This is a genomic window from Kitasatospora sp. NPDC056651, assembly GCF_042792155.1.
Classification (GTDB): domain Bacteria; phylum Actinomycetota; class Actinomycetes; order Streptomycetales; family Streptomycetaceae; genus Kitasatospora.
The window spans coordinates 1-57,671 of sequence record NZ_JBHTWX010000025.1 but is presented as its reverse complement, the minus strand read 5'-3'; the positions used below and the strand labels follow the sequence as shown (position 1 = coordinate 57,671).

Below are 57,671 nucleotides of genomic sequence, written 5' to 3'. Positions count from 1 at the left end.
GGTCATCACCGGCCGCTTCTCGCAGGCCGAGGCGCAGGACCTCGCCAACGTGCTGAGCTACGGCGCCCTGCCGCTGGAGTTCAGCAAGAGCGACATCACCACCGTCTCCCCGGCGCTCGGCAGCGACCAGCTCAAGGCCGGCCTGGTCGCCGGCCTGATCGGCATGGTCCTGGTGGTCGCCTACTCGCTGATCTACTACCGCGGCCTCGGCCTGGTCTCGATCGCCGGTCTGCTCGTCTCGGCGGCCCTGACCTACTCGATCATGAGCCTGCTCGGCAACGCGATCGGCTTCGCACTCAACCTGCCGGCGGTCTGCGGCGCGATCGTCGCGATCGGCATCACCGCCGACTCCTTCATCGTGTACTTCGAGCGCATCCGCGACGAGGTCCGCGAGGGCGCCCCGCTGCGCCCGGCGGTCCAGCGGGCCTGGCCGCGCGCCCGGCGCACCATCCTGGTCTCGGACTTCGTGTCCTTCCTCTGTGCCGCCGTGCTCTACGTGGTCTCGGTCGGCAAGGTCCAGGGCTTCGCGTTCACCCTGGGGCTGACCACGGCGCTCGACGTCGTGGTGATCTTCCTCTTCACCAAGCCGCTGATCACGCTGCTGGCCCGCCGCAGGTTCTTCCTGAACGGCCACCCGTGGTCCGGCCTGGACCCGAAGCGGCTGGGCGCCCGCCCGCCGCTGCGCAGCAGCCGTCGCCGTAGCCCCTCCTCTGCCGCCGTGAAGGAGGCCTGACACCGTGTCACGCTTCTCCAACCTGGGCCACCGGCTCTACCAGGGCGAAGTCAGCTTCGACTTCGTCGGTCGCCGCAAGCTCTGGTACTCCATCTCCGGCGTGATCGTGCTCGTCGCGGCGATCGGCCTGGCCATGGGCCTGCACCTGGGCATCGAGTTCAAGGGCGGCTCGGTCTACACCGTGTCCAAGCCCGGTCTGACGGTCTCCCAGGCGCAGGAGACCGCGGACGGGATCGTCTCCTCCCACCCGCTGGTGCAGTCGACCGACAGCGGCAAGATCCGCATCCAGGTCAGCACCGAGGAGACGAAGAGCTCGGACGAGATCCGTTCCGAGCTCTCGCAGAAGCTCAGCGTGCCGCTGGACACCGTCGAGGCCCAGGTGATCGGCCCCAGCTGGGGCAAGCAGATCTCCCAGAAGGCACTCACCGGCCTGATCGTCTTCATGGTCCTGGTGACGGTCTACCTGGCGATCGCCTTCGAGTGGCGGATGGCGGTGGCCGCCCTGGTCGCCCTCATCCACGACCTCCTGATCACCATCGGGGTGTACGCCCTGGTGGGCTTCGAGGTCACTCCGGGTACGGTGATCGGCTTCCTGACCATCCTCGGGTACTCGCTCTACGACACGGTCGTCGTCTTCGACACCGTGAAGGAGAACACCAAGGGGCTCACCAAGCAGAACAAGCGCACCTACAGCGAGGCCGCCAACGCGGGCCTCAACCAGACCCTGGTGCGCTCGCTCAACACCACCGTGGTGGCGCTGCTGCCGGTCGCCGCGCTGCTGTTCATCGGCGGCGGCTTCCTGGGCGCCGGCACCCTGAACGACATCTCGCTCGCGCTGTTCATCGGCCTCGCGGCCGGTGCGTACTCCTCGATCTGCGTCGCCACTCCGCTGCTGGCGCAGCTCAAGGAGGAGGAGCCGGAGATGAAGGCCCTGCGCAAGCGGGTCCTCCAGCACCGGGCCGCGGCGGCCGCCAAGGGCGAGGCCGAGGGCGGGGCCGAGGGCGGCGTCCTCGGCGACGAGGAGCCGGCGGACGAGGACCAGCCTGCGGGTATGGTCGGACAGCGCGGCCGGTCGGCCGGCACCGCTCGTGCCAAGGGCCGTCCGTCCACCAAGCGCTGACCCCGACCACGAACCCGAGGAATGACACCGTGACCACCGCCGACACCGCACTGGCCGAGCTGCTGAACAGCCGGATCCGGGACGTCCCGGACTACCCGAAGCCGGGTGTGCTGTTCAAGGACATCGCGCCGCTGCTCGCCGACGCCGAGGCCTTCGGCGCCCTCACCCGGGCGCTGGCGGAGCGGGCCCACGCGCTCGGTGCGACCAAGGTGGTCGGCCTGGAGGCGCGCGGCTTCGTGCTGGCGGCCCCGGCCGCCGTCGCGGCCGGGCTCGGCTTCGTGCCGATCCGCAAGCAGGGCAAGCTGCCCGGCGAGGTGTTCCGGCGCAGCTACGAGCTGGAGTACGGCTCGGCGACGCTGGAGGTGCAGTGCGACGCCTTCGAGCCCGGTGAGAAGGTGCTGGTGGTGGACGACGTGCTGGCCACGGGCGGCACCATCGGCGCCTCGCTGGACCTGGTGAAGGAGGCCGGCGCCGAGCTGGCGGGCGTCGTGGTGCTGATGGAGCTGGGCTTCCTGGACGGCCGCGAGCGGCTGGCCGGGCACCTCGGCGGCGCTCCGCTGGAGACGCTGGTCACGGTCTGACGGATCGGTCGGAGGGGCGGCGGTCGGGACATCCGGCCGCCGCTCCTCCGTTTCCTGGCCCGGCCGGATGAACACCGGGGCGCGCGGCTCGGTACCATGAAGATTCATCCCCTCCCGGTTGTGTCCGAGCGTTCGGGCCCCGGCAGGGGTCGGCCCTGGTGCCCCGAGGAGTTGTCCTTGCCCGACGAGGTTGTGCCCACGGCCGCAGCGGCCGCCCCCGAAAACCGTCCCACGCCCTCGGGGGCCACCCCGGCACGCCCGGCGCCGACCTCCTCGCGTTCGCTCGGCCCCTCCGGCCGAGGCTCCACCGGCGGCATGCGGGCCCGGCTGGCCCGCCTCGGCGGTCAGCGCTCCAGCGTGCTCAACCCCGTCCTGGAGCCGCTGTTCCGCTCGATCCGGGCCAACGACCCGAAGGCCGACCCGGCACTGCTGCGGGACATAGAGCGGGCCTACGCGGTGGCCGAGAAGTGGCACCGGGGGCAGAAGCGCAAGAGCGGCGACCCGTACATCACCCACCCGCTGGCCGTCGCGACGATCCTCGCCGAGCTCGGCATGGACGCCCCGACGCTGATGGCCGGGCTGCTGCACGACACCGTCGAGGACACCGACTACGGCCTGGAGACCCTGCGCAAGGACTTCGGCGACTCGGTGGCCCTGCTGGTGGACGGCGTCACCAAGCTTGACCGGGTCAAGTTCGGCGAGGCCGCGCAGGCCGAGACCGTCCGCAAGATGGTCGTCGCGATGGCCAAGGACCCGCGGGTCCTGGTGATCAAGCTTGCCGACCGCCTGCACAACATGCGCACGATGCGCTACCTCAAGCGGGAGAAGCAGGAGAAGAAGGCCCGCGAGACGCTGGAGATCTACGCCCCGCTGGCGCACCGGCTGGGCATGAACACCATCAAGTGGGAGCTGGAGGACCTCGCCTTCGCGATCCTCTACCCCAAGATGTACGACGAGATCGTCCGGCTGGTCGCCGAGCGCGCCCCCAAGCGGGACGAGTACCTGGCGACCGTCATCGACCAGGTCCAGGCGGACCTGCGCGGCGCCCGGATCACCGCCTCCGTCACCGGCCGGCCGAAGCACTACTACTCGGTCTACCAGAAGATGATCGTCCGGGGCCGGGACTTCGCCGAGATCTACGACCTGGTGGGCATCCGGGTCCTGGTCGACACCGTCCGCGACTGCTACGCGGCGCTGGGCACCATCCACGCGCGGTGGAACCCGGTGCCGGGGCGGTTCAAGGACTACATCGCGATGCCCAAGTTCAACATGTACCAGTCGCTGCACACCACGGTGATCGGTCCCGGCGGCAAGCCCGTCGAACTCCAGATCCGGACCTTCGACATGCACCGGCGGGCCGAGTACGGCATCGCCGCGCACTGGAAGTACAAGCAGCGCGCGGTGGCCGGGGCCTCCAAGGTCCGCACCGACACCCCGACCCAGGTCCGCAAGGACGACAAGGCCGGCGCCGTCAACGAGATGGCCTGGCTGCGGCAGCTGCTGGACTGGCAGAAGGAGACCGCCGACCCGGGCGAGTTCCTGGAGTCGCTCCGCTTCGACCTGGCCAGCAACGAGGTCTTCGTCTTCACGCCCAAGGGCGACGTGATAGCCCTGCCGGCCGGGGCCACCCCGGTCGACTTCGCCTTCGCGGTGCACACCGAGGTCGGCTACCGGACGATAGGCGCCCGGGTCAACGGGCGGCTGGTGCCGCTGGAGTCGACCCTGGAGAACGGCGACACCGTCGAGGTGTTCACCTCCAAGGCGGAGAACGCCGGCCCGTCCCGGGACTGGCTGGGCTTCGTCAAGTCACCGCGGGCCCGCAACAAGATCCGCGCCTGGTTCTCCAAGGAGCGCCGCGAGGAGGCGATCGAGCACGGCAAGGAGGCGATCGTCCGGGCGATGCGCAAGCAGGGCCTGCCGATCCAGCGGATCCTGACCGGCGACTCGCTGGTCACCCTGGCCCACGAGATGCGCTACCCCGACATCTCCTCGCTCTACGCCGCGATCGGCGAGGGCCACGTCGCCGCGCCGAACATCGTGCAGAAGCTGGTCCAGGCGCTCGGCGGCGAGGAGGGCGCGACCGAGGACCTGGCGGAGACCGCCACCCCGACCCACGACAACCGCCGCGCGGTGCGCCGCCGGGCCAAGGGCGACCCGGGCGTCATCGTCAAGGGCGTCGAGGACGTCTGGGTCAAGCTCTCCCGCTGCTGCACCCCGGTGCCGGGCGACCCGATCGTCGGCTTCGTGACCCGCGGCAACGGCGTCTCGGTGCACCGCGCCGACTGCGTCAACGTGGAGGCCCTGAGCCAGCAGCCGGAGCGCATGATCGACGTCGAGTGGGCGGCCACCCAGTCCTCGGTCTTCCTGGTGGCCATCCAGGTCGAGGCGCTGGACCGCTCCCGGCTGCTCTCGGACGTCACCCGGGTGCTCTCCGACCAGCACGTCAACATCCTGTCGGCGGCGGTGCAGACCTCCCGGGACCGGGTCGCGATGAGCCGCTTCACCTTCGAGATGGGCGACCCGAAGCACCTGGGCCACGTGCTCAAGGCGGTGCGCGGAGTCGAGGGCGTGTACGACGTCTACCGCGTCACCTCCGCCCGCAACAAGTAGCGGCGGGCACGCGCGGCGGGTACGCGGAAGGCCCCCGGGACCGTTCCCGGGGGCCTTCGCCGTTCAGCGCGTCAGACGACGATCAGCCGCTGAACTCCTCCTGGCTCTTGTGCGCCTGCTCCAGCAGCGTCCGCACGCCGTCCAGCTCGGACTCCAGCTTGGCGGCCTTGGAGGCGTTGCCGGCCGCGCGGGCCTTGTCCAGGTCGGCCTGGATCTTGTCGGCCTTCGCCTGGAACAGGCCGACCATGCCGGCCGCGCGGGCCTTGGCCTCCGGGTTGGAGCGCTTCCACTCGCTGTCCTCGGCCTCACGGATGGCCCGCTCGACCGCGTTCAGCCGGCCGTCCAGCTTCGGACGGACCTCGCGCGGCACGTGCCCGATCGCCTCCCAGCGCTCGTTGACCTCGCGCAGCGCGGCCTTGGCGGCCTTGAGGTCGGTGATCGGCAGGATCGTCTCGGCCTCGGCGGCCAGCGCCTCCTTGAGCTTCTGGTTCTCCACCTGCTCGGCGTCCCGCTCGCTGAACACCGAGGAGCGGGCCTGGAAGAAGACGTCCTGGGCGCCGCGGAACCGCGCCCACAGCTCGTCCTCGACGTCCCGCTGGGCCCGGCCGGCGGCCTTCCAGCGCGCCATCAGGTCGCGGTAGGCGGCCGCGGTGCTGCCCCACTCCGTGGACGAGGACAGCGCCTCGGCCTCGGAGACCAGCGCCTCCTTGGTCTGCCGGGCCTTCTCGCGCTCGGCGTCCAGGGTGGCGAAGTGCGCCTTGCGGTGCTTGGAGAAGACCGAGCGGGCGTGCGAGAAGCGGTGCCACAGCTCGTCGTCGCTCTTGCGGTCCAGCCGCGGCAGGCCCTTCCAGGTGTCCACCAGCGCGCGCAGCCGGTCCCCGGCCTCCCGCCACTGGGTGGACTCGGCGAGCTGCTCGGCCTCGGAGACCAGGGCCTCCTTGGCCGAGCGGGCGTCGTCCTGGGCCTTGGCGCGGGCGGCCTTGCGTTCCTCGCGCCGGCTCTCGATCTCGCCGGCGAGCGTGTCCAGCCGCTTGGCCAGCGACTCCAGGTCACCGACCGCGTGCCCCTCGACGACCTGGGCGCGCAGGTGTTCCAGCGCGGCCTGGGCGTCCTTGGCGGCCAGGTCGGTGGTGCGCACCCGCTTCTCCAGCAGGCCGATCTCCACCTCGATGCCCTGGTACTTGCGCTCGAAGTAGGCGAGGGCCTCCTCGGGCGAGCCGGCCTGCCAGGAACCGACGGCGCGTTCGCCGTCGGCCGTCCTGACGTAGACCGTGCCCTGCTCGTCCACACGGCCCCACGGGTCGCTGCTCATAGCGCGTCCTCCACATGACGTCGCGCCCGCGCCGGGGCGGCGCGCGTCCGTCGTCCACAGTTGATGTGCGACGGACCGAAAGAGTCCGCCGTCCCCGTCCGCCGTGTCTTGCTGCCGAGGGTGACGGCCAGGCGGGTGCGGGCACCCTATACGACGCCAACATAGGCGACCAGGACCGGTGCTGTCCGCATCCGGGCCGGGCGATTTCGGGCCGGGGCCGTGCGGGAGCTGCGCGGAGGCGGCTTCCGGACGGCCCCGGATTCGGTCAGCCCTTCGCCACCGTAACGGAGTTGAAGGTGACGTCGGCCATCGGGTGGCCGTCCGGGGTGCCCTCCAGGGTGCCCGCGGCGGCGATCTTCTGGACCGCGTCCAGGCCGCCGGTGATCTTGCCGAAGGGGGTGTAGTTCGGCGGCAGCTTGGTGTCCTTGTAGACCAGGAAGAACTGGCTGCCGTTGGTGCCCGGGCCCGAGTTGGCCATCGCCACGGTGCCGGCCGGGTAGGTGGCGTCGGACAGGTTCTCGTCCGCGAACTTGTAGCCGGGGCCGCCGGTGCCGCCGGGGACGGTCGCGCTGGCCGTCGGGTCGCCGCACTGGAGCACGAAGATGCCGTCCGTGGTGAGGCGGTGGCACTTGGTGTGGTCGAAGAACTGCTCGCCGGCCAGGAAGGCGAAGGAGTTCACGGTGTGCGGGGCCTTGGCCGCGTCCAGCGCGACCGTCACCTTGCCGCAGTTGCTGTCCAGCGTCATGGCGTACGAACCGCCCGGGTCGATCGTCATGGCCGGCTCGGCCTGCCACTTCTTGCCGTTGGGCGCGCCCGGCGCCGGGTCGGCGCAGCCCTCGACCGGCTTGCGGGTCGGGGCGGTCGGCTCCGCGGCGTCGGTCGGCGCCGCCTGGGGGTTGGCCGACGCCGAGGCCTTCTTGTCGCCCTTGTCGTCCGAGCTGAACGCGCCGGTGGCGATCAGCGTGCCACCGCCCGCCAGCACGACGACGGCGAGCGAGGCGCCCAGGATCGTGTTGCGGCGCTTGCGCGCGGCCGCGGCCGCGACCCGGCGCTCCATCTGGCGGTCGTACTTGTCTCGGGCGAGCTGCCGCCGCCGCTGTTCGCTGCTGACCACCGGCCGTGTCTCCTACGGGATGTGCGGGAAAAGTGGATGGATTCCGGAGCGGATCATCGCATCCCTCGGCGGCCAAGTGTAGGGACCGGGCCTGTAAGAACCCGGTGAACCCACCACCCGGCGGCGCCCCGCCACCCCTATCTGGTTCGCAACCGGACCCGGAGCGCCGGTAGGCTGCACCTGAATCATCACCGGCTGCATCGACACTGGTAGGCGCCGCAGCCGACCGCCGCACACCGAAGGACGCGCGTGTTCATCGCCGGATTCCCCGCTGGAGCCTGGGGCACCAACTGCTACCTGGTCGCCCCGGCGGCGGGCGAGGAGTGCGTCATCGTCGATCCCGGCCACCAGGCGGCCCGCGGCGTCGAGGAGATGGTCCGCGAGCACCGGCTGAAGCCCGTCGCCGTGCTGCTCACCCACGGCCACATCGACCACGTGGCCTCGGTGGTCCCGGTCTGCGGCGCCCGCGGCGTCCCGGCCTGGATCCACCCCGAGGACCGGTACATGATGTCCGACCCGGAGAAGGCGCTCGGCCGCTCCCTGGGCACCCAGCTGATGGGCGAGCTCACCGTCGGCGAGCCCGACGACGTGCGCGAGCTCACCGACGGCGGAGTGCTGGAGCTGGCCGGCCTGCGGCTCACGGTGGACCACGCCCCGGGCCATACCAAGGGGTCGGTGACCTTCCGGACGCCCGGTGCCGAGGACCTCCCCCCGGTGCTCTTCTCGGGCGACCTGCTGTTCGCCGGCTCCATCGGGCGTACCGACCTCCCGGGCGGGGACAGCGGAGCGATCATGACCTCGCTGGCCCGGGTGTGCCTGCCCCTCGACGATTCCACCGTGGTCCTCTCCGGCCACGGTGGTCAGACCACCATCGGCCGCGAGCGCGCCACCAACCCCTACCTCCGACAGGCAGCGGGGGCGGCCGGCGCCCCGGCTTTCCCGCGACGAGGAATGTGACGGAAGAGAAGTTGAGCACCTTCACCGCCCCCAAGGGCACCTACGACCTGTTGCCCCCCAGCTCCGCGACCTTCCTGGCGGTCCGCGAGCGCATCGCCGCGCCCGCCCGCCGGGCCGGTTACGGCTACGTCGAGACCCCGGTCTTCGAGGACGTGAAGCTGTTCTCCCGCGGTGTCGGCGAGTCCACCGACATCGTCACCAAGGAGATGTACACCCTCACCACCAAGGGCGGCGACGAGCTCGCGCTGCGCCCCGAGGGCACCGCCTCGGTGCTGCGCGCCGCGCTCCAGGCCAACCTGCACAAGCAGGGCAACCTGCCGGTCAAGCTCTGGTACTCCGGTTCGTACTACCGCTACGAGCGCGCCCAGAAGGGCCGCTACCGCCAGTTCTCCCAGGTCGGCGCCGAGGCGATCGGCGCGGAGGACCCGGCGTTGGACGCCGAGCTGATCATCCTGGCCGACGACGCCTTCCGCTCGATGGGCCTGCGCGACTACGCGCTGCTGCTCAACAGCCTCGGCGACAAGCAGTGCCGCCCGGTCTACCGCGCCGCGCTGATCGAGTTCCTCTCCGGGCTGGACCTGGACGAGGAGACCCGCCGCCGCGCCGAGATCAACCCGCTGCGCGTCCTCGACGACAAGCGCGAGTCGGTGCAGGCCCAGCTGGTCGGCGCCCCGATGCTGCGCGACTACCTGTGCGAGGCGTGCAAGGCGTACGACGAGAAGGTCCGCGAGCTGCTCACCGCGGCGGGCGTGGCCTTCGTGGACGACCCCAAGCTGGTGCGCGGCCTGGACTACTACACCCGCACCACCTTCGAGTTCGTGCACAACGGCCTCGGCGCCCAGTCCGCGATCGGCGGCGGCGGCCGCTACGACGGCCTGTCCGAGATGATCGGCGGCCCGGCGCTGCCCTCGGTCGGCTGGGCCCTCGGCGTGGACCGCACCTTCCTCGCGCTGGAGGCCGAGGGCGTCACCCTCGACCTGCCGGCCGCCACCGCCGTGTACGCCGTCGCGCTCGGCGAGGAGGCCAAGAACGTCCTGTTCGCCAAGGTGGTCGAGCTGCGCCGGGCCGGCGTGGCCACCGACCTCGCCTTCGGCGTCAAGAGCATCAAGAACGCCATGAAGTCCGCCGACCGGTCCGGCGCCCGCTTCGCCCTGATCGCCGGGGACCGGGACCTCGCCGAGGGCGTCGTCCAGCTCAAGGACATGAGCACCGGCGAACAGACCCCCGTCGCCCTCGACGCACTCGTCACCACCCTGAAGGAGAAGCAGCTGTGATCCGCACGCACGACGCGGGCACGCTCCGCCCGGAGCACGCAGGCACCACCGTCACCCTGGCCGGCTGGGTCGCCCGCCGCCGCGACCACGGCGGCGTCGCCTTCATCGATCTGCGCGACGCCTCCGGCACCGTGCAGATCGTGGTCCGCGACCTCGACTCGGTGCACGGCCTGCGCGCCGAGTACTGCGTCAAGGTCGTCGGCGACGTCCGGGTCCGCCCCGAGGGCAACGAGAACCCGGACATCCCGACCGGCGCCGTCGAGGTCGTCGTCAGCGCCATCGAGGTGCTGTCCGAGGCCGCCCCGCTGCCCTTCCCGGTCGCCGAGTACGAGCCGGGCACGGTCAACGAGGAGGTCCGGCTGCGCTACCGCTACCTGGACCTGCGCCGCGAGGGCCCGGCCAAGGGCCTGCGGCTGCGCTCGAAGGTCAACAACATCATCCGCCGGGTGATGGAGGAGAACGACTACCTCGACATCGAGACGCCGTACCTCACCCGCTCCACCCCCGAGGGCGCCCGCGACTTCCTGGTCCCGGTCCGCCTCCAGCCGGGCCACTGGTACGCCCTGCCGCAGTCGCCGCAGCTGTTCAAGCAGCTGCTGATGGTGGCCGGCATGGAGCGCTACTACCAGATCGCCCGCTGCTTCCGCGACGAGGACTTCCGCGCCGACCGGCAGCCGGAGTTCACCCAGCTCGACATCGAGGCCTCGTTCGTCGACCAGGAGGACGTCCTGGCCCTCGGCGAGAAGATCATCGGTGCCATCTGGCGCGAGGTGCACGGCTACGAGGTCCCGAACCCGCTGCCGCGGATGACCTACGCGGACGCCATGGGCCGCTACGGCTCAGACAAGCCGGACGTCCGCTTCGGCCAGGAGCTCACCGACCTGACCGAGTACTTCAAGGGCACCGACTTCCGCGTCTTCCAGGCCCCGTACGTCGGCGCCGTGGTCATGCCGGGCGGCGCCTCGCAGCCGCGCAAGCAGCTGGACGCCTGGCAGGACTGGGCCAAGGCGCGCGGCGCCAAGGGCCTGGCGTACGTGCTCATCGACGCCGAGACGGGCGAGCTGCGCGGCCCGGTCGCCAAGAACCTCTCCGCGGAGCACCTGGCCGGCCTCGCCGCCGCCGCGGGCGCCAAGAACGGCGACGCGGTCTTCTTCGCGGCCGGCAAGGAGCGCGCCTCCCAGGAGCTGCTCGGCGCCGCCCGTCTGGAGATCGGCCGTCGCTGCGAGCTGATCGACGAGTCCAAGTGGGCCTTCCTCTGGGTCGTCGACTTCCCGATGTTCGAGCCGATCGAGGACGACAAGGGTCAGTTCCAGGGGTGGCACGCGGTGCACCACCCGTTCACCGCCCCGACCGCCGAGTCGCTGGACACCTTCGACACCGACCCGGGCGCGGCGCTGTCCAACGCGTACGACCTGGTGCTCAACGGCTCGGAGCTGGGCGGCGGTTCGATCCGTATCCACCAGCGCGAGGTGCAGAAGCGGGCGTTCGACGCGATCGGCCTCTCCGAGGAGGAGGCGGCCTCGCAGTTCGGCTTCCTGCTGGACGCCTTCAACTACGGCCCGCCGCCGCACGGTGGTGTCGCCTTCGGCCTGGACCGCATCGTCACGCTGCTGGGCGGGTACGACACCATCCGCGACGTCATCGCCTTCCCGAAGACGTCCACCGGCGGCGACCCGCTGACCGGTGCCCCGACCCCGATCACCCCGGCGCAGCGCCGCGAGGCCGGCGTGGACGCCCAGCCCAAGGTTCGCGAGGACGTCAAGTCCGAGGCTCAGCCCAAGGCCTGACGTCGCGTCATCCGCTAACCTGCAACGGCCCCGGACGGCTCACCCGCCGTCCGGGGCCGGTCCACAACGGTGTGTGACACAGGGAGGGTTGACCCATGCAGGTCACAACGAGAGTCGAGTGTCCGGAGGATGCCCCGGCGACCAGACGCGTCCACATGGCCGCGTTCCCCGGCCCGGACGAGGCGGACCTGGTGGACGCGCTGCGCCGCGATCCGGCCTGGCTGCCCGGGCTGTCCGTGGTGGCGGTCGACGGGACCGGGCTGGTGATCGGGCACGCGCTGCTGACCCGGCTGCGGGTCGGGGACGGCCGGGGGCTGGCGCTCGCGCCGGTCGCGGTGGCGCCCGAGTGGCAGCGCAGGGGCGTCGGCGAGCTGGTCGTCCGGGCCGCGCTGGCGGCGGCCGAGGAGGCGGGCGAGAAGCTCGTGGTCGTCCTCGGCGATCCGGAGTACTACGCGCGGTTCGGCTTCAAGCCGGCCGGGCGGCACGACGTCACCGGCCCGTTCGAGGTGCCGGAGGCGTACTTCCAGGCGCTGCTCCTGACGGCGTACGACGGCGGCCCGCGCGGGCTCTGCCGCTACCCCGAGCCCTTCGTCTCGGTCTAGACCCCTCCTTCCCGCTCGATTCCCCGGGCCGACCCGGCCGCCCACGGCCCTGTCGGCCTGCGGATCCCGCCTTCGGCGCCTACGGTGAGTGCTCATCAGCATTCAGCCGGATGGAGGACCCGAGGGTGATCGAGCAGCAGCGGACCGCGAAGCCGGAGAAGCTGGCGAGGAAGCCGTACGAGCGGGAGCTGCTGCGGCTCCAGGAGGAGCTGGTGAAGCTCCAGGAGTGGGTGAAGGTCGAGGGCGCCAGGGTGGTGGTGGTCTTCGAGGGGCGCGACGCCGCGGGCAAGGGCGGGGCGATCAAGCGGGTGACGGAGTACCTGAACCCGCGCGTCGCCCGGGTCGCGGCGCTGCCCACGCCGACCGAGCGGCAGAAGACCCAGTGGTACTTCCAGCGGTACGTGGAGCACCTGCCGGCCGCCGGGGAGATCGTCCTGTTCGACCGCAGCTGGTACAACCGCGCGGGCGTCGAGCGGGTGATGGGCTTCTGCACCGACGAGGAGTACTGGCAGTTCCTGCACCAGTGCCCGACCTTCGAACGGATGCTGACCGAGTCGGGCATCCTGCTGCGCAAGTACTGGTTCTCGGTGAGCGACACCGAGCAGGAGCGGCGTTTCCGGGACCGGCTGGAGGACCCGATGAAGCGCTGGAAGCTCTCCCCGATGGACGTCGAGTCGATCAGCCGCTGGGAGGACTACTCCCGGGCCAAGGACGAGATGTTCATCCACACCGACACCCCGGACTCGCCCTGGCACGTGGTGGAGAGCGACGACAAGCGCCGGGCCCGGATCAACATGATCGCCCACCTGCTGTCCACCGTGCCGTACCACGAGACCAAGGCGCCGCGGATCGAGCTGCCGGCCCGCCCGGCGTCGCGCGGCTACCAGCGGCCCCCGCGCGACCTCCAGAAGTACGTCCCGGACCACGCCGCCGGCCTGGAGTAGCCGACCGGTGGCGGCCCGGGCCGTCGGAGCCCTCGCATAGGCTTCCGGTGTGGACGAACCGGACCTCTTCACCGCCGCAGCCGAGGAACGCCAGACCAGGGAGCCCGGCCGGGCGCCCCTGGCCGTACGGATGCGCCCGCGCACCCTGGACGAGGTGGCCGGGCAGCGGCAGCTGCTGAAGCCCGGCTCGCCGCTGCGCCGGCTGGTCGCGGGCTCGCGGGGCCCGGCGGCGACCAGTTCGGTGATCCTCTGGGGGCCGCCCGGCACCGGGAAGACCACCCTGGCGCACGTGATCAGCCAGGCGGTCGAGGGCCGCTTCGTGGAGCTGTCCGCGATCACCGCCGGGGTCAAGGAGGTCCGGGCGGTGATCGACGGGGCCCGGCGGGCGGTCGGGATGTCCGGCCGGGAGACGGTGCTCTTCCTGGACGAGATCCACCGCTTCTCCAAGGCCCAGCAGGACTCGCTGCTGCCGGCCGTGGAGAACCGCTGGGTCACCCTGATCGCGGCGACCACCGAGAACCCGTATTTCTCGGTGATCTCCCCGCTGCTGTCCCGCTCGCTGCTGCTCACCCTGGAGTCGCTGACCGACGAGGACGTCCGGGTGCTGCTGCGCCGCGCGGTGGCGGACGAGCGCGGCCTGGAGGGCGCGCTGGAGCTGACCGCGGAGGCCGAGGACCACCTGGTGCGGCTGGCCGGCGGGGACGCCCGGCGGGCGCTCACCACGCTGGAGGCGGCGGCCGGGGCGGCGCTGGAGAAGGGTGAGGCGAGCATCACGCTGGCCACCACCGAGACGGCGGTCAACCAGGCGGCGGTGCGCTACGACAAGGACGGCGACCAGCACTACGACGTGGCGAGCGCGCTGATCAAGTCGATCCGCGGCAGCGACGTGGACGCCACCCTGCACTACCTGGCCCGGATGATCGAGGCGGGGGAGGACCCGCGGTTCATCGCCCGCCGGCTGATGATCTCGGCCAGCGAGGACGTCGGCCTGGCGGACCCGACGGCCCTGCAGACGGCGGTGGCGGCGGCCCAGGCGGTGGCCCTGATCGGCTTCCCGGAGGCCCGGATCATCCTCTCCCAGGCGGCCATCGCGCTGGCCCTGGCGCCCAAGTCCAACGCGGCCTACCTGGCGATCGACGCGGCGCTGGCCGACGTCCGGCAGGGTCTGGCGGGCGCCGTCCCGCCCCACCTGCGGGACGCCCACTACGGCGGCGCGGGCAAGCTCGGCCACGGCAAGGGCTACCGGTACCCGCACGACCTGCCGGAGGGCATCGCCGCCCAGCAGTACGCGCCGGACGCGGTGCACGGCAAGGAGTACTACCAGCCGACCAGGCGTGGCGGCGAGGCCCGGTACGCGGACGTGGTGGAGTGGACGCGCGGGCGGCTGCGGGGGGAGCGGCAGGTGAGGAAGGCCGAGAAGAAGGCCGAGAAGAAGCCGGCCGCGAAGCCGGAGGCGAAGGCCGAGGAGCGGCCCGGGGAAAAGGGCGAGTGATCCACCGGTATACTCGGTCGGAGTGCCATGTCCCGGGACGGCGGCGGGGGAGACCCCACCGACCGGCCGCACCAGCGGGGCATCGGCGGTAGGCCTCCCCCGGGAGGCCCGCACCAGGAGCGTCGCGCACCGTTTTCGGTGTCGCGGGCGGCCCAGGCGACTGGGCCGGTCCGTGTGACCAGCACTTCCGTGCCCGGCTCCGGAGAGCGGCTGATCCCATCGCGCAGGCGGCGGGGTTTTCTCCGGGTCGCGACGTGCGACCTCCGTCAACACCTGGTGAAGCCGTATTCGTAAGCAAGGAAGGTTTGGTTCATGGCGAACCAGAAGCGTCCCAAGGTCAAGATCGCGCGCGCCCTCGGCGTGCCGCTGACCCCGAAGTCCGTCAAGTACTTCGAGGCCCGCCCGTACCCGCCCGGCCAGCACGGCCGTGGCCGCAAGCAGAACTCGGACTACAAGGTCCGTCTGCTCGAGAAGCAGCGTCTTCGCGCCCAGTACGACCTGAGCGAGAAGCAGCTGTCGCGTGCGTTCGACCGCGCGAAGAAGGCCGAGGGCAAGACCGGTGAGGCGCTCGTCGCCGAGCTGGAGACCCGTCTGGACTCGCTGGTGCTGCGTTCGGGCATCGCCCGCACCATCTACCAGGCCCGCCAGATGGTCGTCCACGGCCACATCGAGGTCAACGGTGGCAAGGTCAACAAGCCGTCGTTCCAGATGAAGCCGGGCTTCGTGGTGACCGTCCGCGAGCGCTCCAAGGAGAAGGTCCCCTTCCAGGTCGCCCGTGAGGGTGGCTACGCGGGTGAGGGCCAGACCCCGAAGTACCTCGAGGTCAACCTGAAGGCCCTGGCCTTCCGCCTGGACCGTGCGCCGCAGCGCAAGGAGGTCCCGGTGATCTGTGACGAGCAGCTGGTCGTCGAGTACTACTCGCGCTGACCCGGCTTCGCTCTTCGCGAACCACCAGCGAGCCCCCGCCGCCTTCCGAGGCGACGGGGGCTCGCCCCTTTTCGTGTGCCGCTGCCGTCAGAGGCCCTCGCCGGTCATCGCGGCGGCCAGCCGCAGGTGCGGTCGGGCCTCCTCGGCGCGGCCCTGGCGCTCCAGGGTGCGGCCGAGCATCAGCCGGGCGTAGTCCTCGGCCGGGTCGGCCTCCAGGATCCGCAGCAGCTCACCCTCGGCGCGCCCGAGCTGGGCGGAGTGGTAGTAGCTGCGGGCCAGCAGCAGCCGGACGGAGAGGTTGGCCGGCTCCTCGGCCAGCACACCTTCGAGCATGCGGGCCGCGTCGGTGTACGCCTTGGAATCGAAGTAGAACTTCGCCATGCGGTACTCGTCGGCGGTGTTGTGGACGGCCATGGTGATCCTTCCGGGTGGTTCCTTGCCTCCTCAAGCAATCGGCAAGTTTCATCTATTCCGGCCCGGCGGGGCCGACCGCGCGGGCGGCCCCGGGCATCGCCCCGGAGTGACCGGCCGGTAGCCCGGGAGAGAACCCGGTCCGGGAACGGCGCATCGGCGCGATAGGGTTCCCCTGAAGAACTGCAAGGCGAGGGAGCGCGCAAAGGTGTCCGTGGGAGAGCTGGCCGGATTGCTCGTCGCCGTCTTCTGGGCGGTCCTGGTCACCCTGCTCGCCGTGGTGCTGGTCCGCCTCTCGCGGGTGCTGAAGGAGGCCACCGTCCTGGTCTCCGCCGTCACCGAGCAGGCCGTCCCGCTGCTGACCGACGCGGGCGCCGCGGTGCGCAGCGCCAACGAGCAGCTGGAGCGGGTGGACGAGATCACCGCCAACGTGCAGGACGCCGCCGCCAACGCCAACGCGCTCTCCTCCACCGTGGCCGCCACCCTGGGCGGACCGCTGGTGAAGGTCGCGGCCTTCAGCTACGGCGTGCGCAAGGCCGTCGCCCGGCAGCAGGGAACCCTGCCGCCGGTGCCGGCCCAGGCCGGCGAGCGCGAGGAGCTGGCCCGGCTGATCCGGGCCGAGGTGCGCGCCGCGACCGCGCCCAGGGGCGGTCTGCTCTCCCGGGTCCGGCGCGCGGTGAGGGGCTGACGGCATGGTGCGGCGCATCTTCTGGATGGCGGTCGGCGCCGGCGCCACCGTCTGGGCCATGAACAAGGCCAACGAGGCCGTGCACCGGCTCACCCCGGACAGTCTCTCCGGCACCGCCGCGCGCGGTGCGCTGCAGCTGGGCGACCTGGCGAAGCAGTTTGCCCAGGACGTGAGGGCCGGCATGGCCGAGCGCGAGGAGCAGCTCAAGGACGACCTCGGACTGCACGGCACCGCCGTGGTGGAGCCGCGCGCCGACCGCCGTGTCCTGCGCGGCGAGCCGCAGTACCGAGCTATCTCGGCGGCGCCCGGTAGCCCGGCCGCCGCCCTGCCCCCGTCCCGCGCCCGCTCGCTGCCCGGCGGCGCCCGCACCACCCCCCAGACCACTGAAGAAACGCCCCGCCGCGCCCTGCCGCGGCGGGGCGGAACCCCGAACCGGAAGGACCACTAATGGAGTCGGCTGAGATCCGCCGCCGCTGGCTGCGCTTCTTCGAGGAGCGCGGCCACACCGTCGTTCCGTCGGCGTCCCTGGTCGCCGACGACCCCACCCTGCTGCTCGTCAACGCCGGCATGGTGCCGTTCAAGCCCTACTTCCTGGGCGAGGTCAAGCCGCAGTTCTCGCGCGCCACCAGCGTCCAGAAGTGCGTGCGCACCCTGGACATCGAGGAGGTCGGGAAGACCACCCGGCACGGCTCCTTCTTCCAGATGTGCGGCAACTTCTCCTTCGGCGACTACTTCAAGGAAGGAGCCATCAAGTTCGCCTGGGAGCTGCTCACCACTCCCGTCGCGGACGGTGGCTACGGCCTGGAGAAGGAGAAGCTCTGGATCACCGTCTACAAGGACGACGACGAGGCCGAGCTGATCTGGCGTGACGTCATCGGCGTGCCCTCGGAGCGCATCCAGCGCCTGGGCATGAAGGACAACTTCTGGTCGATGGGCGTCCCCGGCCCGTGCGGCCCGTGCTCGGAGATCAACTACGACCGCGGCCCCGCGTACGGCGAGGAGGGCGGCCCGGCCGTCAACGGCGAGCGCTACCTGGAGATCTGGAACCTGGTCTTCATGCAGTACGAGCGCGGCCACGGCGACGGCAAGGACGGTTTCGAGATCCTCGGCGACCTGCCGAGCCGCAACATCGACACCGGCCTCGGTCTGGAGCGCCTGGCGGCCATCCTCCAGGACGTCGACAACCTCTTCGAGATCGACACCAGCCGGATGATCCTCGACCGCGCCGCCGAGCTGACCGGCCACACCTACGGCGCCGACCACAAGGCGGACGTCTCGCTGCGCGTGGTCACCGACCACATCCGCACCGCGCTGATGCTGGTCGGCGACGGCGTCACCCCGGGCAACGAGGGCCGCGGCTACGTGCTGCGCCGCATCCTGCGCCGCGCCATCCGCAACATGCGGCTGCTGGGCGCCACCGGGCCGGTGGCCAAGGAGCTCATCGACGTCGCGATCAAGGCGATGGCCCCGCAGTACCCCGAGCTGGAGACCGACCGCAAGCGCGTCGAGACGGTCGTCATCGGCGAGGAGGGCGCCTTCCTCCAGACCCTGAAGGCCGGCACCAATCTGCTGGACGTCGCGGTCACCGAGACCAAGCAGGCCGGCGGCGTGGTGCTCTCCGGCGAGCAGGCGTTCAAGCTGCACGACACCTACGGCTTCCCGATCGACCTCACCCTGGAGATGGCCGAGGAGCAGGGCCTCCAGGTGGACGAGGCCGGCTTCCGCCGCCTGATGCAGGAGCAGCGGAACCGCGCCAAGGCGGACGCCAAGGCCAAGAAGATGGGCCACGCCGACGTCGCCGCGTACCGCGAGGTCGCCGACAAGTCCGGTGCCAGCGTCTTCACCGGCTACAGCCTGACCGAGGGCGAGGCCACCGTGGTCGGCCTGCTGGTGGACGGCGTGCCGTCGCCGGCCGCCTCCGAGGGCGACGAGGTCGAGATCATCCTCGACCGCACCCCGTTCTACGCCGAGGGCGGCGGCCAGCTCGCCGACCAGGGCCGGATCCGGCTGGAGTCCGGCGCGGTGGTGGAGATCCGCGACGTGCAGCAGCCCGTCCCGGGCGTCATCGTGCACTCCGGCGGGGTGCTGTTCGGCGAGGTCGTGCTGGGCGCCTCGGCGTACGCCACGATCGACACCGAGCGCCGCCGGGCGATCGCCCGCGCCCACTCGGCGACCCACCTGACCCACCAGGCGCTGCGCGACGCGCTCGGCCCGACGGCCGCCCAGGCCGGTTCGGAGAACGCCCCCGGCCGCTTCCGCTTCGACTTCGGCTCGCCCGCCGCCGTTCCGGGCAGCGTGCTGGTCGACGTCGAGCAGAAGATCAACGACGTGCTGACCCGTGAGCTGGAGGTCACCGCCGAGGTCATGACGATGGACCAGGCCCGCAAGGCCGGCGCCATCGCGATGTTCGGCGAGAAGTACGGCGACGAGGTCCGGGTCGTCACCATCGGCGACTTCTCCAAGGAGCTGTGCGGTGGCACCCACGTCGGCAACACCGCCCAGCTGGGCCTGGTGAAGCTGCTCGGCGAGTCCTCGATCGGCTCCGGCGTGCGCCGGGTCGAGGCGCTGGTCGGCTCCGACGCCTACAAGTTCCTGGCCCGTGAGCACACCGTGGTCTCCCAGCTCACCGAGCTGGTCAAGGGCCGCCCGGAGGAGCTGCCGGAGAAGATCTCGGGCATGCTCGCCAAGCTCAAGGACGCGGAGAAGGAGATCGAGCGCTTCCGCGCCGAGAAGGTGCTGGCCGCCGCGGCGGGCCTGGCCGACTCGGCCGAGGACGTGCACGGCATCGCCGTGGTCGCCGCGCAGGTCGCCGACGGCGTGGGCGCGGACGAGCTGCGCAAGCTGGTCCTGGACGTGCGCGGCCGCCTCGGCTCGCGCCCGGCCGTGGTCGCCGCGTTCACCGTGGCGAACGACCGCCCGCTGACCGTGATCGCCACCAACGAGGACGCCCGCGCCCGCGGCATCAAGGCCGGTGAGCTGGTCCGGACCGCCGCCAAGACCCTCGGCGGCGGCGGTGGCGGCAAGGACGACGTCGCCCAGGGCGGCGGCTCCAACCCGGCCGCGGTCGGCGAGGCCATCGCCGCGGTGCGCGGCCTGGTAGCGGAGCGCGCCAGCTGATGGAGTTCGAGGAGAGGCCCTTCCGGCGTGGGCGGCGGATCGCCGTCGACGTCGGGGACGCCCGGATCGGGGTCGCGTCCTGCGACCCCGACGGGGTGCTCGCCACGCCCGTGGAGACCGTCCCGGCCGGGGTGAAGTCGCAGGCCAGGATCGCCGCCATCGTCGACGAGTACGGCGCGATGGAGGTGATCGTCGGCCTGCCCCGCTCGCTCAGCGGCAAGGAGGGCCCGGCGGCGGAGAAGGTCCGGGCGTACGCGGCGCGGCTGGCCAACCGGCTCTACCCGGTGCCGGTGCGGCTGGTGGACGAGCGGATGACGACCGTCACCGCGACCCACGGGCTGCGTGCCTCGGGGGTCAAGGCGAAGAAGGGCCGCTCGGTGGTCGACCAGGCCGCCGCGGTGGTGATCCTCCAGACCGCCCTTGAGTCCGAACGGGTGAGCGGACGCCCACCCGGTGAGAGCGTCGAGGCGGCCGGCTGACCGGCCTGGTTTAACGTCCCGATGAGGGGTCCGTGCGGACGCGTTCGCACGGACCCCTCTTTCGTTGGTTTCCGTGTCCGATGTGGATCGTTCCGTACCGATCCGCATCGGCCTGGGATCGCCGAGGGGACCCGAGCCATGACCGACCAGGACTTCCACCCGGGGCTCACACCGGGACACCTGGGCGCGCCGGTGCTGGAACCGGAGGGCCGTCCGCCGGGCGCGCCCCGTCCGCGCTTCGATGCGCCGGATCCGCACCGACGGCGTAACGGACTGGCCTGCGGGCTCACCGCGTTCGCGCTGGTCGCGGTGTTCGGCGGGATCGGGCTGACCGGGTACAGCTGGTTCCAGGCGCAGCGCAGGCCCCCGGCCGCGGCCGACTTCGCGGGGCAGGGCACCGGCAGCGTCCAGGTCTCGGTGCCGGAGGGCGCCGGGCTGTCCCAGATCGCGTCCGCGCTGGTCCGCAACGGGGTGGTGGCCAGCTCGCTCGCCTTCACCCGGGCCGCGAAGGGCAGCGCGGCGGCGGCCGGGCGGATCCAGCCCGGGACGTACACGCTCAAGCAGCGGATGTCGGCCGCGGCGGCGCTGGCGATCCTGATCGACCCGGCCAACGCCAACGGCCTGACCATCCCCGAGGGCTGGCGCGGCTACCAGATCTACGCCGCCATCGACAAGAAGCTGAACCTGCCCGCGGGCACCACCCAGAAGATCGCCCAGGACCAGGGCGCCGAGCTCGGCCTGCCGGACTTCGCCAACGGCAGCCCGGAGGGCTACCTGTTCCCGGCGAAGTACAGCGTCACCGACGGCACCACCGCCCTCGACCTGCTGAAGCAGATGGTGGACCGGGCCGGCAAGGAGTTCAGCCGGGACGACGCCGGCGTGGTCGCACCGAACCTGGGACAGACCGTGTACGGGCTGATCACCGTGGCCAGCATGGTCCAGGGCGAGGCCGACAACACCGAGGACATGGGCAGGGTGGCCCGGGTCATCTACAACCGGCTGGCCAAGGGGATGCCCCTGCAACTGGACTCCACCATCAACTACGCGCTCGGCCGGTCGACTCTGAACACCTCGGTGACCGACACCCGGCTGGACTCCCCGTACAACACCTACGTGCACCCCGGGCTGCCGCCGACCCCGATCTCCAACCCGGGGCGGCAGGCGATCATGGCGGCGCTGGACCCGACGCCGGGGGACTGGCTGTACTTCGTCACCGTCAAGCCGGGGGACACCCGGTTCACCGACAGCTTCGACGTGCAGCAGCGCAACGTGGCGGAGTTCAACGCCAACCGGGCGGCGGTCAAGCCCGGCGCCTCCGACCCGGCCTCCCCGGCGGCCCCGGATCCGGCGGCGGGAGGGTCCGGCTCCGGTGCGGCGACCCCGTGACGGTGCTGTGCGCCCTCGGTGAGACCGCTCACCGACCGTGCGTCCGCCCGGCCGGGGGCAAGGCTGCGGTACGGTAACGTCTCCCTCCAGGCGCTGCGCTAGCACGCCGGTTCGAGAATCAGCCGGGACGACGTCGTCCCGGACGGCCGGTTCGATCCTCCGGTCGTCACCGTCGGTTAAGGGGATCGATGACCGATCTGGGTGGGGGCTACGGCCCCCAGGGCGAGCCGTGGCACCCCGGTGATCCCGGGCACGACGGCCGGCAGCCGGTCCCCGGCCAGCAGGACGGCCAGTGGCAGCAGCAGTACCCGCAGCAGGGCCAGCAGCCGTACGGGGACGTGCAGCAGGGGTACGCGCAGCAACAGCAGCAGCAGATGGCGCAGCAGGGCTACCAGCAGCAGCCGCAGCCCCAGCAGCAGATGATGCAGCAGCAGGGTTACCCGGGCGGTCAGCAGGGGTTCGTCCAGCAGCAGGGCTATCCCCAGCAGGGGTTCCCGCAGCAGGTGCAGCAGGGGTACGGGCAGCAGCAGCCGCAGCAGCAGGGTTACCCGCAGCAGGGCTTCCCCGGCGCCCAGCAGCAACAGCAGGTCCAGCCGCAGCACGCCCAGCAGCCGGTGCCCCAGCAGCAGGCCGCGCGGCAGCAGCCGGCCCCGGCGCCCGCTCCGGCCGGCGGCCCCGGCCCGGACGGGATCGACTGGGAGGCCGAGGCCGCCGCACTGGAGGCCGGCGCCGACCCGGTGGGCGGTGCCCACGAGGCCGGGACGGACGGGTGGGACGGCCACGAGGACGGCCGCCACCCGGACGCCGGGTACCTCGACGAGCAGCCCGGGGCCGAGGAGGCCGGCTTCCTCGGGGACCGGGACGACTCCCGCGAGGCGCAGAAGAAGCGCAAGGAGAAGGGCAAGAAGTCGGGCCGCCGCAACGGCGGCGCCTGCCTGCTGGCCTCGGTGGTGCTGCTCGGCGCCGTGGGCGGGGCCGGCTGGTGGGGCTACGACTTCTACCAGAAGCACTTCGGCCCGGCGCCGGACTTCACCGGCGGGGGCACCGGCTCCGTCCAGGTCGAGGTCAAGAAGGGCGCGGTCGGGGGGCAGATCGGCCTGGCGCTGAAGAACGCCGGCGTGGTCAAGAGCGTCGACGCGTTCAACGAGGCCTGCAAGGCCGAACCCAAGTGCGGCGCCATCCAGTACGGCTACTACGAGCTGAAGAAGGAGATGCCGGCCGCCGAGGCGCTCAAGGAGTTGCTCGCCCAGGCCGGCGGCGCGGCGATCGTGGTCCCGGAGGGCAAGAACTCCGCCGAGATCTACACCATGATCGACGGCAAGCTGAAGCTGGAGAAGGGCACCACGGCGGGCGTCGCCCAGGCCCAGGCCGCCAACCTCGGCCTGCCGGCCTACGCGAACGGCAACATCGAGGGCTTCCTCTGGCCGACCCGCTACAACATCGCCGAGGGCATGAAGCCCGAGGACCTGCTCAAGCAGATGGTGAAGAACGCCACCGAGAAGTACGCCAACCTGGACTCCCAGGCCGCCTCGGTGGGCCTGAAGAACGGGTACGAGGTGCTCATCGAGGCGAGCATCCTCCAGCGCGAGGGCAACAACCCGGCGGACTTCGCCAAGATGGCCAAGACCATCCAGAACCGGCTGGCCGCCGGCGGCGAGATCAACCACCGGCTCGGCATGGACACCACGCTCCAGTACTCGCTGAACCGCAAGGACCTCGACAAGAAGGACATGGACGACGCGTCCAACAAGTACAACACCTACATCAACCAGGGCCTGCCGCCCGGGCCGATCTCCAACCCCGGTGACGACGCGCTCAGCGCGGTGCTGCACCCGGCGGACGGGAAGTGGCTGTACTTCATCGCGATGTCCCCGACCGAGACCCGGTTCGCGGAGACGAGCAAGGAGCACTACGCCAACGTCAAGGAGTACTGCCAGGCCGCCGGGCAGGGCTTCGACGAGGCGCGGGGCCACTGCACCACCAAGAAGTAGCCACGGCCGGACGACGGTCCGGCAGTCCTCGGAGAGGCAGCGTTGACCAGCAAGCACCGGGCGGCCGTACTCGGCTCGCCGATCGCCCACTCGCTCTCGCCGGACCTGCACCGGGCCGCCTTCGCGGCGCTCGGGCTGGACGGCTGGCGCTACGACCGCTTCGAGGTGGACGAGGCCGGGCTGCCCGGGTTCGTCGCCGGCCTGGACGAGGCCGAGTGGGGCGGGCTGTCGCTCACCATGCCGCTGAAGCGGGCGGTCATCCCGCTGCTGGACGAGGTCAGCGCGACGGCCCGGGCGGTGGACGCGGTGAACACCGTGGTGTTCACCGCCGACGGCCGGCGCACCGGGGACAACACCGACGTCCCCGGGCTGGTCAACGCGCTGCGCGAGCGCGGGATCACCGAGGTGCCCGAGGCGGCCGTGCTGGGCGCCGGGGCCACCGCCTCCTCGGCGCTGGCCGCGCTCGCCCAGGTCTGCACCGGCGAGGTGACGGTCTACGTGCGCAGCGCCGAGCGGGCCCGGGAGATGGCCGGGCTGGGCGAGCGGCTGGGCGTGGCCGTCCGCACCGCCGACTGGGAGCGCGGGGCCGAGGCGCTGGCCCGGCCGCTGACCGTCTCCACCACGCCGGTCGGCGCGACCGACGCCTTCGCCGACGCGCTGCCCGCCGAGCCGGGCGCGCTGTTCGACGTGCTGTACCACCCCTGGCCGACGGCGCTGGCCGCCGCCTGCGCCGGGCGCGGGGCGACCGTCCTCGGCGGGCTGGACCTGCTGGTGCACCAGGCGGTGCTGCAGAGCGAGGCCTTCACCGGGCAGACGCCCGGGCCGCTGGCGGCGATGCGCGAGGCGGGGGAGAAGGCGCTCGCCGGGCGCTGAGTCCGGGCGCTGAGCCTGGGCGCCGGGTCCGGTCGCCGAGTCCGGTCGCTGAGGCCGGGCCTCCTTCCTGACAGAGTCGGGTCGGATCGTGGCCCGTAGCCGTCCGTCACCCGGACTGTGCCACCGGGGGTGGCCGGGGCATGAAAGGATTCGGACAGAAGGCACGCCAGGGCGGGCCCCGGCGGTGCCGAGGTCCGGTCCGCTGATGAAGGAGCTCCGTTGGGTACGTTGCGCTGGCTCACGGCGGGGGAGTCGCACGGCCCCGCACTCGTCGCGACGCTGGAAGGCCTGCCCGCCGGTGTACCGGTCACCACCGACGTGGTGGCCGACGCGCTGGCGCGCCGCCGGCTCGGTTACGGCCGCGGGGCGCGGATGAAGTTCGAGCAGGACGAGGTGACCTTCCTCGGCGGCGTCCGGCACGGCCTCACCATGGGCAGCCCGGTCGCGATCATGGTCGGCAACACCGAGTGGCCGAAGTGGGAGCAGGTCATGTCGGCCGACCCGGTCGACCCCGAGGTGCTGGCGGGCCTGGCCCGCAACGAGGCGCTCACCCGCCCCCGGCCCGGCCACGCCGACCTGGCCGGCATGCAGAAGTACTCGATCGACGAGGCCCGGCCGATCCTGGAGCGCGCCAGCGCCCGTGAGACGGCCGCCCGGGTCGCGCTCGGCGCCGTCGCCCGCGCGTACCTCCGTGAGGTGGCCGGGATCGAGATCGTCAGCCACGTGGTCGAGCTGGCCGCCGCCAAGGCGCCCGCCGGTGTGCTGCCGCTGCCCTCCGACGAGGCCCGGCTGGACGAGGACCCGGTGCGCTGCCTGGACGCCGACGCCTCGAAGGCGATGGTCGCCGAGATCGACCAGGCCCACAAGGACGGCGACACCCTCGGCGGCGTGGTCGAGGTGCTGGCGTACGGGGTGCCGGTGGGCCTCGGCTCGCACGTGCACTGGGACCGCCGGCTGGACGCCCGGCTGGCCGCCGCGCTGATGGGCATCCAGGCGATCAAGGGCGTCGAGGTCGGCGACGGCTTCGAGCTGGCCCGGGTGCCGGGCTCCAAGGCGCACGACGAGATCGTCCCGACCGCCGAGGGCGTCAAGCGCACCTCCGGCCGCTCCGGCGGCACCGAGGGCGGCCTGACCACCGGCGAGGTGCTGCGGGTGCGCGCCGCGATGAAGCCGATCGCCACCGTGCCGCGGGCCTTGCAGACCCTGGACGTGCGCACCGGCGAGCCGGCCAAGGCGCACCACCAGCGTTCGGACGTCTGCGCGGTGCCGGCCGCCGGCATCGTCGCCGAGGCGATGGTGGCGCTGGTGCTGGCCGACGCGGTGAGCGAGAAGTTCGGCGGTGACAACGTCTCCGAGACCCGTCGCAACGTGCAGGGCTACCTCGACAACCTGATCATCCGATGACGAGCCCCGTCGTGGTGCTGGTCGGCCCGCCCGGCAGTGGCAAGTCCACCGTCGGGCGGGCCCTGGCCGAGCGCCTGGGCGTCGGCTTCCGGGACACCGACGCCGACATCGAGGCGACGGCCGGCAAGCCGATCCCGGAGATCTTCATCGACGAGGGCGAGCCGCACTTCCGCGAACTGGAGGTCCGCGCGGTGCGCGCGGCCGCCGAGGGACACGGCGGAGTGCTGGCGCTCGGCGGCGGCGCGGTGATGGCCGAGGCCACCCGCGAGCTGCTGCGCGAGCTGCCGGTGGTCTTCCTGGAGGTCCCGCTCGGCGACGCGGTCAAGCGGGTCGGGCTGGACGCCCCCCGCCCGCTGCTGGCCGTCAATCCGCGGGCCCGCTGGCGCGAGCTGATGGAGGCCCGCCGCCCCCTCTACCTGGAGGTGGCCACCGCCGTGGTCGACACCGCAGACCGCACCCCCGAGCAGGTCGCGGACGCCGTACTGGAAGCACTGGAGCTGAAGACCCCCCATGAGTGACACCACCGTCAGGATCCACGTCGGCGGCAGCGCCGGCCACGACCCGTACGACGTGCTGATCGGGCACCAGCTGCTCGGCGAGCTGGCGCCGCTGATCGGCGCCCAGGCCAAGCGGGTCGCGATCATCCACCCGGAGGCGCTGGCCGCCACCGCCGACGCGATCCGCGAGGACCTGGTCGGCGAGGGCTACGAGGCCATCGCGCTCCAGGTGCCCAATGCCGAGGAGGCCAAGAGCGCCGAGGTCGCCGCGTACTGCTGGTCGGTGCTCGGACAGACCGGCTTCACCCGCAGCGACGTCATCGTCGGCCTCGGCGGCGGCGCCACCACCGACCTGGCCGGCTTCGTCGCCGCCACCTGGCTGCGCGGGGTGCGCTGGGTCTCCATGCCCACCACGCTGCTCGGCATGGTCGACGCGGCGGTCGGCGGCAAGACCGGCATCAACATCGCCGAGGGCAAGAACATGGTCGGCGCCTTCCACCCGCCGGTGGGCGTGCTGGCCGACCTCGGCACCCTGGAGACCGTGCCCAAGCACGACTACGTCTCCGGCCTGGCCGAGGTCATCAAGTGCGGCTTCATCGCCGACCCGGCGATCCTCGACCTGATCGAGGCCGACCCGGAGGGCGCGAAGACGCCGGCCGGCCCGAACACCGTGGAGCTGATCCGCCGGGCCATCCAGGTCAAGGCGGACGTCGTCTCCGGGGACCTCAAGGAATCCGGGCAGCGCGAGATCCTCAACTACGGCCACACCCTCGGCCACGCCATCGAGCGCAACGAGCGGTACAAGTGGCGGCACGGTGCCGCGATCTCCATCGGCATGCTCTTCGCCGCCGAACTCGGCCGCCTGGCCGGGCGGTTGGACGACGCGACGGCTGACCGGCACCGTACCGTGCTGGCCTCGGTCGGCCTGCCGCTGAGCTACCGGGCGGACGCCTGGCCGAAGCTGCTGGACGCGATGAAGATCGACAAGAAGTCGCGCGGCGACCTGCTGCGCTTCATCGTGCTGGACGGTCTGGGCAAGACCTCGGTCCTGGAGGGCCCGGACCCGTCGCTGCTGGTCGCCGCGTACGCGGAGGTCTCGGCGTGACCCGGGTGATGGTGCTCAACGGCCCCAACCTGGGCCGGCTGGGCAGCCGTGAGCCGGACGTCTACGGCGCCACCTCGTACGCCGGACTGGTCGAGCGCTGCACCGCGCTGGGCCGGGAGCTGGGCTTCGAGGTCGAGGTGCACGAGACCAACTCCGAGCAGCGGATGGTGGAGTGGCTGCACGAGGCGGCCGACGCGAAGGTGTCGGTGGTGATCAACCCCGGCGCGTTCACGCACTACTCGTACGCGATGCGGGACGCGGCGGCCCAGCGCACCGCGCCGCTGATCGAGGTGCACATCTCCAACCCGTACGCCCGGGAGACCTTCCGGCACAATTCCGTGATCGCCGCGGTCGCCTCCGGCACCATCGCCGGCTTCGGACTCGGCTCCTACGAGCTGGCGCTGCGCGCGCTGGCCGAGCAGCTCACCACGCGCTGAGGGCGCGGGTACGGGCCCGGCGGCGGACTGTGCCCGCCGCCGGGCCTGCGTGTAGTGTCCCGGCTGAGAGGTGTCGGGAGGTGGGTGCCGTGGCGCAGTACGCCGGAGGCGGGCAGGTCCCGCCGCGTCCTGTCGCCCCGCCGGTGCCGCCGGGGGGCGGAGCGCGGGGGACGTCTTCGGGAGCGCCGGTCTCCCCTCCTTCCCCGCCGGTCCGGCCGGCTCCCGCCGTTGCGGCCACCACCGGGCCCACCGGGCCCACCGAGCGTCCGGCTCAGGCTCCGGCTCCCACCGCCCGAACGGCGCCCGCGACTGCCCCGGCGCCCGCTGCCGTACCCACGCCGGCTCCCGTGTCCGCGCCGGTGCCGGGCGCGCCGCTGCCCGCCGGTGGCACCGGGCACTTCGTCCTGCCCTCCGGCGCACCCGTCCAGCTGCCGGCCCACCCGCCGCAGCCGCACGCGCCCACCGGGCCGATCGCCGTCCTGCTGATCGGTCCGGCCGGGGCAGGCAAGACCACCGTCGCCCGCCACTGGGCCGAGCGGCGGCCCACGCCGACCGCGCACATCAGCCTGGACGACGTCCGTGAGTGGGTGCAGGCCGGCTTCGCCAACCCCCAGTCCGGCTGGAACAACGCCTCCGAGGCGCAGTACCGGCTGGCCCGCCGCACCTGCGGCTTCGCCTGCCGCAACTACCTGGCCAACGGCATCTCCTGCATCATCGACGACGCCGTCTTCCCGGACCGCCCGGCGATCGGCCTCGGCGGCTGGAAGCGGCACATCGGCCCCGGCATGATCCCCGTGGTGCTGCTGCCCAGCCTGGACTCGGTGCTGCGCCGCAACGCCCGGCGCGGCGGGACCCGCCGCCTCGGTGACGAGGAGGTGGCCCGCATCCACGGCCGGATGGCCGGCTGGTACAACTCCGGGCTGCCGATCATCGACAACTCCTCCCTGGACGTCGCCGGGACGGCCGCCGAGCTGGACCGGGTCATCCTGGCCCGGCTGATGGGCGTCCCGGTCCGCTGACCGGCACCGCCCCGGGACTGTCGGCGCCGGCTGCGATGATGGACGGGTCCTGTCGCAGCGCCCGGAGGAGCCGACGCCCGTGCCGGAAGGCCACATCATCCACCGCCTCGCCATCGAGAACCGGAACGCCTTCGGCGGCCGCCCGGTCCGGGTCTCCAGCCCGCAGGGCCGGTTCGCCGACGAGGCCAAGGTGATCGACGGGCAGCTGCTCACCGGCGCGGAGGCCACCGGCAAGCACCTCTTCCTCGGCTTCGAGGAGGGTGCCTGGGTGCACGTCCACCTCGGTCTGTACGGCGGGTTCACCTTCGCCGCCGGCCCGGCGCCCGAGCCGGTCGGGCTGGTCCGGCTGCGGCTGGAGAACGAGGACGGCTACGCCGACCTGCGCGGTCCCAACACCTGCGCGCTCGTCACCGAGGAGCAGAAGGCCGCCGTCGCCGCCCGCCTGGGCCCCGATCCGCTGCGCGCCGACGCCGACCCGGAGGCCGCCTGGCGGCGGATATCGGGCAGCCGGACGACGGTCGCGGCGCTGCTGATGGACCAGAAGGTGCTGGCCGGGGTGGGCAACGTCTACCGGGCCGAGGTGCTGTTCCGCCACGGCATCGACCCGCACCGGGCCGGGCGCGAGCTCACCCGCCCCGAGTGGGACGCGATCTGGGCCGACCTGGTCGCCCTGATGCGCGAGGGCGTCACCGCGGGCCGGATCGACACCGTCCGCCCCGAGCACACCCCCGAGGCGATGGGTCGTCCGCCCCGCGTGGACGACCACGGCGGCGAGGTGTACGTCTACCGGCGGGCCGCCATGCCCTGCCTGGTCTGCGGCACCGACGTGCGGACGGAGGAGCACGCCGCCCGCAACCTGTTCTGGTGCCCGGGCTGCCAGGCGGCCTGACCGCGCCGCGCCCCCCGTGTCCGGGATGTCCCTTCTGACCTGCGACGATAGATCCGGTGCCGACCGGTCGGCCGGTGCCCACGTGGAACGGAAGGAACCCCCCATGATCTTCATCACCGTCAAGTTCCCGGTCCGCCCCGAGCGGGTCGACGGCTGGCTCGACCTGGTCGACGAGTTCACCCGGGCCACCCGCGACGAGCCGGGCAACCTCTTCTTCGAGTGGTCCCGCAGCGTCGAGGACCCGCACGAGTTCGTCCTGGTCGAGGCGTTCCGCGACGGCGACGCGGGCAAGGCGCACGTGGAGTCCGCGCACTTCGTCAAGGCCATGGAGGACCTCTCGTACGCCGTGTCCGCCAAGCCGCGGATCGTCTCGACCGAGATCCCCGGCATGGACGGCTGGGCGGAGATGGGCGAGATCACCCCCCGGTGACGCGGAGTGCCCCTCGGGCCGGTCGCCCAGCCCGTAGGCTGGGGCCGACCGGCCGGAGGGAGCAGCGGATGGATCGGCGCGAGGTGGTCAACACCGTGTCGGGCGCCACGGTGGGCGGCCACGTGGTGCAGGCCGAGAGCATCGGCTCGCTGCACATCCACGAGCGGACGCAGCCGCCGAGACCGCGTCAGATCCGCTCGGCGCACGGACTCTTCGTCAACCGCGAGCCGGAACTCGCCGCGCTGACCGGGGCCTTGGACCGGGTCCGGACGGGCGGGCTCGGGCTCGTGGTGTTCACCGGCCTGGGAGGTGTCGGGAAGACCGAGCTGATCGTCAGGTTCGCCGAGGAGCACCGGGAGCACTTTCCCGGCGGGGACCTCTACGCCGACCTGAGGGCCTACCGGCACCAGGGCGGGGTGGACCTCCCCGAGCTGCTGGCCGGCTTCCTGCGCGCCCTCGGCACCGAGCCCCCGGCCATGGAGGCCGAGCGTTTCACGGCGTTCCGCACCGCCACCGCCGAGCGTCGGTGCCTGTTCTTCCTCGACAACGTCGAGCACGCCGCCGAGGTCCGCGCGCTGCTCCCGTCCAGCGGTCTGGTGGTGGTCGCGAGCCGTCGGCGGTTGCCCGCGCTGCGGACGGACGGCGCGGAGGTCCGGCAGCTCGGACCGCTGAGCGCCACGGCGGGCGCCGAGTTGGTGCGCGGCTGGGTGGGCTCCGGGCGGGGCAGTGACGGGGAGCTGGCCGAACTGGTCGAGCTGTGCGGCGGGTTGCCGCTCGCGCTGAACGCGGTCGGCAGCCAGCTGCTGGACCGTGACGGCCTGCCGGTCGACCGGGTGGTGGCCGAACTGCACGACCGGGAGGGCAGGTTGGCGATGCTGGAGGAGGAGAGCGATCTCGGCGCGACGTACGACCTCGTCTACGAGCGGCTGACCGACGAGGGGCGGGCGCTCTACCACCTGATCGGCGTGCACCCCGGCCCGTTCGTGTCCGCCGAACTGGCGCGTGCGGTCGGCGTGCGGCGGCCCGAGCGGGCGATCAAGGAGCTGCGGGGCGTCCACCTGCTGGACGAGGTGCGGGACGGCGACCGCGAGGACCGCTTCCGGGCGCACGACGTGGTGCGGCTGCACGCCTTCGGCCGGGCGCGGGACCTGCCCGACCGCACGGAACTCCTCGCCGGTGTCGTGGCGTACTACCGGGGCCGGGCTTCGCTCGCCGACCGGGTGATGTCCGAGCGCAGGCTCCGCGTGCAGGCTCCGAGCGGTGACGAGCTGCCCGGCTTCGCCTCCGGGAGCGCGGCCCTGGAATGGCTCTACGCGGAGCGGGCCGACTTCCGCGCCGTCGTGGAGGAAGCGGCCGAGCGGGGCTGGCACGGTGAGGTGTGGCGGCTCTGCGAGTCGCTCTGGCTGCTCTACCAGGGCCGGAAGCTCTACCAGGACTGGATCGCGACCCACCGGCTGGGCATCGAGTCGGCCCAGTGGGACAACCGGCCGGACGCCGTGGTCCGGATGCGCAACCAGCTGGCCCGCGCCCACCACGAGCGCGAGGAGTACCGGCTCGCCGCCGAGCAGTTGGCGCTGGCCACCGAGCAGGTGCCGCTGGTGACGGACCGTCAGGTGGTCGGGGTGCTCTACGAGACGGACGGCCTGCTCTGCCTGGCCGACGGACGCCCGGCCGACGCGGTGGAGCGGTTCACCCTGGCCCTGGAGGCGAACCGTGGTGACGGGCACGGCGAGATCGTCCAGAGCTACAACCTGGCACAGGCGTTGATCGCCGACGGGCGTCCGGAGGAAGCGCTGGTCCTGCTGGCCGAGGCCGGCGCCCGGGCGGAGCGGACCCGGGACGACGACATGTCGATGAAGCTGCCGCTGGTGCGCGCCCGGGCCCATCGGGCGCTCGGGCAGCTCGATCTCGCCGTCGCCCAGGCCGAGGACTGTGCCCGGCGGGCCGAGGAGCGCGGCTACCCGGCGAAGGAGGCGCAGGCCCACACCCTGCTCGTCACCCTCGCCGAGGAGCGGGGCGACGCGGAGTCGGCGGAGCGCAGCCGTGCCCGGCTGCGGGAGATCGTGGGTTAGGTCCTGTCCGGTCGATCTTGGCGGATCGGCCCGGCAAGATCGGCCGGACAGGGCCTGGTCACGGCCCGGTGCGGAACGACACCCGGGTGCGGTGCTCGCCGGTGCGGATGGTGAGACCGTGCTCGGGGAGGCCGGCCGGGTCGCCGCCGTCGGTGAGCCAGCAGGACACGGCGGCGCCGAGCAGCAGCGGGTCGACGCCGGGGTCGGGGTGCTCCCAGTCCGGTTCGGCGCGGGCCTCCAGGAGCAGGCCGCCGCGCAGCCGCAGCAGGTGGCGGGCCGGGCCGAGGGCGGCCACCGCGACGGCGAGGCCGGGGAGTTCGGTGGCGGCGTCGGTGAGCCAGCGGGTGGCGGGGAGTTCGGCGTGGACCTCGGTCCGGGCGAGGACCTCGGCGGTGTAGCGCAGGGCGTCTCCGGGGTGGTCGTCGGTCAGGGCGTGGAAGCCGCGCGGGGTGTGGTCGCCGGGGTCGAAGGGGTAGCGCCGCAGGCTCACCTCCGTCCCCTCGCTCTTGCCCTCGACGTCGTACGCGGTGGGCCGTTCGGCTGTTCCGGGGTGCGGCGCGGGCGTGGGGTAGGGCGGCAGGGCCGGTTCGTCCGCGGGTTCGTCCAGCCGGTCCAGGAAGGAGTAGAGCAGCGGGCGCAGCAGCCGGGCGGACTCGCCGCGGTGGGCGAGCGAGCCGTCGGTGATCCCGCGCAGGGCGGCCGGGTCCTGGGTGAGGGCCTGTTCGACCTGGGCGGCGAGGTCCCCGTCGGGGTCGAGGGCGGGCGCGGCCTGGCCGAAGGCGTAGCTGGGGGAGTGCGGGTCGAGTTCGCCGGAGCCGGTGGCGACGAGCACGGTGGGGCGTTCCAGGGCGGCGCCGTAGAAGGACACCGATCCGTGGTCGCCGATCAGCAGGTCGGCGGCGACGAGGGCGGTCTGCCAGCCCTGCTGGGGCGGGATCAGGCGCAGGCCCATCCGGCGGGCGCCGTCGAGCAGGGCCTCGGGGTCGTGCCGGCTCCAGATGTTGGGGTGCAGCACGACGGCGACGGTGTACTCGTCGGCGGGCAGCCGGCGGACCAGCCGCTGGGGGAGGTCGGGGCGGCGGCCGAACGACGAGTGTTCGCTCCAGGTGGAGTTGACGACGACGAGCCGCCGTCCGTCGACGGCGCCGAGTGCGGCGCGGTAGCCGTCCCGGGAGCGCCGGCTGGCGAGCATCCGGTCGAAGCACGGGTCGCCGACGACCCGGGCGACGTCCAGGGCCTCGGGGCAGGAGACCCGCAGCCGGTCCAGTTGCTCGGGGTGGGAGAGGCCGAGGACGTCCACGAACACCCGCCCGCGGTGGGTGAGTTCGTTCCGGGACAGGCCGGCGGCGCTGACCGTGTCGCCGGTGGACTCGGTGACCAGGCGGTTGTAGCCGGCGCCGTGCGGGAGGACGACGAGGCGGGCGTCCAGGCGGTGCATGGAGGAGTGGACGGCGCAGGCGACGGCCAGGTCGAAGCGGCGGCGGACGGCGTCCTCCCAGTCCAGCACGGTGAAACCGGGCAGGCCGCGCAGGTACTCGTCCAGGGCGCGGTCGGCGAAGGCGGAGCCGGGGTTGACGGTGAAGTAGCGCTCGATGCCGTCGGGGCTCAGCAGGGTGAGGACGTCCAGGACCCGGGTGGCCGAGGTGAGGGTGCGGGCGACCGCCAGCACGCGGGCCCTGACCGGCCGGGTGTTCCAGCGGTCGGCGGGCCAGACGTGGGGGTGGGACGGCACGTCATGATCGTACTCATCCGGTCCGGCGGTGGCGCGCCCTCGGCGGGATCCGGCCGGTCCGGGTGTCGGCCGGCCCGGCCCCGTGGTGCGGCCGCGGGCCCTGTGATCCTGGCCACCCGCGCAGGGGCCCGGCCTTGCACGGGTCGGGCCCGGCCCCTACGGTGTAGCCCGCCGTGGTGCTCGGGAATTCCGGTGACGGACCTTCAGGGGTCCCAGCCCGGAGCGGCCCTCGCCACTGTGATCGGGTCGTCCCTCCGTCCGCGGAGGAACGCCGTCCGTACCCATCGAGCCACTGGGCGCCTCGCGCGCCTGGGAAGGCGGGTACGGGCTTCCCGTAAGCCAGGAGACCGGCCACGGCATCTCACGAGGTATTCCACGAGGTGCTGGAGCGTGATCCGCAGATGACCCTGCCCGAATTCTCTTCCGCCGGGGCGAAGCCGGCCCCCTCCGTGCTGCCCGCGTTCGCGTGGCGGCGGGAGGACACCGTCCGTACGGCCGGGCTGATGGGGGTGATCCTGGCCCTGCACGTGGTGGCCTTCGGCACCCTGATCTTCCTGGTCGCGCCCGAGCGGTACGCGGTCGGCACCCAGGTCTTCGGGGTGGGCCTGGGCATCACCGCCTACACCCTCGGCATGCGGCACGCCTTCGACGCCGACCACATCGCGGTGATCGACAACACCACCCGCAAGCTGATGGCGGACGGGAAGCGGCCGGTCTCGGTGGGTTTCTGGTTCGCCCTCGGGCACTCCTCGATGGTGGTGCTGATGGCCGCCCTGGTGGCGGGCGGGGCGCAGCTGGCGAACACCCTGATGGACGACGAGTCGACCACCCACAAGTGGCTCGGCGTGGTCGGGACGACCACCTCCGGCGTCTTCCTCTACCTGATCGGCGCGCTCAACCTGGCGGCGCTGCTCGGCATCGTCAAGGTGTTCCGGGCGATGCGGGCCGGGCAGTTCGACGAGAAGGAGTTGGAGGCGCACCTCGACTCGCGCGGCTTCATGGCCCGGGTGCTGAACCGGGCGACCCGCTCGATCACCCGGCCGGGGCAGATGTTCCCGGTGGGCATGGTGCTGGGCCTGGGCTTCGACACCGCGACCGAGGTCACCCTGATGGTGATGGCCGGTTCGGGGGCGGCCTCGGGACTGCCCTGGTACGCGATCGTCTGCCTGCCGCTGCTGTTCGCGGCCGGGATGAGCCTGTTCGACACCCTGGACGGGACGTTCATGAACTTCGCGTACCAGTGGGCCTTCGCCAACCCGGTGCGGAAGGTGTACTACAACCTGACCATCACAGGGCTGTCGATCGCGGTGGCGTTCATCATCGGCACCATCGAGCTGGTCGGGGTGCTGCACGAGAAGCTCGACCTGACCGACCCGGTCACCGGGTTCATCGCGGACATCTCCCTGGACAACGTCGGCTACGCGATCGCCGGGCTGTTCGTGGTGGTCTGGGCGATCGCGATCGGGTACTGGAAGCTCGCCCGGGTGGAGAAGCGCTGGACGCCCACCGGGGAGTCCTGAGGCACCCCCGGCCGTTTTGGCCGGATCGAGGGGTCGCGCGGGGGCGCGCAAGGAGCACCGGGGGTTCTGGCGGGGGTGCTCGGCGGGCGGTTCGGGCCGGGGGTTCGTAGGCTCGACGCATGGCGGATGCGTACGCGGGGCGGCGGGAGCGGGTGAGGGAGCACTGCGGTGCGGCCGGGGCCGACGCGGCGCTGATCACCCGCGCGGCGAACGTGCGGTACCTGACCGGCTGCGCGCCCTGCGGGGCGACCCTGCTGCTGACGAGGGAGCGGGCCCTGCTCGCGCTGCCGGACGACCTGCCGCCGGACGACACCGGGGAGCACCTGATCGCCCCGGACGTCACCCGGCTGCCGGTGGCGGCCGGGTCGGACACCGCGCTGGCCGCCGCGGCCGTCGCCGCCCGGTCCGGGGTGTCGGGCCTGGTGGTGGAGGAGCACGACCTGACCGTCACGCGGCACCGGGCGGTGGCGGACCGGGCCGAGGGGGCACGGCTGGCGGACCTCGGCCGGATGGTCGAGCGGCTGCGGGTGGTCAAGGACGAGCACGAGATCGCAGACCTGCGGATCGCGGCCGAGATCGCCGACCAGGCGCTCGGCGAGCTGCTGGAGTCGATCCTGGTCGGCCGCACCGAGCGGCACCTGGCGATGGAGCTGGAGCGCCGGATGATCGACCACGGCGCCGACCGGGCCGCCTTCCCGGTCTCGGTCGGCACCGGGAGCCACTCCGGCCAGGCCGCCCACCAGCCGACCGACCGCCGGGTGGAGGAGGGCGACTTCCTGACCGTGGTGATGGGCGCCCAGTACCGCGGCTACGGCGTCTCCACCGCCCGCACCTTCGTGATCGGGGCCGCTCCCGCGCCCTGGCAGGTGGAGCTGCACCGGCTGGTCTTCCGGGCCCAGCGGGCCGGGCGGGAGGCGCTCGGACCAGGGGTGGAGCAGTGCGTACCCGACCGGGCCGCCCGGCAGATCCTGGAGGCGGCCGGCCACACCGAGGCCTCTCCGCACCCGGTGGGCCACGGCATCGGGCTGGAGATCCGGGAGGCGCCGCGCCTCGGTCCGGCGGACATGGGTAAACTGGACAGCCGCGTGCCGGTCACCGTCGGCCCAGGGGTCCACCTCCCGGGCAAGGGCGGCGTCCGGATCGAGGACACGCTCGTCGTGCGCCCCTTCGAAGAGGGCGGGCCCGAGCTGCTCACCATCACCACCAAGGAGCTCCTCGCCCTGTGACCACGGCCTCCCGACGGCCGTCGGCGGCAGGACGCAAACCCTTGGTTCCTTGACAGCTATACAGGAGTAAGTGCGCCCGTGGCTTCCACGAACGATCTCAAGAACGGCATGGTCCTCAAGCTGGAGGGCGGCAAGCTCTGGTCCGTCGTCGAGTTCCAGCACGTCAAGCCCGGCAAGGGCCCGGCCTTCGTGCGTACCAAGCTCAAGGAGGTCCTGACGGGCAAGGTCGTCGACAAGACCTTCAACGCCGGCACCAAGGTCGAGACCGCCAACGTCGACAAGCGCGGCATGCAGTTCTCGTACAAGGACGGCGAGAACTTCGTGTTCATGGACATGGACACCTACGACCAGGTGACCATCGAGAAGGCCGTCGTCGGCGACGCCGCCGACTACCTGCTGGAGGGCTTCGAGGCCCTGGTCGCCACCAACGAGGGCGCCGTTCTCTACATCGAGCTCCCGACCTCGGTCGAGCTGGTCATCGCCAACACCGAGCCGGGCGTCCAGGGCGACCGCTCCACCGGTGGCACCAAGCCGGCGACCCTGGAGACCGGTGCCGAGATCCAGGTCCCGCTCTTCATCACCACCGGTGAGAAGGTCAAGGTCGACACCCGCGACGGCAGCTACCTCGGCCGGGTGAAGTAAGTCCGTGTCGGCCGCACGCAGCAAGGCCCGTACCAGGGCCTTCCAGATCCTCTTCGAGGCCGACCACCGCGGGGTCGACCCGCAGCAGGTCCTCGCCGACTGGGTGGCCCGCGCCCGCGAGCCCAAGCCCGACGAGGGCACCCCGCAGGTCGGTGAGTACACCATGGAGCTCATCGAGGGGTACGTCCAGCACGCCCGTCGCATCGACGACCTGATCGAGCAGTACGCCGTGGGCTGGACCCTCGACCGGATGCCGATCGTGGACCGCAACGTCCTGCGGCTCGGTGCGTACGAGCTGATCTGGGAGGACGGCGTCCCGGACGCCGTCGTCCTGGACGAGGCCGTCGAGATCGCCAAGGAGTTCTCCACGGACGACTCCCCGGCCTTCGTCAACGGCATGCTCGCCCGCTTCCTGGAGCTGAAGCCGGGCATCCGCCGGTAACAGGGAGCCTCGTGGACGGCCGCCGGACCCGAACAGGGTTCCGGCGGCCGTTTCGCGTTTCACCCGGGCGGCGTAAGGTTGGCGCCTACTTATCAGTAACTTGACGTCCGGAACCACGCGTGAAGGGCAGGTCCCCCCACATGACCACGGCGACCCGCAGCGAGTTCGACCAGGGCATCGCCCTGACCAGGCACCCCGAGGAGGCCGGCCGCTACGAGGCCGAGCTCGGCGCCGGCTGGCAGATCGGCGGCGGGGTGAACGGCGGGCTGCTGCTCGCCGTCGCCGGACACGCGCTGTCGCTGGAGCACGGCACCCACCCGGACCCGGTGTCGATCAGCGGTTACTACCTGTCCGCCTCCCGGCCCGGCCCGGCCACCGTCCGCACCGAGGTGCTGCGCACCGGCCGCGGCCTGTCCACCGGGACCGCCTCGCTCAGCCAGGGCGGTGTCGAACGGCTGCGCGTGGTGGCCAGCCACGGCGACCTCGCGACCGCCGACGGCGAGGTGCGCACCACCGCGCGGCCGCCGCAGCTCCCGCCGCCGAACGAGTGCATCGGCATGGAACTGGCGCCCAAGGAGCTGATCGCCCAGGCCGCCCTGCTGGAGCGGTTCGACCTGCGGCTGGACCCGGCCACCGTCGGCTGGGCGCTCGGGCAGCCCTCCGGCAACGGACGGATCCAGGGTTGGTTCCGGCTCGCCGACGGCCGCGAGCCCGACCCGCTGCTGCTCCTGCTGGTCGCCGACGCGCTGCCGCCGGTCACCTTCGACCTCGGCATGCCGGGCTGGGCCCCGACGATCGAGCTGACCGTCCACCTGCGGGCCAGGCCGGTCCCGGGCTGGCTGCGGGTCACCCACGCGACCCGCAACCTGGCCGGCGGCTACTTCGAGGAGGACGCCGAGATCTGGGACGAGTCCGGCCGCCTGGTCGCCCAGTCCCGCCAGCTGGCCCGGGCGCCCCGGCCGGCCTGAACCGCGGCCCGCGGGCCGGCCCGGGCGGCGGCCGGGAAGGTGGCCGGAAAGAGTCACGCATTACCGGTGGTTACATTCCTGTGACACGCCGTACGTGTGCGGCGCGCGCGGATGGGGAGGAAGACGGTCAGCGGCACGCCAGCCGCCGACCGTCCCCCTGAAGCCAGGAGCCACCGATGAGTCAAAAGGGTCGCGCCCGCCGTAACTCCGACTGCACCGCCGGCGGCTCACGGCCCGCGGTACGGGCGCCGCACCGGCCGCAGCGGGCCGCGGGTGCCGAGCAGGCCTTCGTCATCGGGGTGCTGGCCAACGCCGCGGACTTCGCCCGGGCCCGCGCCTGGGGGATCTCCGACGCCCCCGACCACGAGCGCTACCTGGCCGACACCGCCGACCTGCTGGCCGAGGCACTGGAGCGGTTCGACACCGTCCGGGCCCGGATGTTCCATCCGCAGGACTTCGAGGAGTTCTGCGTGCTGCACGGCCTGGACCCGGCCGAGCCCGCCGCCCGCGACCGCTACCTGGTCAACCCGGCCCTCCAGGCCCAGCTGCTCGCCTATCAGGGCGAGGAACTGGCCGGGGACTTCGTGCCGCGCCTGGTGCGGGCCCGGGAGAACGGCCTGACGCTCTGCCACGCCGACCTGCTGCTCGACGGGGGCCTGTACGGGGGCGCCGGGGCGCCCGACGAGGAGCACACCACCTGGGTGCGCGCCGCCTACCAGCGCGGCGGCGAGGTGTTCCGGCGGATGCTGCTGGGCGCGGGCGCCGGGGTGTACGAGCTGCGGGTCCGGGTGGACGCGCCCGGCGGGCGGCTGAGCGCCGCGGCGCGGGTGCTCCAGTGGGAGGACGGCGTGGTCCGGATCAACGACGAGGACCTGGAGCTGGTCTGCGCGGTGCTCTGCGCCGGGCTGGCCCTGGAGCTGCCGGGCGTCGCGGTGCTGCACGGCTCGCAGGGCTCGGCCGCCACCTGCGGGGAGTACCTGCCGGCCTCCTGGGCCTGGTCCAGCGGCGGGCAGGAGTGGGCGCCGGCCGAGCGGCCGGTGCGGCTGGACGGCGTGGTGGCGCAGCCCGGCTACGGCCTGGGCACGGTCTGCTGAGGCCGCCGCCGCGCCGGGGCGGTGTGCGGACACGCCGCGGCGCGGCCCCCGAACCGGGGAACCGCGCCGTGACGTTTCTGCTTGCCAGCACGCGGAAAACGCGTGCTGGGTCATGCCTGGATCCGTCGACCGGAGCCGGGTGGCGGGCCTCAGCCCGCGTCCTCCTCGCGCACCGCGCGGCGCGCGTCGGGGTTGAGCACGCCCCAGGAGATCAGCTGCTCGGTGAGGATCGACGGCGACTGGTCGTAGATGACGGCCAGGGTGCGCAGGTCGTCCTGGCGGATCGACAGCACCTTGCCGTTGTAGTCGCCGCGCTGGCTCTGGATGGTCGCGGCGTAGCGCTGGAGCGGGCCGGCCTTCTCGGAGGGGACCTGGGTCAGTCTCTCCAGGTCGAGCACCAGGCGGGGCGGCGGCTCGGCCGCACCGCCGGGAGTTCCGCCGGGCAGCAGCTCCTGCACCGGGACGCCGTAGAACTCCGCCAGCTCGGCCAGCCGCTGCACGGTGACCGCACGGTCGCCGCGCTCGTACGAGCCGACGACGACTGCCTTCCAGCGCCCCTGGGACTTCTCCTCGACACCGTGCAGGGAGAGACCCTGCTGAGTGCGGATCGCTCGGAGCTTGCCTCCGAGTTGCTTCGCGTAGTCGCTGGACATTGATCTCCCCGGACGAGATTGCTTCGCGTTCAGTGGTGGGTCACGGGCGATTGGCCGACGTCGTTACCGGTGGGTCCGACGTCCGTCTCGTAACTCACTGTGAGGTTACGTAGAGTAAGGTAGATGCGTCAAGCCGAATGGGGCAGTCGTGCGAATGGCCCGCATCGTCGGCGCGTCCGGGGCGTTAACCCCGGGAAGCGGAATGATGGCCGTCTGTTTGCGATCCGGCGCGCTGGTAGGATGACCGCAGCCCGCGCCCGGTCGGCGGGGGCCTTCCCGACATCCTTTAAGGCCCGTCCAGTGAGGCGGGGAAGGAGGTCCGCTTCGGCATGACCACATCGCACGAAACCACGCCGCGACCGCCGCACCAGGTGCTGGACGGCACGGACATCGCCCGGGTCGTCACCCGGATAGCGCACGAGATCGTCGAGCGCGCCAAGGGCGCGGAGGACGTCGTGCTGCTCGGCATCCACACCAGGGGCGTCCACCTCGCCCGCCGCCTGCAAGGCCGGCTGGCCCAGATCACCGGGCGCGAGATCCCGCTGGGCACCCTGGACATCACCATGTACCGGGACGACCTGCGGCTGAAGCCCGCCCGCGCCCTGGAGCACACCGAGATCCCGCCCGGCGGCATCGACGGCAAGCTCGTCATCCTGGTCGACGACGTGCTCTTCTCCGGCCGCACCATCCGCGCCGCGCTCGACGCCCTGAGCGACATCGGCCGCCCGCGCGCCGTCCAGCTCGCCGTCCTGGTCGACCGGGGCCACCGCGAGCTGCCGATCCGGGCCGACTACGTGGGCAAGAACCTCCCCACCTCGCTGCGCGAGGCCGTGCAGGTGCGCCTGTCCGACAGCGACGGCGTGGACGCCGTGCTGGTCGGCGACCGCGACTACGCCGCCCGCAGCTCGCAGGCCCTGGCCCCCAAGCCTTCCGAACACCTCCCGGAGTAAAACCGCGTGAAGCGCCACCTCGTCTCCGCCGCCGATCTCAGCCGCGACGACGCGCTGCTGATCCTGGACACCGCCGAGGAGCTCGCCCAGCTCTCCGGCCGGGCCGTCAAGAAGCTGCCCACGCTGCGCGGCCGCACCGTCGTCAACCTCTTCTTCGAGGACTCCACCCGCACGAAGACCTCCTTCGAGGTCGCCGAGAAGCGCCTCTCGGCCGATGTCATCAACTTCTCCGCCAAGGGCTCCTCGGTCTCCAAGGGCGAGAGCCTCAAGGACACCGCGCTGACCCTCCAGGCGATGGGCGCCGACGCGGTGGTCATCCGCCACCACGCCTCCGGCGCGCCGGCCCGCCTCGCCCAGTCCGACTGGCTGCACGGCAGTGTGATCAACGCCGGTGACGGCACCCACGAGCACCCCACCCAGGCGCTGCTCGACGCCTTCACCATGCGCCGCCACCTCAACCCGGGCGGCGGCAACGACCTGGCCGGGCGCCGGGTGACCATCGTCGGCGACGTCCTGCACAGCCGGGTCGCCCGCTCCAATGTCCACCTGCTGAACACCCTCGGCGCGCAGGTCACCTTCGTCGCCCCGCCGACGCTGCTGCCGATCGGGGTCGAGAACTGGCCCTGCGAGATCAGCTACGACCTGGACAGCGTGCTCCCCAAGACGGACGCGCTGATGATGCTGCGGGTGCAGCGCGAGCGGATGAACGCCGCGTTCTTCCCGACCGAGCGCGAGTACAGTCGCCGGTACGGCATGAACGGCCGGCGGATGGCCCAGCTGCCCGAGCACGCGATCGTGATGCACCCGGGCCCGATGGTCCGCGGCATGGAGATCACCGCCGAAGTCGCCGACTCGCCGCGCTGCACCGCGATCGAGCAGGTCGCCAACGGCGTCTCGATCCGGATGGCCGTGCTCTACCTGCTCCTCGGCGGAGCCACCCTCACCGACGCCCCCCGTACCGACTCCGTGGAGACCGCCCAGTGAACGAGCGCAGCGAGCGAACCGGCACCATGGCCAGCTACCTGATCCGCAACGCCAGCATCCTGGGCGGCGCCCCGCAGGACCTCCTCCTCGCCGACGGCGTGATCAAGGAGATCGGCACCGGCCTGACGGCCGCGGCGGACATCGAGATCGACGCCACCGCGCTGGTCGTCCTGCCCGGCCTGGTCGACCTGCACACCCACCTGCGCGAGCCCGGCCGCGAGGACGCCGAGACCGTGCTCACCGGCACCCGGGCCGCCGCGATGGGCGGCTTCACCGCCGTGCACGCGATGGCCAACACCACCCCGGTCGCCGACACCGCCGGCGTGGTCGAGCAGGTCTGGCGGCTCGGTCAGGAGTCCGGCTACTGCGACGTGCAGCCGGTCGGCGCCGTCACCGTCGGCCTGGAGGGCAAGAAGCTCGCCGAGCTCGGCGCGATGCACGAGTCCGCCGCGGGCGTCCGGGTCTTCTCCGACGACGGCAAGTGCGTGGACGACGCGGTGCTGATGCGCCGCGCCCTGGAGTACGTCAAGGCCTTCGACGGCGTCGTCGCCCAGCACGCCCAGGAGCCGCGGCTGACCGAGGGCGCCCAGATGAACGAGGGCCAGGTCTCCGGCGAGCTCGGGCTCGGGGGCTGGCCGGCCGTCGCCGAGGAGTCGATCATCGCCCGCGACGTGCTGCTCGCCGCGCACGTCGGCTCCCGGCTGCACGTCTGCCACCTCTCCACGGCCGGCTCGGTCGAGATCGTCCGCTGGGCCAAGTCCAAGGGCTGGGACGTCACCGCCGAGGTGACCCCGCACCACCTGCTGCTCACCGACGAGATGGTCCGCAGCTACGACCCGGTGTACAAGGTCAACCCGCCGCTGCGCACCGCCGCCGACGTCCAGGCGCTGCGCGAGGCGCTGGCCGACGGCACCATCGACGCCGTCGCCACCGACCACGCGCCGCACCCGGCCGAGGACAAGGACTGCGAGTGGGCCGTGGCCGCGATGGGCATGGTCGGCCTGGAGACCGCGCTGTCGGTCGTGCAGCAGACCATGGTGGACACCGGCCTGCTGAACTGGGAGGGCGTCGCCGACCGGATGTCGCACCGCCCGGCCCGGATCGGCCGCCTCGCCGGCCACGGCCGCCCGGTCTCGGTGGGTGAGCCCGCCAACCTGGTGCTCTTCGACCCCGCGTACCGTGGTGCCGTGAACCCGGACAGCTTCGCCACCCGCAGCCGCAACACCCCCTACAAGGGCCTGGACCTGCCCGGACGAGTGCACGCCACCTTCCTGCGCGGCCGCGCCACCGTCCTGGCCGGCGACCTGGTCGAGCAGGACGGCACGGAGTGATGGACCACGCCACGCTCGCCCAGGAGCAGGCCAAGGTCACCGACTGGCCCGGCTACATCGGCTGGACGATCGGGCTGCTGATCGTGATCGGCCTCGTCTACTGGCTGATGCGCCAGGGCTGGAACTGGCGCCGGACCCTCCAGTCCGGCATCCCGCCGCTGCCGGCGGTGCCGGCCCGCGCCGGGCGCACCATCCTGGAGACCAGCGGCCGGTACCACGGCACGACCACGGCCGGGAACTGGCTCGACCGGGTCGTCGCGCACGGCCTGGGCACCCGCAGCCGCGCCGACCTCACCCTCGGCGAGGACGGCCTGCTGGTGCAGCGCCCCGGGGACGTCGACTTCTGGATCCCGGCCGCGCACCTGACCGGGGCCCGCACCGACTCCGGGATCGCCGGCAAGGTCGTCCCCTCCGGGCTGCTCGTCGTCAGCTGGACCCTCCCCCAGCCTTCGGCCGAGGGGACCCCCACGGGCACCATCGAGCTGGACTCGGGTTTCCGGGCCGACCACCCCGACGAGCACACCGCCTGGGTCGAGGCGGTCGCCCAACTCGCAACACGTACGAAGACGAAGACGGAAGAGGCCGCGCAATGACCGCACCTGCCCCCACCACGCAGCGCCAACGGCGGGAACGAGTGCCTGCCGTGCTCGTCCTGGAGGACGGCCGGACGTTCCGCGGCCAGGCCTACGGCGCGATCGGCGAGACCTTCGGCGAGGCGGTCTTCAACACCGGCATGTCCGGCTACCAGGAGACCCTCACCGACCCGTCGTACCACCGCCAGGTGGTCGCGATGACCGCCCCGCAGATCGGCAACACCGGCTGGAACGACGAGGACGACGAGTCCCGGCGGATCTGGGTCGCCGGCTACGTGGTGCGCGACCCCGCCCGGGTCGCCTCCAACTGGCGCTCCCGCCGCCCGCTCGACGAGGAACTGGTCAACCAGGGCGTCGTCGGCATCAGCGGCATCGACACCCGCGCGCTGACCCGCCACCTGCGCGAGCGCGGCGCGATGCGCTGCGGCATCTTCTCCGGCGAGGCGCTGGCCGACGAGGCCGCCCTGCTGGCCCGGGTGCGGCAGTCGCCCGAGATGAAGGGCGCCGACCTGGCCGCCGAGGTCGCCACCACCGAGGCGTACGTGGTGCCCGCGATCGGTGAGAAGAAGTTCACCGTCGCCGCGCTGGACCTCGGCATCAAGGCGATGACCCCGCAGCGGATGGCCGAGCGCGGCATCGAGGTGCACGTGCTGCCGGCGAACGCCACCCTGGAGGACATCTACGCGGTCCGGCCGGACGGCGTCTTCTTCTCCAACGGCCCGGGCGACCCGGCCACCGCGGACGACCAGGTCGCCGTGCTGAAGGGCGTGCTGGAGCGCAGGACCCCGTTCTTCGGGATCTGCTTCGGCAACCAGATCCTCGGCCGCGCGCTGGGCTTCGGCACCTACAAGCTCAAGTACGGCCACCGCGGCATCAACCAGCCGGTGCAGGACCGCACCACCGGCAAGGTCGAGGTGACCGCCCACAACCACGGCTTCGCCGTGGACGCCCCGCTGGACAAGGTGAGCGACACCCCCTTCGGGCGGGTCCAGGTCTCCCACGTCTGCCTCAACGACGACGTCGTCGAGGGCCTCCAGGCGCTCGACGTCCCCGCCTTCAGCGTGCAGTACCACCCCGAAGCGGCCGCCGGTCCCCACGACGCCGCCTACCTGTTCGACCGCTTCGTGAAGCTCATGGAGGCCCAGCGTGCCTAAGCGCACTGACATCAAGTCCGTCCTGGTGATCGGCTCCGGCCCGATCGTCATCGGCCAGGCCGCCGAGTTCGACTACTCGGGTACGCAGGCCTGCCGGGTCCTCAAGGCCGAGGGCCTGCGGGTCATCCTGGTGAACTCCAACCCGGCCACGATCATGACCGACCCGGAGATCGCCGACGCCACGTACGTCGAGCCGATCACCCCGGAGTTCGTCGAGAAGATCATCGCCAAGGAGCGCCCCGACGCGCTGCTGCCGACCCTGGGCGGCCAGACCGCGCTCAACACCGCGATCTCGCTGCACTCGGCGGGCACGCTGGAGAAGTACGGCGTCGAGCTGATCGGCGCCGACGTCGAGGCGATCAACAAGGGCGAGGACCGCGAGCTCTTCAAGGGCGTCGTCGAGGCCGTCAACGCCAAGATCGGCCACGGCGAGTCCGCCCGCTCGGTCATCTGCCACACCATGGACGAGGTGCTGGCCGGCGTCGACACGCTGGGCGGATACCCGGTCGTCGTCCGCCCGTCCTTCACCATGGGCGGCGCCGGCTCCGGCTTCGCGCACAACGAGGAGGACCTGCGCCGCATCGCCGGCCAGGGCCTGACCCTCTCGCCGACCACCGAGGTGCTCCTGGAGGAGTCCATCCTCGGCTGGAAGGAGTACGAGCTGGAGCTGATGCGCGACAAGAACGACAACGTCGTGGTCGTCTGCTCCATCGAGAACTTCGACCCGATGGGCGTGCACACCGGTGACTCGATCACCGTCGCCCCGGCGATGACCCTCACCGACCGCGAGTACCAGATCCTGCGCGACATCGGCATCGCCGTCATCCGCGAGGTCGGCGTCGACACCGGCGGCTGCAACATCCAGTTCGCGGTCGACCCCGAGGACGGCCGGGTCATCGTCATCGAGATGAACCCGCGCGTCTCCCGCTCCTCGGCGCTCGCCTCCAAGGCCACCGGCTTCCCGATCGCCAAGATCGCCGCCAAGCTGGCCGTCGGCTACACCCTGGACGAGATCCCCAACGACATCACCGAGCAGACCCCGGCCTCCTTCGAGCCGACGCTCGACTACGTCGTGGTCAAGGTGCCGCGGTTCGCGTTCGAGAAGTTCCCGAGCGCCGACGCGACGCTGACCACCACCATGAAGTCGGTCGGCGAGGCGATGGCCATGGGCCGCAACTTCCCCGAGGCGCTGCAGAAGGCGCTGCGCTCGCTGGAGAAGAAGGGCTCCCAGTTCTCCTGGAACGGCCCCGTCGGCGACAAGGCGGAGCTGCTGGTCAAGGCCGCCGTGCCGACCGACGGCCGGATCAACACCGTGATGGACGCCGTCCGGGCCGGCGCCACCCCGGAGGAGGTGTTCGAGGCCACCAAGATCGACCCGTGGTTCGTCGACCAGCTCTTCCTGCTGGACGAGATCGCCGCCGAGCTGGCCGACGCCGAGGAGCTCACCCCCGAGCTGCTGCGCCACGCCAAGCGGCACGGCTTCTCCGACCAGCAGATCGGCGAGATCCGCGGCCTGAAGCCGGACGTCGTCCGCGAGGTGCGCCACGCCCTCGGCATCCGCCCGGTGTTCAAGACCGTCGACACCTGCGCCGCCGAGTTCGCCGCCAAGACCCCGTACTTCTACTCGTCCTACGACGAGGAGAACGAGGTCGCCCCGCGCACCAAGCCCGCCGTGATCATCCTGGGCTCCGGCCCGAACCGCATCGGCCAGGGCATCGAGTTCGACTACTCCTGCGTGCACGCCTCCTTCGCGCTCGCCGACGCCGGGTACGAGACCGTCATGGTCAACTGCAACCCGGAGACCGTCTCCACCGACTACGACACCTCCGACCGGCTCTACTTCGAGCCGCTCACCCTGGAGGACGTGCTGGAGATCGTCCACGCCGAGCAGCAGGCCGGCCCGCTCGCCGGTGTGATCGTCCAGCTCGGCGGCCAGACCCCGCTCGGCCTGGCCCAGGCGCTCAAGGACAACGGCGTGCCGATCGTCGGCACCCAGCCCGAGGCGATCGACCTCGCCGAGGAGCGCGGCGCCTTCGGCCGCGTCCTGAGCGAGGCCGGCCTGCCCGCGCCCAAGCACGGCACCGCCTTCTCCTTCGACGAGGCCAAGGCGATCGCCGACGAGATCGGCTACCCGGTGCTCGCCCGCCCGTCCTACGTGCTCGGCGGCCGCGGCATGGAGATCGTCTACGACGAGGCCTCGCTCGCCTCCTACCTGGAGCGGCACGCCGGCCTGATCTCCGAGCACCCGGTGCTCATCGACCGCTTCCTGGACGACGCGGTGGAGATCGACGTCGACGCGCTCTACGACGGCACCGAGCTCTACCTCGGCGGCGTCATGGAGCACATCGAGGAGGCCGGCATCCACTCCGGCGACTCCGCCTGCGCGCTGCCCCCGATCACCCTCGGCGGCTTCGACATCAAGCGCCTGCGCACCTCCACCGAGGCCATCGCGCGCGGTGTCGGCGTCCGCGGTCTGATCAACATCCAGTTCGCCATGGCCGGGGACATCCTGTACGTCCTGGAGGCCAACCCGCGCGCCTCCCGGACCGTCCCGTTCACCTCCAAGGCGACCGCCGTGCCGCTGGCCAAGGCCGCCGCCCGGATCTCGCTCGGCGCCACCATCGCCGAGCTGCGCGCCGAGGGCCTGCTCCCGGCCGAGGGCGACGGCGGCACGCTGCCCGCCGACGCGCCGATCGCGGTCAAGGAGGCCGTGATGCCGTGGAGCCGCTTCCGCGACATCCACGGCCGCGGGGTGGACACCGTGCTCGGCCCGGAGATGCGCTCGACCGGTGAGGTCATGGGCATCGACAAGGTCTTCGGCACGGCCTACGCCAAGTCGCAGACCGGTGCCTACGGCGCGCTGCCGACCAAGGGCAAGGTCTTCATCTCGGTGGCCAACCGGGACAAGCGCAACCTGGTCTTCCCGGCCCGGGCGCTGGCCGGCCTCGGCTTCGAGCTGCTCGCCACCGCCGGCACCGCCGAGGTGCTCCAGCGCGGCGGCATCCCGGCCACCGTGGTGCGCAAGCACAGCGAGGGCGAAGGCCCGAACGGCGAGCGGACCATCGTCCAGCTGATCCACGAGGGTGAGGTCGACCTCATCATCAACACCCCGTACGGCACCGGCGGCCGCCTCGACGGCTACGAGATCCGCACCGCGGCCGTCTCGCGCGGCGTCCCGTGCCTGACCACCGTCCAGGCGATGGGCGCGGCCGTGCAGGGTATCGACCGGCTGCTGCGCGACGAGGTCGGGGTGATGTCGCTCCAGGAGCACGCCGGGCTGATCAACGCCGGCCGCCAGTAGCACCACCGCAGTGGGGGGCACCGGAGCCTTTTGGGTGCCCCCCACTTCCATGCCCAAGTCCGGTTCGTGATCCGGGAGTTGACCCACCCTTGTACAAGCTTCTGTTCGACCTGGTGTTCAAGAAGATGGACCCGGAGAAGGCCCACCACCTCGCCTTCTTCTGGATCCGCCTCGCCTCCTCGGTGCCCGGGCTGCGCAGCCTGGTGCGACTGGTGCTGGCCCCGCGCGACCGGGCCCTGCGCACCAGCGCGCTCGGCCTGGACCTGCCCGGCCCGTTCGGCCTGGCGGCCGGCTTCGACAAGAACGGCGTCGGCATCGACGGCCTGGCCATGCTCGGCTTCGACTACGTCGAGATCGGCACCATCACCGGCGAGCCCCAGCCCGGCAACCCGGCGCCCCGGATGTTCCGTCTGGTCGAGGACCGCGCGCTGATCAACCGGATGGGCTTCAACAACCAGGGCTCGGCCCGGGTCGCGGCCCGGCTGGCCGCCCGCCCGCACACCAGCTCCACCCCGGTGACCGGCGTCAACATCGGCAAGACCAAGGTGGTCGAGGAGGCCGACGCCGTCGCCGACTACGTCAAGTCCACCGAGCGGCTGGCCAAGTACGCGGACTACCTGGTGGTCAACGTCAGCTCGCCGAACACCCCCGGGCTGCGCAACCTCCAGGCCGTGGACCACCTGCGGCCGCTGCTCACCGCCGTCCGCGAGGCCGCCGACCGCACCACCGCGCACCACGTGCCGCTGCTGGTCAAGATCGCCCCCGACCTGGCCGACGAGGACATCGACGCGGTCGCCGACCTCGCCCTGGAGCTGGGCCTGGACGGCATCATCGCCACCAACACCACGATCGGCCGCGAGGGCCTGCGCACCGACGCCGCACGGGTCGAGGAGATCGGCATGGGCGGCCTGTCCGGCGCCCCGCTCAAGGCCCGCGCCCTGGAGGTGCTCCAGCGGCTGCGCGCCCGCACCGAGGGCCGGCTCACCCTGGTCTCGGTCGGCGGCATCGAGACCGCCGAGGACGCCTGGCAGCGGATCGTCCACGGCGCCGACCTGGTCCAGGGCTTCAGCGCCTTCATCTACGAGGGCCCGTTCTGGTGCCGCCGGATCCACAAGGGCCTGTCCGCCAAGGTCCGCGAGGGCGGCTTCCGCAACCTCGCCGCGGCCGTCGGCAGCGCCGTGCGCAGCTCGTGAACACCCCCATCGGTTCTGGAAACATCGGTTCTGGAAAGGACGACATGACCCTCGCCCCGTTCGGCGCCCGGCTGCGCCAGGCCCTCGACACCCGCGGCCAGCTCTGCGTCGGCATCGACCCGCACGCCTCCCTGCTCGCCGCCTGGGGGCTCGGCGACGACCTCGCCGGGCTGGAGACCTTCAGCCGCACCGTGGTCGAGGCGCTGGCCGGCCGGGTGGCCGTGCTGAAGCCGCAGGCCGCCTTCTTCGAGCGCTTCGGCAGCAAGGGCGTCGCGGTGCTGGAGAAGAGCGTCGAGGAGGCCCGGGCGGCCGGCGCGCTGGTCCTGATGGACGCCAAGCGCGGCGACATCGGCTCCACCATGGCCGCCTACGCCGAGGCCTTCCTGTCGCCCGGCAGTCCGCTGTTCTCGGACGCCGTGACGGTCAGCCCGTACCTGGGCTTCGGCTCGCTGCGCCCGGCCCTGGACCTGGCCCGCGAGCAGGGCTGCGGCGTGTTCGCGCTGGCGCTCACCTCCAACCCGGAGGGCGCCGAGGTGCAGCGCGCGGTGGGCGCGGACGGCGAGCCGGTCGCGGCCTCGGTACTGCGACAGCTGGCGGCCGAGAACGCGGACGCGGCGCCGCTCGGCTCCTTCGGCGCGGTGGTCGGCGCGACGCTGGCCGACGCGGGCGTGGACCTGGCCATCAACGGCCCGCTGCTGGCCCCCGGGATCGGCGCCCAGGGCGCGACGATGGCGGACCTGCCGCGGGTGTTCGGCGCCTCGGTGCGCAACGTGGTGCCGAGCGTCAGCCGGGACGTGCTCAGGCACGGACCCTCGGTGACGGCGCTGCGGGAGGCGGCGGACCGCTTCGTCGGGGAGTTCGCGGACGCCGTGTAGGGCCCGTCTTGTCGGTCAGCCCGGATCAGGGAATGGCCGACAAGACGGGCTCTGGTAGCGGAACCCCTCCTTCAGGTAGTGAGGTGGTGACCCTGCGGAGTGTCCGCAGGACCGCGCGGTGGTCGCGGAGTTGACGTGAGCGCCGTCACACCGGCCCCGCCAAAGTCTCGCAATCGCGGTCATTTTGCCCTGGAAAGTCCTGGTCGGCCTTGGCTGACCAGGACTTTTCGTGTTCTTTTCCTGACGTGGCGCCGCAATCCGGGTAGTGTCCGGCGATAGGTCATCGGCGAGCCGCGATTTCCGTGGCTCCCGCAGGTCAAGGGCCTTGTGCTTCCCCCTTGCGGACGATGTCCTCGGTACCGAACCAGTCCTAGCTCAATCCATCCATCCACACCCTGAGGTGAACGGCGTGGCTCTTCCGCCCCTTACCCCTGAACAGCGCACCGCCGCGCTCGCCAAGGCCGCCGAGGCTCGCCGGGAGCGCGCCGAGGTGAAGAACCGGCTCAAGCACTCCGGCGCCTCCCTGCACGAGGTGATCAAGGCCGGCAAGGCCGACAACGACGTCATCGGCAAGATGAAGGTCTCGGCACTGCTGGAGTCGCTTCCGGGCGTCGGCAAGGTCCGCGCCAAGCAGATCATGGAGCGCCTCGGCATCAGCGAGAGCCGTCGTGTCCGCGGCCTCGGTACGAACCAGATCGCTTCCCTGGAGCGGGAGTTCGGCGGTGGCGCCGCCTGACCGTGCCCCCGTGGTCCCAGGATCGTCCGCGATCCGGGATAATCGGTGCATGAGTGAGCGTCCGCGGCTGACCGTGCTCTCCGGCCCTTCGGGGGTCGGCAAGAGCACGGTCGTCGCTCATATGAGGAAGATGTACCCCGAGGTCTGGCTCTCGGTGTCGGCGACGACCCGCCACCCGAGGCCCGGCGAGAAGAACGGGGTCCAGTACCACTTCGTCGACAACGACGAGTTCGACAAGCTGGTCGCCAACGGCGAGCTGCTGGAGTGGGCCGAGTTCGCCGGGAACCGTTACGGGACCCCGCGTGCGGCCGTGCTGGAGAAGCTGGAGCGCGGCGAGCCGGTGCTGCTGGAGATCGACCTCCAGGGCGCCCGGCAGGTGCGCGAGTCGATGCCCGAGGCGCAGCTGGTCTTCCTGGCTCCGCCGAGCTGGGACGAGCTGGTCCGCCGGCTGACTGGCCGGGGCACCGAGTCGCAGGACGTGATCGAGAAGCGTCTGGAGGCGGCGAAGGTCGAGCTCGCGGCCGAGACCGAGTTCGACACGACCCTTGTCAACACCTCCGTCGAGCAGGTAGCGGCCGAACTGCTAGCCTTGCTCGGTGTAGCCTGACCTGTCTGTCTTTTCCATCCTTTCGGAAGGTTTTAGCGTGTCCTCTTCCATGACCGCGCCCGAGGGCATCATCAACCCGCCGATCGACGAGCTGCTCGAGGCCACCGACTCCAAGTACAGCCTCGTGATCTACGCCGCCAAGCGCGCGCGCCAGATCAACGCGTACTACTCCCAGCTCGGCGAGGGCCTGCTGGAGTACGTCGGCCCGCTGGTCGACACCCACGTGCACGAGAAGCCGCTGTCGATCGCGCTGCGCGAGATCAACGCGGGCATGCTGACCGCCGAGGCGGTCGAGGCTGCCTGAGGCGGTCGCTGAATTTCCGGGAGGGCCCGGCGGAATCTTTCCGCCGGGCCCTCCGGCATTTTCGTGCCGGGTGCCGGGTGCCGGGTGCCGGGGGAGGGCGCGGTGCGGGCCCCGGCCGCGGGGCCGTAGGGTGGGCCCGTTCCGGATCGGGAGAAAGGTCGGTACGTGACTGTGGACGCCCCCCGCGTGGTCCTCGGCGTGAGCGGCGGGATCGCCGCGTACAAGGCGTGCGAGCTGCTGCGCCGCTTCACCGAGTCCGGCCACCAGGTCACCGTGGTGCCGACCGCGGCCGCCCTGCACTTCGTCGGCGAGGCGACCTGGGCCGCGCTGTCCGGGCGTCCGGCGGCCACCGAGACCTGGGAGCGCGTGCACGAGGTGCCGCACGTGCGGATCGGGCAGCAGGCCGACCTGGTCGTGGTCGCCCCGGCCACCGCGGACCTGATCGCCAAGGCCGCCCACGGCCTGGCCGACGACCTGCTGACCAACACCCTGCTCACCGCCCGCTGTCCGGTCGTGCTGGCGCCCGCCATGCACACCGAGATGTGGGAGCACCCGGCCACCCGGGACAACGTGGCCACGCTGCGCCGCCGGGGCGTCATCGTGCTGGAGCCGGCCGTCGGGCGGCTCACCGGCAAGGACACCGGCAAGGGCCGGCTGCCCGAGCCGTCCGCGATCTTCGAGGCCTGCCGGGCGGTGCTGCGCCGCGGCGGGCCGGCGCCCACCGACCTCGCGGGCCGGCACGTGGTGGTCTCGGCCGGCGGCACCCGGGAGCCGCTGGACCCGGTGCGCTACCTGGGCAACCGCTCCTCCGGCAAGCAGGGCTACGCGCTGGCCGTGACGGCGGCGGCGCGCGGGGCGAGGGTGACATTGATCTCGGCCAACGCCGAGCTGCCGGACCCGGCGGGAGTGGACGTGGTGCACGTCTCGACCGCGCTGGAGTTGCGCGAGGCGGCCCTGGAGGCCGTCCGGGACGCGGATGCCGTGGTGATGGCCGCGGCGGTGGCGGACTTCCGGCCCGCCGAGTACGCGACCGGCAAGATCAAGAAGGTCGAGGGGGTCGAGCAGGCGCCCGTCGCCCTGGTCCGCAATCCCGACATCCTGGCCGAGCTGTCGGCCCACCGGGCCCGTTCGGGTCAACTCGTGGTGGGTTTCGCGGCGGAGACCGACGACGTGCTCGCCAACGGCCGCGCCAAGCTCGCCCGCAAGGGCTGTGACCTGCTGGTGGTCAACGAGGTAGGCAACGGCAAGGCCTTCGGCACGGACGTCAACGAGGCCGTGGTGCTGGGGGCGGACGGCAGCGAGACGGCCGTCCCGGTGGGGCCGAAGGAGGCACTCGCCGACGTGGTCTGGGACCTGGTCGCGAAGCGGCTGGAAACAGGCGGCAACTGATCGAAAGTGCTCGCGTGGCGGTCGAGAATTCCTGAAGCGGGTGACGTTCGGCGGAACCAGACCGTTACACTCCAGGAATCAAGTCTTTCCGGAGTGCCCGGGTTCCCCCGGGCGACTTCAGTCAGCAGCCGCTGCAACCCCAGGGAGCGCTGTGTCTCGCCGCCTGTTCACCTCGGAGTCCGTCACCGAGGGACACCCCGACAAGATCGCTGACCAGATCAGCGACACCATCCTTGACGCTCTCCTGCGGGAGGACCCGACGTCCCGGGTCGCCGTGGAGACGCTCATCACCACCGGCCAGGTGCACGTGGCCGGCGAGGTGACCACCAAGGCGTACGCGCCGATCGCCCAGCTCGTCCGGGACAAGATCCTGGAGATCGGCTACGACAGCTCCAAGAAGGGCTTCGACGGCGCCTCCTGCGGCGTGTCGGTGTCCATCGGTGCCCAGTCGCCCGACATCGCGCAGGGCGTCGACACCGCGTACGAGGCCCGCGTCGAGGGCGACGAGGACGACCTGGACAAGCAGGGCGCCGGTGACCAGGGCCTGATGTTCGGCTACGCGTCCGACGAGACGCCCGAGCTCATGCCGCTGCCGATCACCCTGGCGCACCGCCTCTCCCGCCGCCTGACCGAGGTGCGCAAGAACGGGACCATCCCCTACCTGCGCCCCGACGGCAAGACCCAGGTCACCATCGAGTACGACGGTGACAAGGCCGTCCGCCTCGACACCGTGGTCGTCTCCACCCAGCACGCCAGCGACATCGACCTGGAGTCGCTGCTCACCCCGGACATCCGCGAGTTCGTGGTCGAGCCGGAGCTGAAGGCGCTGGCCGAGCAGGGCATCAAGCTCACCACCGAGGGCTACCGCCTGCTGGTCAACCCGACCGGCCGCTTCGAGATCGGCGGCCCGATGGGCGACGCCGGCCTCACCGGCCGCAAGATCATCATCGACACCTACGGCGGCATGGCCCGCCACGGCGGCGGTGCCTTCTCCGGCAAGGACCCGTCCAAGGTGGACCGCTCGGCCGCGTACGCGATGCGCTGGGTGGCGAAGAACATCGTCGCCGCCGGCCTCGCCCGCCGCGCAGAGGTGCAGGTCGCGTACGCGATCGGCAAGGCCGAGCCGGTCGGCCTGTTCGTGGAGACCTTCGGCACCGAGACCGTCCCGGTCCTCGCCATCCAGAAGGCCGTCTCCGAGGTCTTCGACCTGCGCCCGGCCGCGATCATCCGCGACCTGGACCTGCTGCGCCCGATCTACTCCCAGACCGCAGCGTACGGCCACTTCGGCCGTGAGCTGCCGGACTTCACCTGGGAGCGCACCGACCGGGTGGAGCAGCTGAAGGCCGCCGTCCAGGACTGAGGCCCGTAGCGCACTCGGCGCCTGAAGCGTCTGAAACGCTTAAAGCGTCTGAAACGCCCGAAGCGGCGTCCGCTCCCGTTCGGGGGTGGGCGCCGCTTCGTGCATTGTCGGTGTGACCTGGTAGTACTTGGTGGCGATGAGCAGCACAGGGGAGAACGGGGCCGCCGAGCCGGAGCAGCTGGCGTTCATCCGGGAGACGGTCAAGCGGGCCAAGCCGCGCACCTGGCACGGGGCCAAGCGGGCCGAGCACCTGCCGGTGGCCCGGGTCGTGGTGGACAAGGGCGTGCTCACCATCGACAAGTTCTTCGACTACGAGGTGCCGGCCGCGATGGCCGAGGAGGCCCAGCCCGGTGTCCGGGTCCGGGTGCGGTTCGGGGCGCGGGTGGTGAAGGGCCAGCGCGAGGGCGGGGAGCTGCACGACGGGTTCATCGTCGCCCGGCTGGAGAAGAGCGACTTCGCCGGTCCGCTCGCCCCGCTGGCCCAGGTGCTCTCGCCCGAGCCGGTGCTCACCCCCCAGCTGCTGCGGCTGTGCCGCACCGTCGCCGACCGGTACGCAGGAACGCTGGCCGACGTGCTCCAGCTGGCCGTCCCGCCCCGGCACGCCAAGGCCGAGGCCGAACCCTCGCCGCCGCCGCTGGCACGCCCGGCGGCCCCGGCCCCCGGCGGCTGGCAGCGCTACCCGGCCGGGCCCGACTTCCTCACCGCGCTGGCCTCGGGCGGCTCGCCGCGCGCCGTCTGGGCCGCGCTGCCCGGGCCCGGCTGGCCGTACGAGATCGCGCGGGCGGTGGCGGCCGCGCTGGCGAGCGGGCGCGGGGCGCTGGTCGTCGTCCCGGAGGGCCGCTCGGTGGCCCGGGTGGACCAGGCGCTGACCGAACTGCTCGGCCCCGGGATGCACGTGGCGCTGGAGGCCGACCTCGGCCCGCGCGAGCGCTACCGGCGCTGGCTCGCGGTGAGCCGGGGCTCGGTGCACGCGGTGGTCGGGACCAGGGCCACCATGTTCGCGCCGGTACGTGACCTCGGGCTGGTCGTCGTCTGGTCGGACGGGGACGGCAGTCACAGCGACCCGCGCGCCCCGCACCCGCACGTGCGCGAGGTGGCGCTGCTGCGCGCCGCCGAGGAGGGGGCGGCGGTGCTGCTCGGCGGGCACGCGGTGACGGTGGAGGGCGCCCAGCTGGTCAGCACCGGCTGGGCACGCCCACTGATCGCGGACCGGGAGACGGTGCGGCGGACCGCGCCCAGGGTGCGCACCGTCACCGACCAGGACCAGCACCGGGACGCCGCCGCCCAGGCGGCCCGGTTGCCGTCGGTGGCCTGGGAGGCCGCGCGGGAGGCGCTGGCCGCCGGGCACCCGGTACTGATCCAGGTGCCCCGGCGCGGCTACGTGCCGCGGCTGGCCTGCGGGCGCTGCCGGACCCCGGCACGCTGCCGGCGCTGTGAGGGGCCGCTGGAGGCGCCCTCGGCGGACGCCCCGCTGTGCTGCGGCTGGTGCGGGGAGGCGGAGAACGACTGGCACTGCCCCGAGTGCGGATCCTTCAAGCTGAGGGCCCAGGTGGTCGGCGCCCGGCGGACGGCGGAGGAGCTGGGCAAGGCGTTCCCGCGCCTCCCGGTGCGGACCTCCGGCCGGGACTCGGTGCTCACCACCGTGCCGGACGAGCCCTCGCTGGTGATCTCCACCCCGGGCGCGGAGCCGGTGGTCGAGGGCGGCGGCGGGTACGGGGCCGCGCTGCTGCTGGACGGCTGGGCGCTGCTGAGCCGGCCCGACCTGCGGGCGGGGGAGGAGACGCTGCGGCTCTGGCTCGCGGCGGCCGCTCTGGTGCGGCCCTCGACGGAGGGGGGGACGGTGGTCGTGGTCGCCGAGCCCTCGGCCCGTCCGGTGCAGGCACTGGTGCGCTGGGACCCGCTGGGGCACGCCGGGCTGGAGCGGGACGAACGGGCGCAGCTGCACTTCCCGCCCGTCTCCCGGATGGCCTCGGTGAGCGGGAGCCCGGCGGCGGTGGCGGACCTGCTCAACCTGATCCGGCTGCCGGAGGGGGCCGACGTGCTCGGGCCGGTGCCGGTGTCGGCGCTGCGGGGGGAGGAGCAGGAACGCGCGCTGCTGCGGGTGGCACCCGGGCAGGGGTCCGCGCTGGCGGCGGCGCTCAAGGCGGCGCAGATCGCGCGGATCGCGCTGCGGACGGCGGAGCCGGTGCGGGTGCGGGTGGATCCGACGGACATCGGCTGAGGGGGCGGTGGTTCGGTCGGGTTCGGGTACCGGGTCCGGGTTCGGGGCCGTGCCCGGCGGGGCGGGGGGGTGGGGGCCCCCCCCCCCCCCCCGCCCCCCCGGGGGGGGCGCGGGGAGCCCCCCCCACGGGGGACCCGGGGGGGCC

General features: G+C 72.3%; 52 protein-coding genes and 1 riboswitch (1 of these 53 running past the window's edge). Of the genes, 46 read left to right on the top strand and 6 right to left on the bottom strand.

Annotated features, from left to right (window positions below):
• From secD to ACFRAR_RS12900, 4 genes are all read left to right on the top strand, one after another.
• A protein-coding gene (gene secD, locus ACFRAR_RS12915; protein WP_380697740.1) for a protein translocase subunit SecD crosses the window boundary here: on the top strand, positions 1–733 show its 3' end. The gene continues 1,082 nt to the left of window position 1, outside the view; only the last 733 of its 1,815 coding nucleotides appear in the window; its start codon lies beyond the left edge, outside the window; it ends in the stop codon at positions 731–733.
• A gap of 4 nt (positions 734–737) precedes the next feature.
• Entirely contained in the window at positions 738–1,853 is a 1,116-nt protein-coding gene (gene secF, locus ACFRAR_RS12910) for a protein translocase subunit SecF (RefSeq protein WP_380697738.1), read from the top strand.
• A 29-nt stretch (positions 1,854–1,882) separates the two neighbouring features.
• Positions 1,883–2,434 (top strand): adenine phosphoribosyltransferase, encoded by a 552-nt coding sequence (locus ACFRAR_RS12905; protein WP_380697736.1) that lies wholly within the window; start codon positions 1,883–1,885, stop codon positions 2,432–2,434.
• A gap of 96 nt (positions 2,435–2,530) precedes the next feature.
• Positions 2,531–5,044, top strand: coding sequence for a RelA/SpoT family protein (locus tag ACFRAR_RS12900; protein ID WP_380697734.1), 2,514 nt, complete (start codon positions 2,531–2,533; stop codon positions 5,042–5,044).
• Positions 5,045–5,126: 82 nt separating this feature from the next.
• Here the strand turns inward: ACFRAR_RS12900 and ACFRAR_RS12895 are convergent, their stop codons facing one another.
• The gene (locus ACFRAR_RS12895; RefSeq protein WP_380697732.1) at positions 5,127–6,356 is read right to left on the bottom strand and encodes a DUF349 domain-containing protein; all 1,230 of its coding nucleotides are present in this window, start codon (positions 6,354–6,356) and stop codon (positions 5,127–5,129) included.
• 265 nt (positions 6,357–6,621) lie between these two features.
• Entirely contained in the window at positions 6,622–7,470 is an 849-nt protein-coding gene (locus ACFRAR_RS12890; protein ID WP_380697730.1) for a peptidylprolyl isomerase, read from the bottom strand.
• A 249-nt stretch (positions 7,471–7,719) separates the two neighbouring features.
• On the opposite strand from ACFRAR_RS12890, the gene ACFRAR_RS12885 reads away from it, so the two are divergent.
• From ACFRAR_RS12885 to rpsD, 7 genes are all read left to right on the top strand, one after another.
• Positions 7,720–8,427 (top strand): MBL fold metallo-hydrolase, encoded by a 708-nt coding sequence (locus ACFRAR_RS12885; RefSeq protein ID WP_380697728.1) that lies wholly within the window; start codon positions 7,720–7,722, stop codon positions 8,425–8,427.
• 11 nt (positions 8,428–8,438) lie between these two features.
• The gene (gene hisS, locus ACFRAR_RS12880) at positions 8,439–9,701 is read left to right on the top strand and encodes a histidine--tRNA ligase (RefSeq protein WP_380697726.1); all 1,263 of its coding nucleotides are present in this window, start codon (positions 8,439–8,441) and stop codon (positions 9,699–9,701) included.
• Positions 9,698–11,488, top strand: a complete 1,791-nt coding sequence (gene aspS, locus ACFRAR_RS12875; RefSeq protein ID WP_380697724.1) for an aspartate--tRNA ligase — start codon at positions 9,698–9,700, stop codon at positions 11,486–11,488. The genes hisS and aspS overlap by 4 nt, the downstream gene beginning before the upstream one ends.
• A gap of 95 nt (positions 11,489–11,583) precedes the next feature.
• Entirely contained in the window at positions 11,584–12,090 is a 507-nt protein-coding gene (locus ACFRAR_RS12870; protein ID WP_380697722.1) for a GNAT family N-acetyltransferase, read from the top strand.
• A 110-nt stretch (positions 12,091–12,200) separates the two neighbouring features.
• On the top strand, positions 12,201–13,034 hold the full coding sequence (gene ppk2 / locus ACFRAR_RS12865; RefSeq protein WP_380697720.1) for a polyphosphate kinase 2: 834 nt from the start codon (positions 12,201–12,203) through the stop codon (positions 13,032–13,034).
• A gap of 49 nt (positions 13,035–13,083) precedes the next feature.
• Positions 13,084–14,526: a replication-associated recombination protein A gene (locus ACFRAR_RS12860; RefSeq protein ID WP_380697718.1), complete on the top strand. Its 1,443-nt coding sequence runs from the start codon at positions 13,084–13,086 to the stop codon at positions 14,524–14,526.
• A 312-nt stretch (positions 14,527–14,838) separates the two neighbouring features.
• Positions 14,839–15,453 (top strand): 30S ribosomal protein S4, encoded by a 615-nt coding sequence (gene rpsD / locus ACFRAR_RS12855; protein ID WP_196952100.1) that lies wholly within the window; start codon positions 14,839–14,841, stop codon positions 15,451–15,453.
• An 87-nt stretch (positions 15,454–15,540) separates the two neighbouring features.
• Here rpsD and ACFRAR_RS12850 read toward each other — a convergent pair whose 3' ends face one another.
• Complete coding sequence (locus ACFRAR_RS12850; protein ID WP_380697716.1) at positions 15,541–15,867, bottom strand: tetratricopeptide repeat protein; 327 nt, start codon at positions 15,865–15,867, stop codon at positions 15,541–15,543.
• Positions 15,868–16,072: 205 nt separating this feature from the next.
• Between ACFRAR_RS12850 and ACFRAR_RS12845 the strand changes: the two genes are divergently transcribed.
• The 5 genes from ACFRAR_RS12845 to mltG (ACFRAR_RS12825) all read left to right on the top strand — a co-directional run bounded on the left by ACFRAR_RS12845 (position 16,073) and on the right by mltG (ACFRAR_RS12825) (position 21,534).
• Positions 16,073–16,552: a DUF948 domain-containing protein gene (locus ACFRAR_RS12845; protein ID WP_380697714.1), complete on the top strand. Its 480-nt coding sequence runs from the start codon at positions 16,073–16,075 to the stop codon at positions 16,550–16,552.
• Positions 16,553–16,556: 4 nt separating this feature from the next.
• Positions 16,557–17,000, top strand: coding sequence for a DUF6167 family protein (locus ACFRAR_RS12840; RefSeq protein WP_380697712.1), 444 nt, complete (start codon positions 16,557–16,559; stop codon positions 16,998–17,000).
• A complete protein-coding gene (gene alaS / locus ACFRAR_RS12835) occupies positions 17,000–19,669 on the top strand; it encodes an alanine--tRNA ligase (protein ID WP_380697710.1) in 2,670 nt (889 codons plus the stop codon). The genes ACFRAR_RS12840 and alaS overlap by 1 nt, the downstream gene beginning before the upstream one ends.
• On the top strand, positions 19,669–20,148 hold the full coding sequence (gene ruvX, locus ACFRAR_RS12830; protein ID WP_380697708.1) for a Holliday junction resolvase RuvX: 480 nt from the start codon (positions 19,669–19,671) through the stop codon (positions 20,146–20,148). Before alaS ends, ruvX begins: the two co-directional genes overlap by 1 nt.
• A 138-nt stretch (positions 20,149–20,286) precedes the next feature.
• Complete coding sequence (gene mltG / locus ACFRAR_RS12825) at positions 20,287–21,534, top strand: endolytic transglycosylase MltG (RefSeq protein WP_380697706.1); 1,248 nt, start codon at positions 20,287–20,289, stop codon at positions 21,532–21,534.
• 176 nt (positions 21,535–21,710) lie between these two features.
• On the opposite strand, the gene ACFRAR_RS12820 is transcribed toward mltG (ACFRAR_RS12825), so the two are convergent.
• The gene (locus ACFRAR_RS12820) at positions 21,711–22,136 is read right to left on the bottom strand and encodes a hypothetical protein (RefSeq protein ID WP_380697704.1); all 426 of its coding nucleotides are present in this window, start codon (positions 22,134–22,136) and stop codon (positions 21,711–21,713) included.
• Positions 22,137–22,148: 12 nt separating this feature from the next.
• On the opposite strand from ACFRAR_RS12820, the gene mltG (ACFRAR_RS12815) reads away from it, so the two are divergent.
• The 10 genes from mltG (ACFRAR_RS12815) to ACFRAR_RS12770 all read left to right on the top strand — a co-directional run bounded on the left by mltG (ACFRAR_RS12815) (position 22,149) and on the right by ACFRAR_RS12770 (position 32,251).
• Positions 22,149–23,525 (top strand): endolytic transglycosylase MltG, encoded by a 1,377-nt coding sequence (gene mltG, locus ACFRAR_RS12815; protein WP_380697702.1) that lies wholly within the window; start codon positions 22,149–22,151, stop codon positions 23,523–23,525.
• A gap of 42 nt (positions 23,526–23,567) precedes the next feature.
• Entirely contained in the window at positions 23,568–24,398 is an 831-nt protein-coding gene (locus tag ACFRAR_RS12810; RefSeq protein WP_380697700.1) for a shikimate dehydrogenase, read from the top strand.
• Between the two features lie 219 nt (positions 24,399–24,617).
• Positions 24,618–25,802: a chorismate synthase gene (gene aroC / locus ACFRAR_RS12805; RefSeq protein ID WP_380697698.1), complete on the top strand. Its 1,185-nt coding sequence runs from the start codon at positions 24,618–24,620 to the stop codon at positions 25,800–25,802.
• Complete coding sequence (locus ACFRAR_RS12800) at positions 25,799–26,320, top strand: shikimate kinase (protein WP_380697696.1); 522 nt, start codon at positions 25,799–25,801, stop codon at positions 26,318–26,320. The genes aroC and ACFRAR_RS12800 overlap by 4 nt, the downstream gene beginning before the upstream one ends.
• Positions 26,313–27,404: a 3-dehydroquinate synthase gene (aroB, locus tag ACFRAR_RS12795; protein WP_380697694.1), complete on the top strand. Its 1,092-nt coding sequence runs from the start codon at positions 26,313–26,315 to the stop codon at positions 27,402–27,404. Before ACFRAR_RS12800 ends, aroB begins: the two co-directional genes overlap by 8 nt.
• 8 nt (positions 27,405–27,412) lie before the next feature.
• Positions 27,413–27,841 (top strand): type II 3-dehydroquinate dehydratase, encoded by a 429-nt coding sequence (gene aroQ / locus ACFRAR_RS12790; protein ID WP_380697784.1) that lies wholly within the window; start codon positions 27,413–27,415, stop codon positions 27,839–27,841.
• A 347-nt stretch (positions 27,842–28,188) separates the two neighbouring features.
• Positions 28,189–28,860 (top strand): AAA family ATPase, encoded by a 672-nt coding sequence (locus ACFRAR_RS12785; protein ID WP_380697692.1) that lies wholly within the window; start codon positions 28,189–28,191, stop codon positions 28,858–28,860.
• 79 nt (positions 28,861–28,939) lie between these two features.
• Positions 28,940–29,749, top strand: a complete 810-nt coding sequence (locus ACFRAR_RS12780) for an Fpg/Nei family DNA glycosylase (protein ID WP_380697690.1) — start codon at positions 28,940–28,942, stop codon at positions 29,747–29,749.
• Between the two features lie 103 nt (positions 29,750–29,852).
• Positions 29,853–30,179: a putative quinol monooxygenase gene (locus ACFRAR_RS12775; RefSeq protein ID WP_380697688.1), complete on the top strand. Its 327-nt coding sequence runs from the start codon at positions 29,853–29,855 to the stop codon at positions 30,177–30,179.
• 68 nt (positions 30,180–30,247) lie between these two features.
• Positions 30,248–32,251, top strand: coding sequence for an AAA family ATPase (locus ACFRAR_RS12770; protein ID WP_380697686.1), 2,004 nt, complete (start codon positions 30,248–30,250; stop codon positions 32,249–32,251).
• Between the two features lie 58 nt (positions 32,252–32,309).
• Here the strand turns inward: ACFRAR_RS12770 and ACFRAR_RS12765 are convergent, their stop codons facing one another.
• On the bottom strand, positions 32,310–33,983 hold the full coding sequence (locus ACFRAR_RS12765) for a hypothetical protein (protein ID WP_380697684.1): 1,674 nt from the start codon (positions 33,981–33,983) through the stop codon (positions 32,310–32,312).
• A 157-nt stretch (positions 33,984–34,140) separates the two neighbouring features.
• Positions 34,141–34,354, top strand: a riboswitch (cobalamin riboswitch).
• 30 nt (positions 34,355–34,384) lie between these two features.
• Here ACFRAR_RS12765 and ACFRAR_RS12760 point away from each other — a divergent pair.
• The 6 genes from ACFRAR_RS12760 (at position 34,385) to ACFRAR_RS12735 (ending at position 39,875) form a co-directional block, all read left to right on the top strand.
• Positions 34,385–35,503 (top strand): HoxN/HupN/NixA family nickel/cobalt transporter, encoded by a 1,119-nt coding sequence (locus ACFRAR_RS12760; RefSeq protein WP_380697682.1) that lies wholly within the window; start codon positions 34,385–34,387, stop codon positions 35,501–35,503.
• A gap of 119 nt (positions 35,504–35,622) precedes the next feature.
• A complete protein-coding gene (locus ACFRAR_RS12755) occupies positions 35,623–36,729 on the top strand; it encodes a M24 family metallopeptidase (RefSeq protein WP_380697681.1) in 1,107 nt (368 codons plus the stop codon).
• 78 nt (positions 36,730–36,807) lie between these two features.
• Positions 36,808–37,371 carry an elongation factor P gene (efp, locus tag ACFRAR_RS12750; RefSeq protein ID WP_380697679.1) on the top strand — a complete coding sequence of 188 codons (564 nt, stop codon included), beginning with the start codon at positions 36,808–36,810 and terminating at the stop codon, positions 37,369–37,371.
• Positions 37,372–37,375: 4 nt separating this feature from the next.
• Positions 37,376–37,813 (top strand): transcription antitermination factor NusB, encoded by a 438-nt coding sequence (gene nusB / locus ACFRAR_RS12745; RefSeq protein WP_316520206.1) that lies wholly within the window; start codon positions 37,376–37,378, stop codon positions 37,811–37,813.
• Between the two features lie 140 nt (positions 37,814–37,953).
• A complete protein-coding gene (locus tag ACFRAR_RS12740; protein ID WP_380697677.1) occupies positions 37,954–38,781 on the top strand; it encodes a thioesterase family protein in 828 nt (275 codons plus the stop codon).
• Between the two features lie 176 nt (positions 38,782–38,957).
• Entirely contained in the window at positions 38,958–39,875 is a 918-nt protein-coding gene (locus ACFRAR_RS12735; protein ID WP_380697676.1) for a hypothetical protein, read from the top strand.
• 149 nt (positions 39,876–40,024) lie between these two features.
• Here ACFRAR_RS12735 and ACFRAR_RS12730 read toward each other — a convergent pair whose 3' ends face one another.
• A complete protein-coding gene (locus tag ACFRAR_RS12730) occupies positions 40,025–40,528 on the bottom strand; it encodes a transcriptional regulator (RefSeq protein WP_030240641.1) in 504 nt (167 codons plus the stop codon).
• A gap of 329 nt (positions 40,529–40,857) precedes the next feature.
• Between ACFRAR_RS12730 and pyrR the strand changes: the two genes are divergently transcribed.
• The 14 genes from pyrR to ACFRAR_RS12660 all read left to right on the top strand — a co-directional run bounded on the left by pyrR (position 40,858) and on the right by ACFRAR_RS12660 (position 57,526).
• Positions 40,858–41,478 carry a bifunctional pyr operon transcriptional regulator/uracil phosphoribosyltransferase PyrR gene (gene pyrR, locus ACFRAR_RS12725; protein ID WP_380697674.1) on the top strand — a complete coding sequence of 207 codons (621 nt, stop codon included), beginning with the start codon at positions 40,858–40,860 and terminating at the stop codon, positions 41,476–41,478.
• Between the two features lie 6 nt (positions 41,479–41,484).
• A complete protein-coding gene (locus ACFRAR_RS12720; protein ID WP_380697673.1) occupies positions 41,485–42,462 on the top strand; it encodes an aspartate carbamoyltransferase catalytic subunit in 978 nt (325 codons plus the stop codon).
• Positions 42,463–42,488: 26 nt separating this feature from the next.
• Complete coding sequence (locus ACFRAR_RS12715) at positions 42,489–43,793, top strand: dihydroorotase (RefSeq protein ID WP_380697782.1); 1,305 nt, start codon at positions 42,489–42,491, stop codon at positions 43,791–43,793.
• Positions 43,793–44,386 (top strand): hypothetical protein, encoded by a 594-nt coding sequence (locus ACFRAR_RS12710; RefSeq protein WP_380697671.1) that lies wholly within the window; start codon positions 43,793–43,795, stop codon positions 44,384–44,386. The genes ACFRAR_RS12715 and ACFRAR_RS12710 overlap by 1 nt, the downstream gene beginning before the upstream one ends.
• A complete protein-coding gene (gene carA, locus ACFRAR_RS12705) occupies positions 44,383–45,540 on the top strand; it encodes a glutamine-hydrolyzing carbamoyl-phosphate synthase small subunit (protein ID WP_380697670.1) in 1,158 nt (385 codons plus the stop codon). Before ACFRAR_RS12710 ends, carA begins: the two co-directional genes overlap by 4 nt.
• On the top strand, positions 45,533–48,841 hold the full coding sequence (gene carB / locus ACFRAR_RS12700; RefSeq protein WP_380697668.1) for a carbamoyl-phosphate synthase large subunit: 3,309 nt from the start codon (positions 45,533–45,535) through the stop codon (positions 48,839–48,841). The genes carA and carB overlap by 8 nt, the downstream gene beginning before the upstream one ends.
• A gap of 89 nt (positions 48,842–48,930) precedes the next feature.
• Positions 48,931–50,034 carry a quinone-dependent dihydroorotate dehydrogenase gene (locus ACFRAR_RS12695; protein WP_380697667.1) on the top strand — a complete coding sequence of 368 codons (1,104 nt, stop codon included), beginning with the start codon at positions 48,931–48,933 and terminating at the stop codon, positions 50,032–50,034.
• Positions 50,035–50,078: 44 nt separating this feature from the next.
• Complete coding sequence (gene pyrF, locus ACFRAR_RS12690) at positions 50,079–50,909, top strand: orotidine-5'-phosphate decarboxylase (protein WP_380697665.1); 831 nt, start codon at positions 50,079–50,081, stop codon at positions 50,907–50,909.
• Between the two features lie 409 nt (positions 50,910–51,318).
• Positions 51,319–51,645 (top strand): integration host factor, actinobacterial type, encoded by a 327-nt coding sequence (gene mihF, locus ACFRAR_RS12685; RefSeq protein WP_030056187.1) that lies wholly within the window; start codon positions 51,319–51,321, stop codon positions 51,643–51,645.
• Positions 51,646–51,694: 49 nt separating this feature from the next.
• Positions 51,695–52,252, top strand: coding sequence for a guanylate kinase (gmk, locus tag ACFRAR_RS12680; RefSeq protein WP_380697664.1), 558 nt, complete (start codon positions 51,695–51,697; stop codon positions 52,250–52,252).
• 37 nt (positions 52,253–52,289) lie between these two features.
• On the top strand, positions 52,290–52,556 hold the full coding sequence (gene rpoZ / locus ACFRAR_RS12675) for a DNA-directed RNA polymerase subunit omega (RefSeq protein ID WP_030056185.1): 267 nt from the start codon (positions 52,290–52,292) through the stop codon (positions 52,554–52,556).
• 171 nt (positions 52,557–52,727) lie between these two features.
• Positions 52,728–53,945 carry a bifunctional phosphopantothenoylcysteine decarboxylase/phosphopantothenate--cysteine ligase CoaBC gene (coaBC, locus tag ACFRAR_RS12670; RefSeq protein ID WP_380697780.1) on the top strand — a complete coding sequence of 406 codons (1,218 nt, stop codon included), beginning with the start codon at positions 52,728–52,730 and terminating at the stop codon, positions 53,943–53,945.
• 151 nt (positions 53,946–54,096) lie between these two features.
• Positions 54,097–55,305 (top strand): methionine adenosyltransferase, encoded by a 1,209-nt coding sequence (metK, locus tag ACFRAR_RS12665; protein WP_189916754.1) that lies wholly within the window; start codon positions 54,097–54,099, stop codon positions 55,303–55,305.
• Between the two features lie 136 nt (positions 55,306–55,441).
• Positions 55,442–57,526 (top strand): primosomal protein N', encoded by a 2,085-nt coding sequence (locus ACFRAR_RS12660; RefSeq protein WP_380697662.1) that lies wholly within the window; start codon positions 55,442–55,444, stop codon positions 57,524–57,526.
• The last annotated feature ends 145 nt before the right edge of the window (positions 57,527–57,671 follow it).

Coding starts and splice junctions, on each gene's coding strand:
- ACFRAR_RS12900 (WP_380697734.1), top strand. CDS start 2,531: ATGAAGATTCATCCCCTCCCGGTTGTGTCCGAGCGTTCGGGCCCCGGC.
- ACFRAR_RS12895 (WP_380697732.1), bottom strand. CDS start 6,356: ATGAGCAGCGACCCGTGGGGCCGTGTGGACGAGCAGGGCACGGTCTAC.
- ACFRAR_RS12770 (WP_380697686.1), top strand. CDS start 30,248: ATGGATCGGCGCGAGGTGGTCAACACCGTGTCGGGCGCCACGGTGGGC.
- ACFRAR_RS12850 (WP_380697716.1), bottom strand. CDS start 15,867: ATGGCCGTCCACAACACCGCCGACGAGTACCGCATGGCGAAGTTCTAC.
- ACFRAR_RS12760 (WP_380697682.1), top strand. CDS start 34,385: ATGACCCTGCCCGAATTCTCTTCCGCCGGGGCGAAGCCGGCCCCCTCC.
- pyrF (WP_380697665.1), top strand. CDS start 50,079: ATGACCCTCGCCCCGTTCGGCGCCCGGCTGCGCCAGGCCCTCGACACC.
- mltG (WP_380697706.1), top strand. CDS start 20,287: ATGACCGACCAGGACTTCCACCCGGGGCTCACACCGGGACACCTGGGC.
- ACFRAR_RS12735 (WP_380697676.1), top strand. CDS start 38,958: ATGAGTCAAAAGGGTCGCGCCCGCCGTAACTCCGACTGCACCGCCGGC.
- aroQ (WP_380697784.1), top strand. CDS start 27,413: ATGGTGCTCAACGGCCCCAACCTGGGCCGGCTGGGCAGCCGTGAGCCG.
- ACFRAR_RS12740 (WP_380697677.1), top strand. CDS start 37,954: ATGACCACGGCGACCCGCAGCGAGTTCGACCAGGGCATCGCCCTGACC.
- ACFRAR_RS12710 (WP_380697671.1), top strand. CDS start 43,793: ATGGACCACGCCACGCTCGCCCAGGAGCAGGCCAAGGTCACCGACTGG.
- carA (WP_380697670.1), top strand. CDS start 44,383: ATGACCGCACCTGCCCCCACCACGCAGCGCCAACGGCGGGAACGAGTG.
- rpsD (WP_196952100.1), top strand. CDS start 14,839: ATGGCGAACCAGAAGCGTCCCAAGGTCAAGATCGCGCGCGCCCTCGGC.
- ACFRAR_RS12660 (WP_380697662.1), top strand. CDS start 55,442: ATGAGCAGCACAGGGGAGAACGGGGCCGCCGAGCCGGAGCAGCTGGCG.
- ACFRAR_RS12755 (WP_380697681.1), top strand. CDS start 35,623: ATGGCGGATGCGTACGCGGGGCGGCGGGAGCGGGTGAGGGAGCACTGC.
- ACFRAR_RS12775 (WP_380697688.1), top strand. CDS start 29,853: ATGATCTTCATCACCGTCAAGTTCCCGGTCCGCCCCGAGCGGGTCGAC.
- aroB (WP_380697694.1), top strand. CDS start 26,313: ATGAGTGACACCACCGTCAGGATCCACGTCGGCGGCAGCGCCGGCCAC.
- ACFRAR_RS12870 (WP_380697722.1), top strand. CDS start 11,584: ATGCAGGTCACAACGAGAGTCGAGTGTCCGGAGGATGCCCCGGCGACC.
- ACFRAR_RS12840 (WP_380697712.1), top strand. CDS start 16,557: ATGGTGCGGCGCATCTTCTGGATGGCGGTCGGCGCCGGCGCCACCGTC.
- ACFRAR_RS12715 (WP_380697782.1), top strand. CDS start 42,489: ATGGCCAGCTACCTGATCCGCAACGCCAGCATCCTGGGCGGCGCCCCG.
- alaS (WP_380697710.1), top strand. CDS start 17,000: ATGGAGTCGGCTGAGATCCGCCGCCGCTGGCTGCGCTTCTTCGAGGAG.
- ACFRAR_RS12800 (WP_380697696.1), top strand. CDS start 25,799: ATGACGAGCCCCGTCGTGGTGCTGGTCGGCCCGCCCGGCAGTGGCAAG.
- ppk2 (WP_380697720.1), top strand. CDS start 12,201: ATGGAGGACCCGAGGGTGATCGAGCAGCAGCGGACCGCGAAGCCGGAG.
- gmk (WP_380697664.1), top strand. CDS start 51,695: ATGAGTGAGCGTCCGCGGCTGACCGTGCTCTCCGGCCCTTCGGGGGTC.
- pyrR (WP_380697674.1), top strand. CDS start 40,858: ATGACCACATCGCACGAAACCACGCCGCGACCGCCGCACCAGGTGCTG.
- ACFRAR_RS12730 (WP_030240641.1), bottom strand. CDS start 40,528: ATGTCCAGCGACTACGCGAAGCAACTCGGAGGCAAGCTCCGAGCGATC.
- ruvX (WP_380697708.1), top strand. CDS start 19,669: ATGGAGTTCGAGGAGAGGCCCTTCCGGCGTGGGCGGCGGATCGCCGTC.